Below are 57671 nucleotides of genomic sequence, written 5' to 3' on the forward strand. Positions count from 1 at the left end.
GCGGCACCTGCACGGCGACCCGCCGACGGCGGCGGAGCTGGCCGCGGCGGAGGCGGACGTCACGGCGGCCGTCGACACCGCCCTGGCCGCGGTGTCCGGCCGCGACGCGCGGACCCTGGTCGGGCTGGCCGGGACGGTGACCACGGTCGCGGCGCTGGCGCACGACCTCCCGGTGTACGACTCGGCGCGCATCCACCACAGCGAGATCAGCCGGGAGGCGGTCGGCCGGGTCACCGCCGAGCTGCTGGGGATGACCGTCGAGCGGCGGCTGGCGCTGCCGGTGATGCACGCGGGCCGGGCCGACGTGATCGGGGCGGGCGCCCTGATCATGCGGATCATCATGGAGCGATCCGGGCACGACTCGGTGATCGCCTCCGAGCACGACATCCTGGACGGGATCGCCTTCGGGCTGGCCGGGAGCTGACGGCACGGGCCGCGGCCGGGGCGTGACGGCCCCCGGAAACCGGCCCGTACCGGCATCGAACGCTGCCCGAACGGGCGGCCTTTTCCGGCGCTTCGGCCCGACTTCGCCGCCTCGCTGTCGCCGCCGCGCCACCCTGCGTCATTTTCCCAGGGAAGTCTCAGCTCCTCTTACGGAATCGTCGATAACCGCAGGTGAAGTCGGGTCGCGCGATGGTCGAGACGATCGTTATCCTCGCCTGCCTAACGATCGGACGTCGATCGTCCGCGAAAGGAAGCATCAATGTCCAACCCGGTTGAGCCGCCCCACGGCGCGCAGAATGTTCCGCCCGCTGACGGCGGACAGGCGTTCCCGCCGCCGAACGCCGGCGCTCCCGGCTTCCCGCCGCCGAACGCCGGCGCCCCCGGCTTCCCGCCGCCCGGCGCGCCGGGCGCGGCCGGGTTCCCGCCGCCCCCCGGGGCGCCCGCCGGCTTCCCCGCCCCCGCCCCGGCCAAGAAGTCCGGCGGCAAGAAGGCGCTCAGCATCGTCGGTGCCATCGTCGCCGCCCTGGTCATCTTCGGGCTGAAGTTCGGCCTGGCCAGCGCGCTGTCCTCGGACCCCACCAAGGACGCCAAGGTGAACGACTGCATCTCGGTCAGCGAGGACCTGTCGGACAAGGCCAAGGAGACCGAGGCCGAGATCGTCGACTGTGGCAAGTCCGACGCCAAGTTCGTCGTGGTCGGCCGTGTCGACGGCACCGACGACGTGAACAGCACCGCGTGCGACCAGTACTTCAAGGAGACCGACAAGGACCCGGCCGTCCTGACCAGCTCGGGCGACGACAAGTACCTGCTCTGCGTCAAGGCCGCCAAGTAACGGATCGGAACCCGGGGGCGGTGCGTCGACAGGGCGCGCCGCCCCCGGTGGCATTCTGGTGCGGTGCAACCGTCCGAGGCCTCCCCGCGTACCCCGCAAGCGGTTGTCGCGCAGGCGGCCGAGGCTGCCTCGCTGAGCGCGCTCGACGCCCGCGTCGCGGACTGTTTCGCCTGCCCCCGCCTGGTCGCGTGGCGCACCGAGATCGCCACGGTCAAGCGCGCGGCCTTCCGCGACCAGGACTACTGGGGCCGGCCGGTGCCCGGGCTGGGCCCGGCCGACGCCCGGATCGCCATCCTCGGCCTGGCGCCGGCCGCGCACGGCGGCAACCGGACCGGCCGGATCTTCACCGGGGACCGCTCCGGTGACGTGCTGTTCGCCGCCCTGCACCGGGCCGGCCTGGCGAACCAGCCGACGAGCGTGGCCGCCGACGACGGCCTGGCCCTGCGGCACACCCGGATCTTCGCGGCGGTGCGCTGCGCGCCGCCGGACAACAAGCCCACGCCCGAGGAACGCGACACCTGCGCGCCGTGGCTGCGGCGCGAACTGGAACTGATCGCGCCCAGCGCCCGGGTGGTGGTCACGCTGGGCGCTTTCGCCTGGGCCGCCTGGTGGCCGGCGATGCGTTCGGTGTACGGCGTACGCCCGCCCGTCCCGCGCCCGAGGTTCGGCCACGGCGCCGAGGCGCACCTGCCCGGCGCGCCCGCGGTGCTGGGCTGCTTCCACGTCAGCCAGCAGAACACCTTCACCGGCCGGCTCACCCCCGCCATGCTCGACGAGGTGTTCACCCGTGCGAAGGTTCTGGCGGGCCTGGCATGATGCGAGTCCTGTCCGATTCCCTCCTCGAGTCACGGATCTGAAACCGCCCGCATGGACCTCGCAATCGTGCGCCGCTGGTGGCCGCTGGCCGCCGTCATCGGGCTGCTCCTCGTGACCTCGGTGGCCGCCACCCGGTCGGCGCCGCAGCTGGATCGGGTCACCCCGCGGACGACCGCGACCACCACCGCGCCGCCCCTGCTGCCGCCCACCCGGCGCCCGTCCGCCGCGCCGGCCACCGAGACGCCGGTCGAGGCGGCCCGTGGCCTGCCGGACTGGATCGGCACCGCGACCACGGCCATCCTCGCCGTCCTGGTGGCCGCGATGGTGGTGATCCTCACCTGGGCGCTGATCCGGGACGCGGCCCGCCGCCGCCGGAGGCGGACCGGCCGCCGCGACCCGCGCCGCGCCGGGCGCACCGCGGAGGATCTGGTCGCCGCGCTGGACGCCGGTCTGGAGGAGCTCTCGGACACCGACCGGGACCCGCGCCGCGCGGTGATCGCCTGCTGGGTCCGCCTGGAGCAGGCCGCCGCGGAGGCCGGCACCCCGCGGCATCCCGGCGACAGCCCCACCGACCTGGTCGCCCGGCTGCTCGCCGAGCAGCGGGTGGACGCCGCCGTGCTGGCCGCCCTGATGGAGGTGTACCGGGAGGCCCGGTACGCCACGCACACCGTCGACGACCGGATGCGCCAGCAGGCCCGGCACGCCCTGGAACGCCTGCGCGCCGACCTCGGGGCGGGGGCGCCGGCATGAGCGGCCGTGACGGACAGCGCCGGCGGCGAGCGCGAGAGGCGGGTGCCGGATGAGCGACGACTCAGGGCTGGACGAGCTCTTCGGGGCGACCGCGGCCCCGGCCGGCGAGTCCGCCCCGCGACCGCGCCGGCGCCGCTCCCCGGTGCTGCGGGTGGCCGGCAACGTGCTGCTGGTGGCCGCGGCCACCGTGGTCGTGGTGGCCGGGCTGCGGGCCGGGGCGATCCAGGCCCCGCTGCCGCTGGTGGTCGCGCTGCTGATCGGGCTGCGCCTGGTGACGATCGCGGCCGCCGCGGTGCGCCCGCCGCGGCGGCGCCGGGGCCGGGCCGGGGCCGGGGACGCCGCGGCCCGCGCCGTCGACTCGCTGCGTGCCACGGTACGGCGCTGGGAGCGCAGCCTGGACAAGGCGCACTCCGATCCGGACACCTATGCGCGTAACGTTCTGCCGGTGCTCGGCGAACTCGCCGACGAGCGGCTGCGGTTACGGCACGGCCTCACCCGGGCCAGCGACCCGCGCCGCGCCCGGGAACTCCTCGGCGAACCGGCCTGGGCGGTGCTGGCCGACCCGGGCCGGCGCGGCCTGAAGGCGCGGGACCTGGAGACGTACGTACAAGCCATGGAACGACTGTGAGAAAGGTGCGCCGGTGACGCAGACAGGCGTACAGGCTATTCCCCCGTTCGAGGTCGGGCGGCTGGCCGGCGCGGTCCTCGACGCCGTCGGCAGTGTGGTGGTCGGCAAGCGGGACGCGCTCGAACTGGTGCTGGCCGGCATCCTGGCGGGCGGCCACGTGCTGCTGGAGGACCTGCCAGGGCTGGGCAAGACGCTCACCGCCCGGTCCTTCGCCCAGGCCCTGGGGCTGGACTTCCGGCGGTTGCAGTTCACTCCCGACCTGCTGCCCGCCGACGTCACCGGCTCCTTCCTGTACGACCAGCGCAAGGGTGACTTCGCGTTCCGGGCCGGGCCGGTCTTCACCAACATGCTGCTGGCCGACGAGATCAACCGGACCCCGCCGAAGACCCAGTCCGCGCTGCTGGAGGCGATGCAGGAGAAGCAGGTCTCGGTGGAGGGCGTGACGTACCGCCTGGACCCGCCGTTCCACGTGCTGGCCACCGCCAACCCGATCGAGTACGAGGGCACGTACCCGCTCCCGGAGGCCCAGCTGGACCGGTTCCTGCTGCGGGTGTCGTTCGGGTACCCGACCGCCGAGGAGGAGTGGGACGTGCTGCGCCGGCGGATGTCCCGGCGGCAGGAGGAGGCCCAGCTCGCCCCGGTGGTGGACGCGCACACGCTGCAGGTCATGCAGGCCGCGCTGGAGTCGGTCGCGGTCGAGGACTCGATCGGCCGGTACATCGTGTCGCTCGCCGCGGCCACCCGCGAGCACAGCGCGGTGCTGGTCGGCTCGTCGCCGCGAGGCTCGCTCGCGCTGCTGCTGCTGGCCCGCGCCCGGGCCGCGATGGCCGGCCGGGACTACGTCGTGCCGGAGGACGTCAAGGACGTCGCGGTGCCCGCCCTGGCCCACCGGATCACGCTGCGCCCGGAGATGTGGCTGCGCCAGGTGAACCCGGCCTTCGTGGTGCAGGAGGTGCTCAGCGCGGTGCCCGCCCCGGCCAGCGGCGCGCTGCCGACGTACGCGCATGACTGAACCGGCCGCGGTCAGCTGGGCGCCGACCCGGGCGCTCGGCCGCTCGGTGCTGCTCACCGGCCTGCTGCTGCTGCTCGGGGTGGCGCTCGGCCGGGTCGACCTGGTGCTGCTGGCCGCCCCGTTCGCGATCGGGGCGGCGCTGAACCTGCGCCGCCGGCCCGAGGCGGTGCCCGAGGTGACCGTCACGGCGGACGAGGCGCACCTGGTCGAGGGCGGCGCGGTGCGCGCCGGGCTGACCGTGGCCAACCCCGAGGCGATCGGGTACGACCTGGTCGTGGTCCGCACCAAGACCTCCCCGTGGCTGCGCCTGCAGCACGCCGACCGGCCGTTCGCGATCACCGTGCCGTCGGACGGCTGGGCCGCGATCGACCTGCCCGGCGAGGCGCTGCGCTGGGGCCGGCAGGACGTCGGGCCGGCCGCCGCCCGGGCCGCCGCGTGCGGTGGGCTGCTGGCCTGCCGCCCGGTGGTCACCCCGGCCCGCGGGGTACGGGTCTACCCGGTCACCGAGCCGTTCAAGGCGACCGAGGCGATGCCGGCCGCGGCCGGTCTGGTCGGCGCGCACCGCTCGCGGCGGCTGGGCGAGGGCGGCGAGCTGGCCGGCGTACGCCAGTTCGCGCCCGGTGACCGCCTGCGCCGCATCGACTGGCGGGTGTCGCTGCGCACCCGTGACCTGCACGTGGCGGCGACCCTGTCGGACCGCGACGCCGAGGTGCTGCTCCTGCTCGACCTGCTCGGCGAGGTGGGGCTCTCCGGCGGGGTCGGCGGCAGCGCCTCGGTACTGGACACCACCGTCCGGGCCGCCGCCGCCATCGCCGAGCACTACCTGCACCGCGGCGACCGGGTGTCGCTGCTGGAGTACGGCGCCGCGGCCCGCCGGCTGCGCGCCGCGTCCGGCCGCCGGCAGTACCTGACCGTCCTGGAGTGGCTGCTCGACGTGCGCGCCGACCCCGTCGACGAGGAGTACGAGCCGGCCCTGGGCGCGCAGCACATCTCATCGTCCGCGCTGGTCGTGGTGCTGACCCCGCTGATCGACCCGCGCGCCGCGGACATGCTGGCCCAGCTCACCCAGTCCGGCCGGTACACCGTCGCGGTGGACACCCTGCCGCCGGACGCCGCGCCGCCGGTCCGCAACCAGTGGAGCCCGCTGGCCACCCGGCTGTGGCGCATCGAGCGGGAGAACGTGCTGGGCCGGCTGCGCGAGCACGGCGTGCCGGTGGTCGCCTGGGCCGGCGCCGGAAGCCTGGACCTGGTACTGCGCGACGTGGCCCGGATGGCCGCCGCGCCGAGGGGGCGCTGACGTGCTGACCGCTCTGCTCCGGCGGATCAGCCGGATCCCCACCGTGATCCGGCGGGCCACCGTCGTACCGTTGCTGGTCCGCTGCGGTGTCGCGCTCTGCGGCCTGCTCGCCATGGCCGTCGCCTGGCCCCCGCAGCTGCTGGCCAGCCAGTTCGTCGGCATCCTGGTGCTGATCGCGGTCTGGCCGGCGATCGCCCCGCGGGGCCGGGGCGCCACCTTCGCCGCGCTGACCGTGGTGGCCGGCTGGCTGCTCGACACCGCCGGGTACGACGCCCGGATCGCGCTGTGGCGGGTGCTCGCGATAGCCGCGTCGCTCTACCTCGGGCACACGCTGACCGCCCTGGCCGCGGTCCTGCCGTACGACGCGGTGGTCAACCTCGACGTGCCGGGTCTGTGGCTGGGCCGGGCGCTGCTGGTCGTACTGATCTCGGCGGTGCTGATCGTGCTGGCTCTGGGGCTCACCGCAGATCTCGGCGGAGACGCCTTCCAACTGGCCACGCTGGTGGGTCTGGCTGCGGCGACGGGTGTGACTTTGGTCCTGGTCCGCCTTACCAGGCGGAGCTGAATTTCAGGGACCTTCTGTGGCATTCGACACTTGACTTGCAAGGTTGCGATGGTCACAGAACCACGCATGAACCGCTGTCCGCGCGCGAGAATGGGGGCGTGAATCCGCCGCGCATCGTCGTCGTAGGAGCAGGTCACGTCGGGCTTTACGCCGCCCTCCGCCTGTCCAAGAAGCTGAACCGGAACCACGCCGAGGTCGTCGTCATCGACCCCGTGCCGCACATGACCTATCAGCCGTTCCTGCCCGAGGCAGCGGCCGGTAGCATCTCGCCGCGCCACGCTGTTGTGCCGCTGCGCCGTGAGCTGAAGAAGTGCCGCATCGTCTCCGGTGAGGTCAGCAAGATCGAGCACGCTCGCAAGACCGTGACGATCCAGCCGATCGACGGCCCGGCGTACGAGATGGCCTACGACCACATCATCGTGGCGCCCGGCTCGGTCTCGCGGACCCTGCCGATCCCCGGCCTGCGCGAGATGGGCATCGGCCTCAAGACCATCGGTGAGGCCATCTACCTGCGTAACCACATCCTCGACCGGCTCGACGTCGCCGCCGTGACGCCGGACCCCGAGGTGCGCAAGGCGTCGCTGAACTTCGTCTTCGTCGGCGGCGGCTTCGCCGGCATCGAGGCGCTCGCCGAGATGCAGGACGTGGTCGCCGACGCCCTGAAGTACTACCCGGAGCTGGACCCGAAGGAGGTCCACTTCATCCTGGTCGAGGCGACCAACCGGATCCTGCCCGAGGTCGGCCCGCAGATGGGCGCCTACGCCGCCCGCCAGCTCGCCTCCCGCGGTGTGGACCTGCGCCTGGACACCTTCCTCAAGTCCTGCGTCGACGGCGTGATCGAGCTCTCCGACGGGGACTCGTTCCGGGCCGAGACGCTGGTCTGGACCGCCGGTGTCAAGCCGTCCCCGATGCTGCAGCAGACCGACCTGCCGCTCGGCCCGCGCGGGCACGTCAACTGCCTGCCCACCCTGCAGGTCGCCACGCTGGAGGGCGAGGTGCTCGAGGGCGCCTGGTCCGCCGGTGACTGCGCCCAGGTCCCCGACCTGACCAACCCGGGTGGCTGGTGCTCGCCGAGCGCCCAGCACGCGGTCCGGCAGGCCCGGGTGCTCGCCGACAACATCCGCCAGGTGATCCTGGGCGGGGCGCCGACGGAGTACAAGCACAAGTACGCGGGCAGCGTCGCCGGTCTCGGCATCAACAAGGGCGTCGCGCACGTCTACGGCATCAAGCTCAAGGGCTACCCGGCGTGGCTGATGCACCGGCTGTACCACGTGAGCCGGATCCCGTCGTTCAACCGCAAGGTCCGGGTGCTCGCCGACTGGACGCTCGCGTTCCTGCTCAAGCGGGAGACCGTGGCGCTGGGTCAGCTGCACGAGCCGCGTGAGGAGTTCACCGAGGTGACCCCGCCGGTGGCGCCGAAGACCGAGGAGAAGGTGGCCTCCGGCTCGCGCTGACGGCAAGGCCGTTCCCCACCACCGGCCCGGCACCCGCTACGGTGGTCGCAGGACTGCCCGGGTGGTGGAATGGCAGACACGGCCGCCTTAAAAGCGGCTGCCCTAACAGGCGTGCGGGTTCGAGACCCGCCCCGGGCACAGATAACGAAGCGGCCGCGACAACTCGTCGCGGCCGCTGCCCTTTTGGGGGTTTGTGCCCGGGGAAATACCATCACGCGGCGGCTGGCGCCCATGACACCTGTCATTTTCAGACTGCTCACAGCTCGGGAGAGCGGCGGTCCGGGCGCGCAGCGCTTACCCTGGAACAACAGGCATTGTTGTGCCGAACCCTCAAGGGAGGCTGGAGACAGTGAAGACTTCTAACCCGGTGCTCTCGCGCCTCGGCCAGGCGGCCGAGCGGGAGCGGACGGCCGGGTACGGGCCATACGGGCCGGCCGGGCACGCGGGTTACGGTCAGCCGGGTTACGGCGCGCCGGGCTACGGTCAGCCGTACCCGACCGCGGAGGGCTACCCCGCCGCCCCGCCCGCCGTGCAGCCGATGACCATCGACGATGTCGTCGTCAAGACGGTCACCCTGCTCGGCATCACCGCAATCTCCGCGATTGCCGCGTGGAATTTCATTCCCCTCCAGCTGACCGTCGCCGCCTGGATCGGCGCCGCGATGGTCGGCCTGGTGCTCGGCATGGTCATCTCGTTCATGCGCATCGCCAACCCGGCCCTCGTGGTCGGATATGCGGTCGTCGAGGGCGTCTTCGTCGGCATGGTCAGCAAGGCCTACCAGAACATCCTCGGCTTCGAGGGCATCGTTCTGCAGGCGGTGGTCGCCACCTTCGGCGTCTTCTTCCTGATGGCGGCGCTCTACCGCGCCCGGGTCATCCGCGCCACCCCGAAGTTCCAGCGCGGCATGATCGCCATCATGGGTGGCCTCTTCATGGTCATGCTGATCAACTTCGTGCTGGCGCTGTTCGACGTCAACACCGGCCTGCGTGACAACGGCCCGCTGGGCTACATCTTCAGCCTGGTCTGCATCGTCGTGGCCGCGCTGAGCTTCATCCTCAACTTCAACGAGATCGAGGAGGGCGTGCGCCAGGGTCTGCCGCAGAAGTACTCGTGGACCGCGGCGTTCGGCATCCTGGTCGGCCTGGTCTGGCTCTACATCGAGATCCTGCGCCTGCTGAGCTTCCTGCAAGGCGACGACTGACGGTTCGCCAGCCGTCGCCACGAGGCGACGCCCGGCCCGCCTCCCCGCGGACCGGGCGTTGTCCCCGGAACCTTCCGACGCCCGACCGCACCCCGCGGTCGGGCGTCGCCCTTTTCCACCCCCGGGCCCCGCGCTCCCCGCCGCCGGGTTGTTGCCCTCTTCCGCGCCGCCGGCCGGGTGTCGTGCCCCCGTGCCGCGGTTCGCTTTCCGGCATGAAGGTCGTGCGTGGGGAGCGGTTCGCTCTGCGACAAGAGCCCCCGGCATCGACGCGGTTCGCTTTCCGGCATGAACCCCAAAGCCTGATACGACCTGGGGGTTCCGGCCCGCGGTCATGCGCCCCGTGGCGGCCCGGTGCGCGGTGTCTCTGCCGCACACTGTCGCGGCCGCGTGTTGCGGCCTGTCCGGGGCGCGGGCGAGCGGTGACGGCCAGCCGGCCGGGCGCGCCGCATCGGCGACTGAGCCGGCCGAAGGCGACCGGCGCCGATCGACGGTCGCGGCGGCTCGATCCGGCCCGAATCGACTGCGGCCCACCCATGATCCCGCGCCCCTCTTCCCGGATCGGTGTGCCGCCGGCTCCGGGCGCCGGGACCGCCGAGCAGGCCGAGGTGGTGAGGTGCTGTCTCCGCGGAGCGGCGAGGCAGTCGGGCAGCCGGGCCCAAGACAGCCGGGCTCAGGACAGCCGGGCTCAGGGCGGCCGGGCTCAGGGCGGCCGGGCTCAGGGCGGCCGGGCCCAAGGCATCCGGCCACAAGGCATCCGGGCCGCTGGACAAGACATGCGGGTTCGGCGGTATCCGAGCCGTTGGGCGAAGCGTCGGGACCGCTGCGCCACGGCATCCGGACCGTGGGAGAGGCATCGAGCTCAGGGCGTCCGGGCTGCCGGGGGAGGGGCGGTAGGCTCGCCGGGTGTCCGAGTTCGAGGTGTCGGTGCAGCGGTTGCTCACTCAGGTCAGGCACTGGGAGGAGCCCCGCTGGGCGGCGCCTGCCGGAGCCCGGACCCGGAGTGATCTTGTGTATGGCCTGGTGCAGCGCCTCGCCGAGCTCGGTGCGGAGGCCGAGGGGCAGACCGTGCACCAGGTCCCGCGCCTGCATGACCTGGTGCTGCCGGACCAGTTGCGGGTGGTCGCCGACGACATCCTGGCCGCCGAGCCGTCCGAGGATCTGCTCGTCCGGGCCGCCGCCGCGGTCGACGAGGTGCGCAGGGTGCTCTGAGTGCCGTCGACGAGGTGCGCAGGGTGCTCTGAGTGCCGTCGGCGAGGTGCGCGCGGTGCTCTGACCGTCGCCGTCGACGAGGCGCGCGCGGTGCTTAGACCGTCACCTCGGTCGACGAGGCGCGCGCAAGGCACTTTGACCGACGCGCCCCGGCGCCATCACGGGCTGTCCCGCCCGGGTCCGTGCGGCCGTCCCTCGTTCCACCCCGCCGCGGTCGATATCATCCGCCCGAAGGCGGTGGGTGCGGGCCGGGGAGAGGCAGGCTGAGGCTGGTCACGCCGTCCACCGGCCGGAAGCCGGCTGAGGTGTAGAGGGCCAGGGCGGCAAGGTTCTGCGGTTCGGTCTGCAGGGTCAGGCGCAGCGCGCCCGCCGAGCGGGCCCGGGTGACGGCATGGTCGAGCAGGGCGCGGGCGACGCCGACGCGGCGGTGGCCGGGTGCGACGAACAGGTCGCGGACCAGCCAGAAGGTCTCCAGGCGCAGCGAGGCCGGCAGCACCGCGGTGGTGACGAAGCCGATGACCGTTGCGCCGGTGGAGCCGTGGTACGCGGCTACCCGATCCGCCGGGGTGTGGATCGCCGCGGCGGCCCGCAGCCGCTGCGTTCGTAGTTGCTCGCGCAGCCACGCGGCGGTACGTGGGGCGTCGCCCGGCTCGCCGTAGTGCCTGCGGTAGGCGTCGAACAGGTCCGCCAGCTCGCCGAAGCGGGAATCGTCCGGATCGACCGGCCGGACCGTCGAGGGCATCCGTCCAGCCTAGGCGCCGGGCGGCCGGTGGTGGGAGGGTGACGGGCCCGGCCGGGGGGAAGAGCCGGGCCCGTCTCAGCGGTGGACGGTCAGCTCAGCCGCTCGATGATCAGCGCCATGCCCTGGCCGCCACCGACGCACATGGTCTCCAGGCCGATCGACTTGTCGTGCCAGTCCAGCGAGTTGATCAGCGTGCCGGTGATGCGGGCGCCGGTCATGCCGAAGGGGTGGCCGACGGCGATCGCGCCGCCGTTCACGTTCAGCTTCTCCAGCGGGATGCCCAGGTCCTTGTACGACGGGATGACCTGGGCCGCGAATGCCTCGTTGATCTCCACCAGGTCGACGTCGTCGATGGTCATGCCGGCGCGCTTGAGCGCCTGCCGGGACGCCTCGACCGGGCCGTAACCCATGATTTCCGGGGAGAGCGCGGTGACGCCGGTGGAGACGATCCGGGCCAGCGGCGTGATGCCGAGCTCCCGGGCCTTGGTGTCGCTCATGATCACCAGGGCGGCGGCGCCGTCGTTGAGCGGGCAGCAGTTGCCGGCGGTGACCCGGCCGTCGGGGCGGAAGACCGGCTTGAGCTCGGAGACCGCCTCGATGGTGACGCCCGGCCGGGGGCCGTCGTCCTTGGCCACCACGGTGCCGTCGGGCAGGGTGACCGGGGTGATCTCGCGCTCCCAGAAGCCGTCGGCGATGGCCTTCTCGGCGAGGTTCTGCGACCGTACGCCGAATTCGTCCATCTCCTGGCGGGAGACGTTCTTGAGCTGGGCGAGGTTCTCCGCGGTCTGGCCCATCGCGATGTAGATGTCCGGGGCCAGCCCGTCCTCGCGGGGGTCGTGCCAGACCTTGCCGCCCTCGGCGTACGACGCGGTGCGCGAGCGCGCGTCGGCGAAGTACGGGTTCTCCCAGCCGCCGCCGACCTTGTCGGCCGCCTCCGAGGGCAGGCCGTCGGAGCTGCCCCGGGCGAACCGGGACACGGTCTCCACACCGGCCGAGATGAAGATGTCGCCCTCACCGGCCTTGATCGCGTGGAACGCCATCCGGGTGGTCTGCAGCGACGACGAGCAGTACCGGGTGATGGTGGCGGCCGGCAGGCCGTCCAGCCCGAGCTTCGTGGCGACCACGCGGCCCATGTTGAAGCCCTGCTCACCGCCGGGCAGGCCACAACCGAGGTAGAGGTCCTCGATCAGGGTGCGGTCGAGCTGGGGCACCTTGTCGAGCACGGCGTCGACGATGGTGGCGGCGAGGTCGTCGGGGCGTAGGTCCTTCAGCGAGCCCTTGTGGGCGCGGCCGATCGGGGAGCGGGCAGTGGCGACGATGACAGCTTCCGGCATGACCCCAGTTTACTCACGGGTAACATGGTCGGAAGTCTCGATTTGTCACACGCCGGTCATCGCCGCGCGGGCCACCGCCGGATAGAGGGCGTGCGCCCAGACGCGGTAGCCGTCGGCCGACGGGTGGAAACCGTCGTAACACAGCGTCCCGGCGTCGGCCCGGAACACCGCGCCGGTCTCCGCCGCCAGGTCGACCACCGCGCCGCCGGCCTCGGCGACCGCCCGGGCCTGCGCCTTGGCGATCCGGCGGCCGAGCAGCCCGGCGATCTGCCGCAGCGGCGGCGCCATCGAGCGCATCGCGCCCAGGTCGGGGCAGGTCCCGACGACCACCTGGACGCCGGCCGCGCGCAGCCGGCGGACGGCCTGGCCGAGGTGGGCGGCCGCCTCCTCCGGGTTGCGGATCGAGGTCGCGTCGTACGACCCGATCAGCACCACCGCCACGTCCGGCTTGGTGCCCAGCAGCGCCCGCGCCACCTGGGTGGCCAGGTCGGTGGAGCGGGACCCGGCGACGCCGACGCTGGACAGCAGCACGTGCCGTGGGCCGGTCTCCGGGGTGCCCTCGGCGACCAGCCGGGCGAGCTGGCCACCGACGGTGTCGGAGAGCCACTCCACCCCGACGCCGACCGCGGCCGAGTCGCCCAGCAGGACCAGCCGCAGCGGCGGGGCGCTCGCCGGTCCCATCGACGTGCGCAGGGCCAGGCCCATGGTGGGTTTGGCGTAGCGGCGTGCCTTGGCGGCCAGCACCTCACCGGCGAGCAGGGCGGCGCCACCCAGCGCGCCGGCGAGCAGGCTCGTGGCCGCGGCCTTGGTCAGTCGTTCCGGCAGCCCAGCCATGTCCCGCCTCCCTGCGTTCCGCCGACTTCGATGATCCTTCTTGGTCTACCCTACGGCCCGGGGCGCATGCGCCGCGCCGCCGCCGTGCACCGCACGCGCCCCCGCGGCCCGGACGGACCCGGTGTCCGGGCCGGTCAGCCCGTGGACCGGACCGCGCTCGGCGCGCTGCCCGTCCCGGAACCGAACCAGTGTCGCGTCTCGCCGAACCAGGGGTGCCGGCGCAACTGTGCCCACCGCGCGCCGCTGCGGACCGGACTGACCTCGGTGCCCGGTGCCCGGACCGCCTCGTCGGCCGCCTCCGGCAGGCTCCGCACGCCGTCGGCGATCGGCACCGCGGGCCGATCGTCCTCACCCAGGGCAGCCATCACCGTCGGCATCATCACGGCTGCAGCCCGTGCGTACCCCTCCGCGGACGGGTGGAAACGGTCGGAGCTGAACATCCGGGCCGGATCCGCCTCGAACATCGGGCCGAGCAGGTTACCGAGCGAAACCGTACGCCCGCCGGCGGCGACCACCGCGACGGTCTGCGCGGCGGCGAGCTGCCGGCTCCAGCGCCGGGCCAGCCAGCGCAGCGGCGGTTTGATCGGCTGGATCGCGCCGATGTCCGGGCAGGTGCCGACGACGACCCGGCAGCCGGCCTCGCGCAGCCGGCGCACCGCGTCGCCCAGGTGCCGGACCGCCTCGGCCCGGGCCGAGACGTGCGTGACGTCGTTGCCGCCGATCAGGATGATGGCCAGGTCCGGTCGGTGTTCCAGGGCGGCGTCGACCTGCCAGGGCAGGCCGGACGAGACGCAGCCGACCACGGCCGCCCGGTGCAGCCGCACCGGACGGCGCAGGCGGCGGGAGATGCCGGTGGCGAAGAGCGCGCCGGGGGTCTCCCGGGGCCGGTGCACGCCGTATCCCGCGGCGGACGAGTCGCCCAGGACCACCAGGCTCAGTGGCCGGCCGGGGAACTTCGCGCCGTAGACGCCGTCGCCGCGGGGCGGGGGCGCCTCGGCCATCGGGATGATCCGGCGCGCGTCGGCGGCCTGCCGCAGCAGCAGCCCGGCCGAGAGCGCGGTCACGCCGGCGAGCGCGCCGGTCACCTGACCGGCGATCCGCCCGGCGGTCCGGATGCGCTGCCAGTCCTCCGCGCTCAGCGTGCGGAGCCGGAGGCGCTGCCGGTCTTCCGCGCTGAGCGTGCGGAGCCGGAGGCGCTGCCGGTCTTCCGCGCCGGGCGCGCGGGACCGGACGTGGGTGGCGCCGGTGAGAGCGCCGCTGTTGATGACAGTGGTGTTCACAGTCTCCCTCGCTGTCCTCCGAAGGGAACCATCCGGGCTCGGCGTCCGCTCTCCGGTCGGGAGAACCATCCGGCAGGCCAAGATCGGCGCCTGGCGTCGGGATTCGAGGCTAGCTCGCGCGGGCGAGAGGCAATCATGGCGCACCCCGGTCATGCTGTAGTTGCGGAAAGGGGAACAGAGATGGCCAGAACTCTGAAACGTACGGCGGCCTTCACCGCGCTCGGCCGGGCCCTGATGGCCGGCGCCCGGGGCGGGCCCTCGCTCGGCCGACGGCTGGCGGCGATCCCACGGATGCTCAAGGCCACCGCCAGGCGGGAGTACGACGGCGGCATGCGGGTCGCCCTGATGGCCGCCGCCACGGCCTACGTGCTGTCCCCGATCGACGCCGTACCGGAAGCCTTCCTCTGGGTGTTCGGCCTGGTCGACGACGCGGTCGCGATAACCTGGCTGGCCGGCACGGTGCTCAGCGAGACCGAGCGTTTCCTGGAGTGGGAGCGAGTCACGAAGCACGTCGTCGTACGCTGAAGCGTGCGCTATTACGACAACGTGGTCGAGATCATCGGGAACACTCCGCTGGTCCGGCTCAACAGCGTGACCGAGGGCATCAGCGCCACCGTGCTGGCCAAGGTCGAGTACATGAACCCCGGCGGCTCGGTCAAGGACCGGATCGCGCTGCGGATGGTGCAGGACGCCGAAGAGGCCGGCCTGCTCAAGCCCGGCGGCACCATCGTCGAACCGACCAGCGGCAACACCGGCGTCGGTCTCGCCCTGGTCGCGCAGCAGCGGGGTTACAAGTGCGTCTTCGTCTGCCCTGACAAGGTCAGCGAGGACAAGCAGAACGTCCTGCGGGCGTACGGCGCCGAGGTGGTGGTCTGCCCGACCGCCGTCGCGCCGGAGGACCCGCGTTCCTACTACAACGTGTCCGACCAGCTGACCCGGGACATTCCCGGGGCCTGGAAACCCGACCAGTACAGCAACCCGGCGAACCCGCGCTCGCACTACGAGCAGACCGGTCCGGAGATCTGGGAGCAGACCGACGGCCGGATCACCCACTTCGTGACGGGCGTCGGCACCGGCGGGACGATCACCGGCGTCGGCCGCTACCTGAAGGAACGCGGCGACGTACGGGTGATCGGCGCCGACCCGGAGGGCTCGGTGTACTCCGGGGGCACCGGGCGGCCGTACCTGGTCGAGGGCGTCGGCGAGGACTTCTGGCCGACCGCGTACGACCGGCAGGTCACCGACGAGGTGATCAAGGTGAGCGACTCGGACTCGTTCGAGATGACCCGCCGTCTGGCCCGTGAGGAGGGCCTGCTGGTCGGTGGCTCGTGCGGGATGGCCGTGGTGGCCGCGCTGGAGGTGGCCCGCAAGGCCGGACCGGACGACGTCATCGTGGTGCTGCTGCCGGACGGCGGGCGTGGCTACCTCTCGAAGATCTTCAACGACAGGTGGATGGCCCGGTACGGCTTCCTGCGTACCCCCGGCGACGCCCCGACCGTGGCGGACGCGCTCGCGGCCAAGGGCGCCGAGATCCCGCCGCTGGTGCACGTGCACCCGACCGAGACGGTCCGCGACGCGATCGACTACATGCGCGAGTACGGGGTCAGCCAGCTCCCGGTCCTCAAGGCCGAGCCGCCCGTGGTGACCGGCGAGGTGGCCGGCTCGATCTCGGAGAAGACGCTGCTCGACGCGCTCTTCACCGGGCAGGCGCACCTGCACGACACGATCGAGCGGCACATGGGCGAACCGCTGCCGATGATCGGTGGCGGGGAGCCGGTGAGCGAGGCGGTCGCGCTGCTGGAGAAGGGCGACGCGGCGATGGTGCTGGTCGACGGCAAGCCGGCCGGCGTGCTCACCCGGCAGGACCTGCTGGCCCATCTGAGCTAGTTCGGCGCCGCTTCGCTCCGCGGCGATCCGCCTGGTGACCGCCGGGACGGCAGTCGGTTTCCCGCTGCCCGCACAGCCCGCGGGCGGCGGGAACCGGCTGCCGTCCCGGCGGCGGCGAATCGTGGGTCTCGGGGTTGGTGGGAGTTGCGTTGTCGGGCGCGCGGCCCGGTCGACGTGCCGATCCCGCGCGGCGGCGACCGCGGGTCCTGCGGTTGGCGGGAGTGCGTCAGGTCAGTTCGGTGGGAGTGGTGAGGACGTCCACCAGGGCGTTGCGGCGCAGCAGGGTGATCGACAGGTCGGCGCCGATCGCCGGGCCCAGCATCAGCCGTTGCAGGGCCTGGACCGACTGCACCGGCCGTCCCGCGGCGGTGACCAGCACGTCGCCGAGGTAGATCCCGGCGAGGCCGGCCGGGCTGCCCGGCACCACCTCGACCACCCGTAGCCCCTGCCGCTGGCCCAGCCGCTCGGCCAGGTGCGGTGGCAGCGGGACCGGGACGCCGGCCACGCCCAGCCAGGCCCGGCGTACCCGGCCGGTGGCGACTAGCTCACCGATGATCGAGCGGGTGGTGTCGTTGACCGGCACGGCCAGGCCGAGGCCGTACCCGGCGACCGCGGTGTTCACCCCGACCACCCGGCCCGCGGAGTCGGCCAGCGCGCCACCGGAGTTGCCCGGGTTCAGCGCGGCGTCGGTCTGGATGACGTTGTCGATGATCCGGACCCGGCGGCCGTCCCGGGCCGGCAGTGAGCGGCCCAGCCCGGACACCACACCGGCGGTGACCGAACCGGCCAGGCCCATCGGATTGCCCACCGCGACCACGAGCTGACCGATCCGCAGGTCGTCGGCGTCGCCCAGCGGGGCGGCCGGCGCGCCGGGACGGTGCACCCGGACCACCGCGAGGTCGGAGAGCGGGTCGGCGCCGACCACGTCGAACGGCGTTTCCGTGCCGTCGGCGAACGCGGCCGAGCCGGTGGTGGCGCCGGCCACCACGTGCGCGTTGGTCAGCAGGAACCCGTCGTCGGTGAAGGTGACCGCGGAGCCGGCGCCACCGCGCGGGGAACGGATCGAGAGGGCCGCCACCGAGGGCAGGAGGCGGCCGGCCACACCGGTGACGATGCGGCTGTAGGCATCGAGCGCCTCGGATTCTTCGGTGCTCATGTCCCGGTCAACGCCCGGCCCGCCGACATCGATGCCCGCGGCCCGTCCGCCCAGGGCGAACGCCGGACGCAGGCACAGCGGGCATCGTCGGTTACGGATAGTCGCCACAATCGCACACTGAGTCCGACCGGACGATGGTCGAGTGCGGTTGTATGTGTCGAGACGGAGCTGTGAGCCACTCCCGGACGAAGGGGTAGGGAATGGTCGACGTCGACGAGGCGGCACCAGCCGACATCGTGGATCGCCTGCTGTGGCAGGACGCGCAGCAGATGCTGGGCCGCCACCTGGCGACCGGCCGGGACGGCCGATGTGTCCGGTGCGGCTGGCGCTGGCCCTGCTCGGCGCGCCGGCTGGCGGAACGCGCCGACGCGGTGTCCCGCCGGCCCTGGCGTGAGGTCTGGACCGTGCGGCACGACCTGAACAGCCTGCCGGCCGCGATGACCGACCGCGCCCGGGCCGTGCGCAACCACAACCAGCGGAGGTACGACGACTGACCCCACGACTCGGACGTCGCCGACGAGCTTGACCGTCCCCCGGCAGGCCCTGGCTTCCGGCCCGGCGTACGTCTCCCGGCGGTGACGCCGGGGCGCCCCGCCAGCGCTCCGGTGTTCCCGCGCCCAAGCCCGCATGCGAACCGGACATGACCGGCACGCCTCCGCCGGTCCGCGCCTCCGGCCAGGCGCACCGGTTCGCCGCGGGGCGGTTGGCGGGAGCGCGTGACCACAGGTTCCCCCGCATTCACTCGGTCACGCGTTCCCGCTCAACCAGCGAGAGGTGCAGATGCCCGTCGTCCCCCACGGCGGGCATCTCGCCGTCTACAGCGGGTGGGTGTACCGCAGCTGGGGCAGCGGGGTGTCGTTGATCGGGGCCACCCGGGTCCCGCCGTCCGCCGCCCAGCCGCCGTGCTCGTAGAACCGGCGAGCGACCCGGTTGCCGGACAGCACCCAGAGCACCGCACGGTCGCCGCCGAAAGCGGGCAGTTCGGCCAGCGCGTGCATCATCAGCCGGCGGCCGACGCCGGTGCCCACCCGCTCCGGGGCGACGTGGATGGCGTACAGCTCGGCGGCCCCGGGGGTCTCGCTCGGGCCGGTGTAGGTGAATCCGGCCAGCTCGCCGCCGACCTCGGCGACGGTCATCCGGTGCGTGTCGCGTTCCCAGCGGAACCGCTCCGCCCACCACTCGGCGAGCGGCTCGTGGCCGTGCTCCGGGAACGTGCCGGCGGGCACCAGGTGCGCGTAGGCGTCGGCCCGCGACCGGTGGTGCAGCACACCGACGCCGGCCTGATCGGTCGCGGCGGCGGGTCGCAGCAGAACAGTCATGGCTTCGACGCTAGCGCCGGGCCGGGAACGGCACACGCAGCAGATCCTCGGCGATCACGATCGGGCCGTCGAACTCCCGGCGGGCCTCGTCGAGGAAGCCGGACGGGTCCGGGTAGCGCTGGGAGAAGTGGGTCAACACCAGCTGGCGTACGCCGCACTGCCGGGCCACCGCGGCGGCCTGACCGGCCGTCAGGTGCCCCACCTGGGCGGCCAGCGCGGCGTCCTCGGCCCGGAACGTCGACTCGATGACCAGCACGTCCACGCCGTCGGCCAGGGCGAACACGTTGTCGCACAGGCCGGTGTCCATCACGAACGCCATGCTCTGCCCGGGCCGGGCGGCGCTCACCTGCTCCAGCGTCACGTCGCCGGACCGGCCGGTGCGCTGCAGCTCGCCGACGGCCGGGCCGCTGATCCCGTGCGCGGCGAGCCGCTCGGGCAGCATCCGGCGTGAGTCGGGCTCGGTCAGGCGGTAGCCGTACGTTTCGATGGAATGCCGCAGCGGCAGGGCCGTGAGGCGCCCGGCCGACGTCTCCGCGACGAACGCCGCGCCGACCGGGGACGGCACGATGTCGGCGTTGTCCCAGTAGCTGGTGGCGTATCGCAGCCGGTCGTAGAACTCCTGGCCACCGGCCGGGTAGTGGACCGGCACCGGATGCGGCACCCGGTCCAGCGAGATGCGCTGCAGGACGCCGGGCAGCCCGAGGCTGTGGTCGCCGTGGAAATGGGTGATGCAGATCCGGGTGAGCGGGGTGACCGCGAGGCCGGCCAGCAGCATCTGCCGCTGGGTGCCCTCGCCCGGGTCGAAGAGGATCACCTCGTCGTCGAAGCGGAGCAGGTAGCCGTTGTGGTTGCGGTGCCGGGTCGGCACCTGGCTGGCGGTGCCGAGGACGACGAGCTCACGCACGGCAGGGGGCTCCCGGGAGATATGAAGCGACCCCCGGGGACTTCCGCGCCGCGCGAACGCGAACGTGGTCCGGTCGGACAAGGCCGGATCCCCGGGGGTCGGGTGGCTGTCTGGTATTCGCCAAAGCCGCTGCCACACGGCCTCAACGCTGTAACAGAAGTTCTAGCTGTCGAGGACAGCGGCTAGCGGACAGCCACCTCACGAGTCCCGTTGCTATACAACTTCGGACCACCTCCCTTCACGTGTACGGCCACGTTAGCCACCCGGAGGCGGCCCTGCCAACGCTTTTTGAATCACTACAGGCGCGGGAATACCCGGGGCGACATTTCGGTTCCTTCCACCACCAGTGAGGCGCCGCCCACCAGCTTCGGGTCCGGGGTGCCGACCACCGCCGTATCCTTGCCGTCGTAGTCGAAGCGGTGCAGCACGTGGCGCATCGCCTCCAGCCGGGCCCGCTTCTTGTCGTTGCTCTTCACCACGGTCCAGGGCGCGTCGGCGGTGTCGGTGTAGAAGAACATCGCCTCCTTGGCCTCGGTGTAGTCGTCCCACTTGTCGAGCGACTCCAGGTCCATCGGCGACAGCTTCCACTGGCGCACCGGGTCGACCTGGCGGATGGCGAACCGGGTGCGCTGCTCACCCTTGGACACCGAGAACCAGAACTTGACCAGGTGGATGCCGGAGCGCACCAGCATCCGCTCCAGCTCCGGGGTCTGCCGCATGAACTCCAGGTACTCCTGCCGGGTGCAGAAGCCCATCACCCGCTCCACGCCGGCCCGGTTGTACCAGGACCGGTCGAACAGCACGATCTCACCGGCGGACGGCAGATGCTTGATGTACCGCTGGTAGTACCACTGGGTGCTCTCCCGCTCGTTCGGCTTCTCCAGCGCGACGACCGAGGCGCCCCGCGGGTTGAGGTGCTCCATGAACCGCTTGATCGTGCCGCCCTTGCCGGCCGCGTCCCGGCCCTCGAACAGGATCACCAGCCGCTCCCCGGTGTCCTTGCACCAGTTCTGCAGCTTCAGCAGCTCGATCTGCAGCAGCCGCTTGTGATGGTCGTACTCGGCGCGGTCCATGCGCTCGTCGTACGGATAGTCCTCGCGCCAGGTGTCGACGGGGGAGCCGTCCGCCTTCATCAGCTTCGGATCGTCGTCCTCGTCGTCCACCACCCGGTACCCCGTCAGCTCCGCGATCGGCCCCGCGTAGGGCGCGGTCACCGACTCGTCGTACTCGGACGGGGACTCCACCTCAGTGCTCATGTCTCACGCCTTCACCAGCCATCGACGGACCTTCTTGCGCCGGGACGCCCGCACCAGCGGGGGGACCGCGGCCAGAGTCTCCTTACCCACGGCCTCCTGCCGCCCGTACAGCACGCCGAAATGGAAATCGTCCGGCCCGATCTCGCGCAGCGTCTGGCGGGCGATGGTCGAGTCCTGGTGCGCGCCCAGCCCGTCCTGCAGGTCGGTGAGCGTCTCGACCAGCCGCTTGGCCGGCTTGCCGGCCGCCGGGGCGATCAGCTCGACCGCGTACCGGGCCTGCTTGTACTTCTTGCGGGCCGCGTGCAGCTCCTCGTCGACGCCGCCGGCCAGCGCCGCGTCCAGCCGCCGGTCCGCCTTGCCGAGCACCTTGCGGACCTGCTTCGCCGGGTCGCCGGCGTCCGGCAGCGGGGAGTCGACCAGCGCGTCGATCCGGTCCAGCAGGTCCAGGTAGCGGTCCGAGTCGAGCGCGGCGGCCAGCTCCTCGCGGCCCTTCGCCACCCGCTGCTCCAGGGCGGCCCGGATCCGCTGCCCGGCCGCCTCGAACTCGGGACCGGAGTCCGCCAGGCCGGACAGCAGCTTGCCCTCCAGCACCTGCGGGTCGCGGACCGCGCCGAGCACACCCGCCAGCCAGCGCAGGTCCTCTCCGAGCGCGGGGGTGTCCGGCCCCGGGAACCAGCGCCGGAAGCTCTTCAGGGTGCTGCGCAGCCGCCGGGTGGCGACGCGCATCCGGTGCACCGCCGCGGGGTCGCCGCGCCGGGCCGCCGGATCCTGCTCGGTGATCGCGTCGCGCTGCTCACGGGCGTACCGGGAAATGGGGTGGACCCGGCCTTTCGCCGGCTTGCCGGCGAGCCGGCCGGCCAGCGCACGGGCCACCTTGGAGGGCCCCGCGGCCGGGCGCGCGCCCGCCTTGAGCAGGGCTTTCTCGACCGTATCGAGCACCTTGGCATCGCCGTCGACGAGTTCGACCTCGATCTCGCACCAGGTGCTGCGGTCGTCGCCGGCCTCGGCGCGGACCCGGTCCTGCGCGATGAGCGCCAGGGTGCGGCCGCCCGCGTCGCGCAGCGGGGTCTCCACCCGGTGCGTGTGCAGCCGGGCCACCGGCGTCAGCGGGCGGCGCCGCACGATGGCCCGGACCAGGGCGCGCAGTTCGTCCGGGACGTCGTCGGAGTCGCCGGGCATCCGGTGCTCCCGGCGGCCGTCGCCGTCGCCGGGCGTCTTGAGGTGCCAGCCGGCGTCGTGCCCGCCGGATCGCCGCCGGAGAGTCCGGCGGTTTCTCATCAACCGGAGATCGTCGGTGTCGAAGTAGGTGGCGTCGAGATCGTGCGTCTCGGCGCCGTCGACGCGGGCGATGCCCGCCGCACCGGTCAGGTCCGGAAGCTCGAAGGTGTCGGGAACGTCGTACTTGCGTTCGGTCTCGGTGGCGGTCTCCACGCAGTCAATGGTGCCCGTCTGCATGAATTTGACACAGCGATGTCTCAGCTTCCGCTGGCATGGTGGTGGCCGACCCACGGTTCGTGGGTCCGCGCGCGGCGAAGTTCCAGGTCGCGCATGGCGAGGTCAGAGGAGTAGCGCATGGAGAAAGCGGAACGCCGCCCGGTGTCGCTCGCCGGTCTGCGCCTGATCGGGGCCGGTGCGGTGCTCGGGTTGGCCCTGGCGGCCCCGGCCGGGCCGGTGCAGGCCGCGCCGCCGCGGCCGGATGCCACCCCGGTCGCCGAGCAGGACGTGCCGCAGCCCGACCGCTGAGGCCACCGGCCCCCCGCGCGCCTCGGACCCCGGCGGCGGCCGAGTGGTGCCGGTGCGGCACGCGGTCGTCTTCGGAGGGCGTGGACGGCGCGCGGTCAGATCCGGGCGGCGCCCCGGCTGCGCAGATAGAGCGCCCGGGAGTAGTTCGCCGACGCGGCGCCGAAATACATGCTGGCCAGCGACACGTAGAAGCTGTTGTTGGTGATCGCGTTCTTCGCGGTCGTGGACGCCGACCAGCGGATCTCCGCGTCGGTGGCGTCGATGCCCCGGCGCTCACAGCGCAGCCGGTTCATCTCCTTGCCGGTCTTCCAGGTGTCCAGCGCGTTCTCCGCCTCGCGCATCATGGTCCGAGCCTGCTGGAGCATGGCCTCCGCCTGGGCCCAGGCGGCGCGCTCGTCGGGATTACGGAATCGCTGGTCGTCGAGACCGGCATAGCGTGGCTCGTTGGGAAAACTCGGTGACATGATCCACCTCCCGCGTGTCTCACTTTCGAGTGTGAGCGGGATTTCGGGACATGTCGATTTTTTACCCTCGTCGGCGTGAACGGCGTGCCCGGCCCGGCGCGCGCCGCGCCGGGCGGATCCGGCGCGGCGGCGCAAGGGGATCAGGCCTCTGTCCTCGCGACCCCGATCGGGCAGCTCAGCCCGTTCGGCGCCTGCCGGGCGGCACTCCTGCACGGTCTCGATGTCGACGCTGGACGCCTTCGTCCGATTCCGGATCGGGCGAATGATCGAGAGCTTCGATCCGGAAGACCTGGAAGACACCGAGGTTGGGGCCATCCTCGCTGAAGCCACGCGCCGGTACGCCGTGGCGCACAGCGACCCGGCTACCGCCGCCCAGCGCGCGACGGTGGCCGCTGAGTTGGCCGAGGCGACTGCCTCGCTGGAGCGGCTGGGAGAGACCCTGGCGACGGCCAAGGGTGCCGCCGCCCTCGTGTTGGAACGTCAGGTGACCGCGACCGGTGCCCGGGTCGACGACCTCACGGCATCGTTGGAGGCGCTCAACAAGGCGATGACGGCCACCATCCCGTTGACCGGCTGGACCTCCAGCGAGTACGGCGACGAGGGTTCATGGTGGGACACCGCGCCAATCACGGAGCGCCGCGAGTTCGTCGGGCTGTTCATCGACCGGATGACCGTCTCCCGCGCAGCCGCGAAGGGCGGACGACCGACCCGTGCGAATCCGTGGGGCGCTATCGATCCGCGTGTCGAGTTCGACTGGGCAAAGGCCTGGTCGAACTGACCATCTCGATACACAGGAAGGCCCGGACCTGGCAGCGCCACGATGCTGCCCAGTCCGGGCCTTCTTTGCGGCCGGGGGACGGTCGCCCTCAACCCGCCCACTGGGTTGCCGCAGACAGCGAGCGGCGACGGGCTGAAGCTGACCCGGCCCGACAGGCACCACGGGGAAGAGCCCGCCGAACCGGGTGGTCAAGCAAGGCGTTTCCGGCCTACACCGTGCGCTGGCGGTGCTGTTCCAGTTGCAGCAAGAACCGGACCGCCTGTGCCTCGTCCTGGTGAGTGCCGATCGTGCGCTCGGGCGGCGCGTCGGGTAGCCATGATTGCCACCATCCGTTCTCGTGGCCCGGAATCGGGGCGACGTAGCCGACGAACGATGTGTGCTTGCCCGTGACGGGCGTCCGGCGCATCGCCGTTGCTGTGCGAGCAGCCATCGTTAGGTGTTCTCAGGCGTGCGCCGGTACGTCGACCACTGGCCGGTCCAGTCCGCGAGGTTGTGCATCCAGGCTGGCGAGTTCGGCTGGGCCTTCGTTGCCCACTTCGCGGCGTTCTTGAAGGCGAAGTCGTCGAGGACGTCAGGACCGACCTCGCCCCAGGCGGGAAACCGCGCCAGCCACTGCTCAGCCTGCTCGGGCGTGTGGCCGCTGCCGATCAACCACTGGGCGAGGATGGCAAGTTCGACCCACGGTGCGGCCTTGGTCGCCATCGCCCAGTCAACGATCCGCAGGCCGTCCGGGGTGACGATGAGGTTGGCCGGGCCGAGGTCGGTGTGCACGAGGTTGTCGCCGTCCATCGCCGGGTGCTCGAACCCGAGCCGCCCCTTTGGGCTGAACAGCCCCACGTCCGGCGCCTGAGTCTTACCCAGCGCGACCAGCGCTTCCCCGAGAAGGTCCAGGTCGGGGCTGCCCGGTGACAGGTCGGCGTGCGGGCCGTCGCAGTGCTCGAAGCCCACGACCAGCCAGCCGGCCGCCTTGAAGTGCCATCGGACCGCGGGTGAGTGAGACCCACTAACGGCCTCACTCACCCGCAGCTCGAAGCGCAACGACCGAACCCCGAAGTCAGAGTGAGCCGCCTTGAGGAACACCTTCCCGGTTGGCCCGGTGACGGTTGCGGCTATCTCCGCATGGTCACCGGTCGCGGCGGGCGAGATGTGGAAACCGCCGACTCGGTCGGCGACTTCCTTCGTGACGGCCTCGGGCAGCGTGGCCCAGTCAGTGCGCATCGGTCAGGTGGCCTTTCAGATGCCCGGGTTCGGCGGGCAGCAGGACTTCGCCTCGCCGTCCCAGAACGCGGGGTCGATGTAGTAGCCGGTCGCCTTGAGAGCCTGGCGGGTGTACTCCAGCGAGGAGCCGTCCGCCATGCCCTCGGTCAGGATCGGCACGTGGTGCACGAAGCCTCCCCCGATCTGCTCACAGGCGGCGGCGTACGCCTCGGTGTGTTGCAACGACGCGTGCCAGGCCGCGTCGACCGGTTCGGTCGGGACGACGCGGTACGAGCGGCCGTCGGGCAGCAGCCGGCCGAAGTCGGGGTCGTGCTGCGAGTCGGCGTGGGCCTTGAGCATGAGCAGCATCTGTCCGACGGCCCGCCGGGCGTAGATCTTGGTGACCTCCTGGCGGGCGGCGAAGAACTCGGCGAGCTTGTCGAAGGTCTCGGGGTCGACGAGGGCTTGCGGGTCCTTGTCGGCCTGAACCGGCAGTGCGGTCGTGAGCGTCACGACTCCTCCTTGGGGGTGTATGGATCGCCGACGCCTGATGCGCCGGTGAAATCCCGGATCAACGGGTCGATTGGTGCTGGCCGATCTGACTCGGCGCGTGGGAGATGTAGTCGACGTTCGGTTCGGTGCGCGCGGCCTGGAGCAGCTCGGCGGCCAGCGCTTCGACATCGGCACCGGTAAGCCAGTCCGTCAGCAGGTCACGCGCGGCGGCGACCCGTGCGGCGAAGGCGGCGGGGTCGACGATGCTGGCGGGCGAGATGACGCGCCGCAGCGGGGTCGAGGTGAGCGCGGCCTGGGCCAGCTTCCCGGCGATCCAATAGCCGGTGCGCTCGCGAGCCACGAACGTCACGTGGACGCTCTCCTCGGTCTGGCTCCGCGCGTGCGGGTTGTGCATCCAGCCGCGGGGCAGCACCAGGATCTGACCGGGACCGAGGTCGAACTCGAAGTCGGGTCGCATCGACTTCACGCGGTCGAGCACGTCGCTGCCGGGCGCGGTGTTGGACGCGAACTGCTCGCGGTGCGGCTCTTCGACGCCGGGTTCCCAGAGCTGCCAGGTCTTGCGCCCGGCGAGCTGGTAGACGAAGCCCATGTTCTGGTCCCAGTGGTGATGCAGACCCTGGCCGCCTGCCGGGGTGACGAAGCCCGTGGCGTACGTGCCGTACCCGGTCTCGTTCTGCATCGCCGCGCAGATCGCGTACACCTCCGGACACCAGCGATGCAGATTGCGCAGTTGGATCGTGTAGCCCCGGCCGCGCCACTTCGCGACCTTGCCGGGGTCGAGGTAGCCGTCCGTCGTGTATGCCCGGGAGTGCAGCGCCGCTCCGTCTTTGATCACGATGAGCTGCTCTGCGGGTGCGGTACCGGTGTCGAGGTAGCCGTTAATGAGATCCACATTGACGATGCCGGGCAGGCGGCTGCCGTCAGGCGGTGTGTGAAGCGCAGGCTTCGCCGGCCAAGCGGTCATCATCTCGCTGACCGTGCCCTCGTCGAACAACATCGATAGGGACATTCCAACCTCCGGGGGTGTAGGGAGTGGTTACGTCCGGGCGGGCTGCCCTGCTTCCGATCGAGCGGCCCTCGCCTTCGCCGCCGTGACGCTGTCGAGCACGAGCTGTTCAGCAGCAACCGCCATGTCATCGGTCTCCAGCTCGATAACGGCGCGGCCCTCCTGCATGTGAATCCACGCAACGCGGACCAAAGTTGTCCCGACCCTCACCACGGGCGGCGCGTCGAAGGCGTCGAGCGGTAGGCCGAGCAAGCCAGGCGCTCTCTTCGGCGGCTCCTCATTCGTCATGCCGCCATCCCCGGCGGTTCGGCCCAGCCAAGAAACCGCTCATACAGGTCTGGCGGCGGCATTCCAGGACCGGCGGTCCAGTCGTCGATCGCCTCGATCAGAAAGGATCCGACGACGACCGACAGGCCGTGCGGAAAACGCTGGTACTGCTCGGCAAGCTCGACCTTGGCAACGGCGCAGGGCCAGGGTCGCCGCACACCTTGCAGTCCCAGGACGGGCGCTCGCCTTGGTGTTCCGTGCGAGGGATCAGCATCACGCGCCCCCTCGCGAGCGGCGCTTCTGTGCCGGAGTAAGGGCGCCTGCGCGACCGATCTGGAACAACGGCATGGTGTTTGTCTGCCAGCTCGGGACGTCGGGCGGTGGTTATCGGCGCTCTTACCGGGGTCGCTGAGGGCCGTCAATGCGCGGAACTCCTCGCCGTCTTTGCCCTTGGCCATCCATGCCTCGATGCAGGGCCAGGGCAGGCCGCAGGTGCACCGTCGCCGCCGCAAGACCAAAACGCGACGCCACCATGCGCGCTTTTCCTCCCGGTGCTGCATTGCGCCTCCCCCATTTCGGGAACCGAACCCGTTGGCCTGACGCTAGGACGGTCAGGACGGAAGGAGTGGCATTCGCGTGCTGCCATCAGGCACTCTGTGGACCTGACAGCATTGGCAGCACCCTGGCAGCACGGAGGGGGACACCGTGGAAACGTTCGGGCAAGCGGCTCGGCGGCTGCGCGGTGGCATGTCACTCCGCGAGGCCGCTCGGCGCGCACACCTCGACTCCGGGCATCTGTCCCGAGTCGAAGCGGACAAACGCCCGCCCACGCCTCTCATCGCCCAAGCGCTCGACGATGTCTACGAAGCAGGCGGGGAACTGGTCTCGCTGGTCGAAGCGCACGGCGAGCCGTGGGAGCTGGACCACGGGATCTGGCGGCCGAAGGACTCCGAGTTGCTCGCAGCCGCGGTGCTCACAACGACGCCTACAGCAGAAAACGCCTCCACCCTGGCGCACCAATGGTTGATCGCTGAGCCGCCGCAGGTGACCGCTACTCGTGCCGGCCGACGTATCGGCGTCGCCCAGGTCCAGGAGGTCGAGAAGCGTGTCCACCAGCTCCGCAAACTCGACGACTACGTCGGTGGGCAGGACACACACGCGATGGTCACCGCAGAGCTAGCGGCGACAACCGCTTTGCTCCGCGATGCCGCCTACACCGAGGAGATCGGCAAACGGCTCCTCGTCGCCATCGGCGAGTTGGCCCAGGTAGCCGGATGGGTCACCAGCGACGCTGGCCATCATGCCGAGGCCGAGCGCTACTACCTCGCTGGGATGCGGGCAGCTCACGCGGGCGGAGACGTCGCGGGCGCGGCGAACAACCTCTCGTCGCTCGCCTACCAGGTCGCGAACGTCGGTGACGCACGAGAGGCAGTGACGCTCGCGAAGTCGGCCTACGCCGGTGCTCGCAGCGCGGCCACCTCGACCACGAAGGCGCTCCTCGCGGAGCGAGTGGCCTGGGCCGAGGCCCAGGTGGGCGACGTGACCGCCGCCGAACGTGCTCTCGGCACAGTCGAGGAGCAGTACGAACATCGCCAGCCGGCCGATGATCCGATCTGGGTCTACTGGCTCGACGAGGGCGAGATCGACATCATGGCCGGACGAGTCTGGACTCAGTTACAACGCCCGCTGCGAGCGGTCCCCATTCTGGAGAGGGCGACCGCCGGATACAGCGACGAGACCGGGCGGGAGACCGCGCTCTATATGACCTGGCTCGCCGAGTCCCTACTTCAGGCGAACGAAGTCGAGCGCGCGGCGGAAGCGGCTACGCGAGCGCTTCGCCTCTCGGGGAAGGCCGGAAGCTCGCGGGTTTCCGAGCGCCTGCGCCTTCTCCGCGCCAAGCTCGCCAAATTTCCCGGGGTGCCAGAAGTCGATGCATTTGAGGGCGAGGCCAGCGCCAGCGCGTAGTGCTCCACGCGTGCATCGGTTCCAGCCTTATCCCCGTCGCTGCGAGCGGCAAGCGCCGCTCCTAGCGCACCCGTCAAATGCAGCGGTCCGGCGGGCTTACTGCTCATGAGCTGGCGCAATATCGTTGACTTGCACCTCTTCAGGGGCGCCCTCGCGGACTCTGACGCACACTCCTCGGCCCGCTCAAAAATTCGCTGGCAGGGGATGCAAGCGGGCCGGTACTTCTGCCTACCCTGGATGATCCTTCAGGCTTCCACGGATTTCTCAACGTGTAGCGGCGGGCTGTACGCGTTGCGGCGCGGGCGAAGCCCGACGCGCAAATCTCATTGGCTCAAGCCTTGCGGGCGTGACGGAGTGACGAAACGAACGTCACTTCCTATCCCCTCTATAGGGTCGTCGTCGTCTCTATAAGCAGGATGAGGAGTGACGCAACTTCCGTCACTCCGTCACCTGCCGAGCCGAACTTCGTCGCTCTCCGCGTGAACACCTCCGCGCTGTCGGCCCACTTACTACTCGGGCGCCGGCCCTCCGCCCGGCTCTGGCGGTCAACCGCCAAGACGTCGCCGCCATGCGCGGCGGCTACCGCCCCATCCGAGTCGACGGCGAGACCCCGGTGTACGCCTACTCGGACGCCGCATAGCCGCCGGGCGTTCACCGCCCGTCACGCCGCCATACTGCCCGCCCACGGGCGCCGGACGCCCAACCGCCCAATAGAAAGCAGCACCGATGACCGCAGACCCCAAGACCATCCGCGAACTCCGAGCCGGACTCGGCGGGCACGGCGTGCACACCGCCGAGCCCGAGTGCCCCGTCCCATACAGCGCGCTCGACCGCTCGGAGTTCGCCGACCTCGCCAAGGCGTTCACCGCCTGGGAGATGGCGGTACACAAGCGCGAGGACGCGCAACTCGACTATGAGGACGCCGAGAGCGCCTACGCCCGCGACCTCGCCGCATGGAACCGCGATCAGCAGGCGCTTTGCCGTACGGGTTGCCCGGGGCGACGCTGTGCCGACCGAAATCCCGGCCCGTCCGATCGAGAGCAGCTACGAACCGCACGCGGACCTAATGAGCCGCCTCGCCGAGCGGGCCATGCTCGCCGAGCGGAGCGCAGCTCGAACGGTCGAAGCCGAGTACCGCAAGGTGGCGGCAGCAATCACCGAGTACGCCGCCGAGCAGCAGCGCGAGCACAGCGCCCACGTCCGCACCGTGCTCGCCGAGGCGCTCGCCCAGGTCGAGAAGCTACGCGGAGCACGGGCGCTCGCCCTTGCGTCACGGACGGTCCAGACCGCGGACGAGATCGGCGAGGCCGCAGTTGGTCGCCGGAGCGCGCCCGCCAGCGTCACGCCCTGGAGCGTGCCCACTTCTACACCGCTGAGCAGTTCGGCAGGCGAGCCGCGCGAGAGCACGACCAGCGCCTCGACGAGGCCATGTCCACGCTGCGCGGGTACGTGGAGGCGGTAGCCGCCGAGAACTTCGCCGCCGCATGGCCGGACCACGCCGACCCGGCCTTCCACGCCAGGCGAACGGCCACCGGAGATCGAGCCCGGGGAGCGTCCTTCGTTGGTATCCGATGAGCGCCTGAGTGAAATCGTCGCCGCCGCGACCGCGCCCCGACCGCCAGCACCGACACGCGAGGACTTCGTGAACTCCACGGCCCGGCGCTTCGACCTCACGCCCGAGCAGACCGCGCGCATCGACGCAGAGCGGCCCGGCGACATCATCCGGCAGGCCCGCGAGCTGAGGGAACAAGCCGCGCTCGCTCGCGCGACCCCGAGGACGGTCTACCCATCCGCCTTACCCTGGTCCCAGGCCACGGCGTACCGGACCAAGCGCCGCACGACTTCGACCCTGACGCGATCGTGCGAAGCCTCCGGGAGCGCTGAGCAACCCACAGCACGGCCAGACATGACGAGTTGATCGCTGAGCATGACGAGTTGGCTACCCATACCGTTGCCGGGACGGCCTTCTATCTCGAAGAGCTAGAGCGCCGGGAACGCCGTCGCTCGGCGGAGGCGTCTGATCGCCTCGGCCGGAAAGCCTTCTGGCTCGGCGTCTCGAACACCGTCCTCGCGCTCGTCGCAGCCGTTGCCGCGATCATCGCGCTCTTTAAGTGACAAGGCCCCGCCCGGATGTCTCCGGTGCGGGGCCTGCTTTTGCTCGGCCTGGTCACCGCCTTGACGGCGGCATAACAGCTACTCGGCGACCTTCGCGACGCCGGTGGGGCAGCTCAGCCCGTTCGGGCCGTGGTTGCAGTACCCGTTCGGGTTCTTCGTGTCGGACAGGTACTGCTGGTGGTAGTCCTCGGCGTAGTAGTACTCGCCGAGCGGCTTGATCTCGGTGGTGATCTCGCCGAGACCGGCCCGGGTGACCACCGGCTGGAACGCCGCCAGCGACGCCCGCGCGGCCTCCGCCTGCTCCTGCGTCGTGGTGTAGATCGCGGAACGGTACTGGGTGCCCACGTCGTTGCCCTGGCGCATGCCCTGGGTCGGGTCGTGGTTCTCCCAGAACGCCTTCAGCAGCTGCTCGTAACTGATCCGGCCGGGGTCGTAGACCACCTGCACCACCTCGGCGTGGCCGGTCGCGCCCGAGCACACCTCCTCGTAGGTCGGGTTGGCGGTGAAGCCGCCGGCGTACCCGGCCGAGGTGGAGTGCACGCCCGGCAGCCGCCAGAAGATCCGCTCGGCGCCCCAGAAACAGCCCATCCCGAAGACGGCGACCTCGAAGCCGGCCGGCCACGGGCCCTGCATCGGGGTGCCGAGAACCTCGTGGGTGTCCGAGATCGGCATCGCGATCGGGCGCCCCGGCGCGGCGGTCTCGGCGGTGGGCAGATCGAGCTTCTTGTACCGCAGGAACACGGTCACTCCCTTCGTCCGCTGTCTGTAACGCTGAGACGCCGGTATTCCTTACCGATGGTCCGGGCCGTCTCGGCGGCCTCGGCGTCCCCGGCGTATCTGCGGCGCGGCCAGAAGAATCCGCGCAGGCCGTCGCCCTTGGTGCGGGGCACGACGTGGGTGTGCAGGTGCGGGACCGACTGCGAGACCAGGTTGTTCATCGCGACGAACGTGCCGGTGCTCCCGGTCGCCGCCGGCACCGCCGCGGCGATCCGCCGGACCAGCGCGAAATATCCCGGCAGGAGGTCGTCCGCGAGCTCGGTGAGCTGGACGACGTGCGGTCGCGGGACAACCAGGACGTGTCCCTCGAAGACCGGCCGGGTGTCCAGGAACGCCATCCCGTCCTCCTCGTCGGTCACGACGAACGCCGGGACGGTTCCCGCCACAATCCCACAGAACACGCAGTCGGCCACAGGGTGAGACTAGCCTTGCGCAACATGACAACCGATGACTATGCCGCGGCCGGATACGGCTTCGACACCTTGGCCATCCACGCCGGCCAGGACCCGGACCCGCGTACCGGCGCGGTGGTTCCGCCCATCTATCAGACCAGCACGTACGCGCAGGACGCGGTCGGCGCGCCGCGGCTCGGCTACGAGTACAGCCGGTCCGGCAACCCGACCCGGGACGCGCTGCAGGAGTGCCTCGCGGCGATCGAGGGCGGCCGGCGCGGCCTGGCTTTCGCCAGCGGCCTCGCGGCCGAGGACACCCTTCTGCGTACGGTCTGCCGGCCCGGCGACCACGTGGTCATCCCGAACGACGCGTACGGCGGCACCTACCGCCTGTTCGCCAAGGTGGCCGAACGCTGGGGGCTGGACTGGACCGCCGTGCCGCTGGACGACCCGGACGCGGTGCGGGCCGCGTTCCGCCCCGGGCACACCCGGCTGATCTGGGCCGAGACGCCGACCAACCCGCTGCTCAACATCGCCGACATCGGCTCGCTGGCCGCCCTGGCGCACGAGTACGACGCGCTGCTCGCGGTGGACAACACATTCGCCTCGCCGTACCTGCAGCAGCCGCTCTCGCTCGGCGCCGACGTGGTCGTCCACTCCACCACGAAGTACCTGGGCGGGCACTCCGACGTGGTCGGTGGCGCGCTGGTCGTGGCGGACCCCGGCCTCGGCGACGAGCTGGCCTTCCACCAGAACGCGATGGGCGCGGTGAACGGCCCGTTCGACGCGTGGCTCACGCTGCGCGGGATCAAGACCCTCGGCGTACGGATGGACCGGCACTGCGACAACGCCGAGCGGATCGTCGCCTACCTGAGCGAGCACGAGAAGGTCGCCGCCGTGCTCTACCCGGGCCTGGACACCCACCCGGGTCACGAGACCGCGGCCAAGCAGATGCGCCGGTTCGGCGGGATGGTCTCGTTCCGCGCGGCCGGCGGCCGGGAGCAGGCCATCGAGATCTGCAACCGGGCGAAGCTGTTCGTGCTCGCCGAGTCGCTCGGTGGAGTCGAGTCGCTGATCGAGCACCCGGGCCAGATGACACATCTGTCGGCTGCGGGCTCAGCGCTTGAAGTTCCCGCCGATCTCGTGCGACTGTCTGTCGGCATCGAAACCGTTGACGATCTGCTCGCCGACCTGGAGCAGGCGCTCGGCTAGGGTCTTTGGCCTACGCACCGTAAGAACGCGGGAGATTCTCGATGGACACGACGACCTGGGTGGGCGCCACCGCGAAGCAGATCGCCCGGGCGGTGCGGCGCGGCGACGCGAACGCCACCCAGGTCGTGGCCGACCACCTGGAGCAGATCGCGATCTCCGACCCGGCGCTGGGCGCGTTCCGGGTGGTCCGCGGCGGTGAGGCGCTCACCGAGGCGGAGAAGGTCGACGAGCAGGAGGACCTGGCCAACCTGCCGCTCGCCGGGGTGCCGGTGGCGGTCAAGGAGAACACCGCGGTGGCCGGCCTGCCGACCTGGCACGGCTCGGCGGCGGCCCGCACCCGCGAGGTGGCCGAGCAGGACCACGAGGTGGTCCGGCGGCTGCGCGGGGCCGGCGCGGTGGTCGTCGGCGTGACCCGGATGCCGGAGATGGGCCTCTGGGCGGTCACCGACGACCAGGAGGGACCCACCCGCAACCCGTGGGACCTGGACCGGACGCCCGGCGGGTCGTCCGGTGGCTCGGCCGCCGCGGTGGCGGCCGGGCTCGTCCCGATCGCGCAGGGCAACGACGGGCTGGGCTCGATCCGGATCCCGGCGGCCTGCTGCGGCCTGGTCGGGCTCAAGCCGGGCCGCGGCGTGGTCCCGGTCGACTTCGGCGACCAGGACTGGTTCGGCCTGGTGGAGAACGGGGTGCTGACCACCACGGTGGCCGACGCCGCGCTCGGGTTCAGCGTGCTGGCCGGGCAGGCCCCGGCGAAGCTGGTCGAGCCGTCCCGGCTGCGGGTCGCGGTGTCGCTGCGGTCGCCGATCGCCGGCGTCAAGCCCGACGAGCCGAACGTCTCGGCGGTCGCCAAGGCGTCGAAGCTGCTGGTCGACGCCGGGCACGACACGGTGCGCGCCGATCCGCGCTACCCGACGGGCGTGGCGCTCGGCGTGCTGGCGACCTGGTTCGCCGGGGCGTACCGCAACTCCGCCGGCCTGGACGTGCGCGGCCTGCAGCCGCGCACCCGGCGGCACATCGGGCTGGGCCGGGCCGCGATGCGGGCCGGGCTGGTCCGCCAGGCGCAGCGTGCCGCCTGGCGCGAGCGGTCGATCCGGTTCTTCGCCGAGCGCGGTGTCGACCTGCTGCTGACCCCGGCGCTGGCCGCCGCGCCGCCACCCGCGCTGCAGTACTCGGCCATCCCCTGGTACCGGAACATGCAGGCCAACGCCCGCTACGCGCCGTACCAGGCGCCGTGGAACTACGCCGGGCTGCCGGCCATCGTGGTGCCGGTCGGCTTCCGGCCGGACGGCCTGCCGCTGGCGGTGCAGCTGGTCGGCCCGCCCGACTCGGAGCTGCTGCTGCTGTCGGTGGCCGGGCAGTTCGAGGTGCTCAACCCCTGGCAGCGGCACGCCCTCGTGTGACCGGCAGCCGGTCCCCGGGGCCGCCGGTGAACCGGCCGCGGGCCGGGCGGGCGGCAGTGGCACGATGGGTCCCCATGAGTGACCTGCTCTCCCTCGCCGACGTCGAAGCGGCCCGGGAACTGCTCGGCGAGGTTGTGAAGACCACACCGCTGGTGACGTCCCGGCCGCTCAGCGAGATCACCGGGGTGCCGGTCTGGCTCAAGTGCGAGAACCAGCAGCGGGCCGGGTCGTACAAGGTGCGCGGCGCCTACACCCGGATCGCCCGCCTCTCGCCGGCCGAGCGGGCCCGCGGCGTGGTGGCGGCCAGCGCCGGCAACCACGCCCAGGGCGTGGCGCTCGCCGCCGGGCTGCTCGGCATCCAGGCCACCGTCTTCATGCCGGAGGGCGCGCCGCTGCCCAAGGTCGCCGCGACCCGGGGGTACGGCGCGATCGTCGAGTACGCCGGTGCCAGCGTGGACGACGCGCTGGAGGCGGCACACGAGTTCGCCCGCCGGACCGGGGCGGTGCTGATCCATCCGTTCGATCACCCGGACGTGATCGCCGGGCAGGGCACGGTGGCGCTGGAGATCCTGGAGCAGTGCCCGCGGGCCAGCACGATCGTCACCGCGGTCGGCGGTGGCGGCCTGATCTCCGGGCTGGCGGTCGCGGCCAAGTCGGTGCGGCCGGACATCCGGATCGTCGGCGTGCAGGCGAGCGGGGCGGCCGCGTTCCCGCCCTCGCTGGCCGCCGGCGCGCCGCAGAAGCTCGACTCCTGCCTCACCATCGCCGACGGCATCGCGGTGATGCGGCCCGGCGACCTCACCTTCGCGCACGTCGCCAAGCTGGTCGACGAGGTGGTCACGGTCAGCGACGAGGACCTGTCCGCGGCCCTGCTCGTGCTGCTGGAACGGCACAAGATGGTGGTCGAGCCGGCCGGCGCCGCCGCGGTCGCCGCCCTGCTCACCGGGGCGTACGTGCCGGCCCGTGACGCCGGCCCGGTGGTGGCCGTGCTGTCCGGCGGCAACATCGACCCGATGCTGCTGCTGCGGGTGATCGAGCACGGTCTCGCCTCGGCCGGCCGGTTCCTGCGCCTGGCGGTGCGCTGCACCGACCGGCCCGGTCAGCTGGCCCGGATGCTCCGTGAGATCGCCGAGCAGCGGGCCAACATCGTCGACGTGGTGCACTCCCGGCAGAGCCCGCGGCTGAGTTTCGGCGAGGTGGAGGTGGCGCTGTCGGTGGAGACCCGCGGGCCGGCCCACTCGGCGGCGCTGATCAGCGCGCTGCGGGACGCCGGGTACCGGGTCGCGCTGCTCGCCGACGCCACCCCCTGAAACGCGCCTGGCCGGGGCCCGGACGGGCAGCGAGCCTGCGGCGCACCCGTTCGTGGTGCGCCGCAGGCTCGCTGCCGCAGCCTGGCCGGGGGCGTCTCAGCCCTCGAAGGCGCCGAACTTGACCACGGTGACCTTGATGTCCGCGCCGCTGGGGGCGGTGTAGGTTACGGTCTGGCCGGGGCGGGCGCCGAGGATCGCCTTGCCGAGCGCCGACTCCGGGCTGTACACGGTGAGGTCGGTGGTCGACGAGATCTCCCGGGAACCGAGCAGGAAGGTCTCGGTGTCGCTCTGGTCGTCGTCGAAGTAGATCGTCACGACGGAGCCGGGCACCACCGAGTCGGCGGCCTGCACCTCGCCGACCTCGGCGTTGCGGAGGAACTCCTTCAAGTACAGGATCCGGCCCTCCTGGCGGCTCTGCTCCTCGCGAGCCGCGTGGTAGCCGCCGTTCTCCCGGAGGTCACCCTCCTCGCGCCGGGCGTTGATCTCCGCCGCTATCGCCGGGCGACCCGCGATCAACTCGTCGAGCTCGGCCTGCAGCCGGTCGTATGCGTCCTGGGAGAGCCAGGTCTTCGGTGCCTGGGAACTGGACACGGTCGATCTCCTTGCCTGAGCGGGCAGTGCACAACGTGGGTGCGTCGGAACGCAGCGAATCACCAACCTTACCAGCGGTACGCATTCGACCGGTCCGGTCGATGATGTCGGACCTCCTACCCGGCGGGGCGGCAGGTCATCACGTCACCCACCGAGCCGCGCTGGGTGGTGGGCACCGACTCGGTCACCACCACCTCGCCGCCGCCGGGCGCGGCGGGCACGGCGACCGTCCGGGTACCCACCTCGTAGCCCAGGTAGTCGCGGGCGCGCAGCACGCACGACGCGGTGCCGCCCTCGGGCACCCGGACCCGGAACCGGATCACCATCTCGGCGTCGGTCGGCTCGTTCCAGCCGATGATCTCCGGGTTGTAGTCCGTCTGCCCGAACTTCTGGTAATACGCCCAGGCGACGCCGAGCGCGCCGAGCGCGAAGACGGCCGCCGCGACGATCAGCGGCAGCGGCCTGCGGCGGCGCCCGTCCCGGCGCCGGCCGTACCGCCCGGGCGGGAAAACCGGGGTTGTGGCGCGCGTCTCGCTCACCTGGCGGCCCTCTCGTGCGTCTGTCGTCGCGGGATCGGCAAGAATGGCAGTGTTCCATCATCGCAGCCGAGCTCGGCTTGTTGGCTGGCAGGTCTGTTGGCGGCAGGCTTGTCGGGTGGCCGGTCTGTCGGCTGGTGGGTCTGTTGGGCTGGCAGGCCTGATGACCGGCGCACTGCCGGCGGTCAGGCCAGGTCGAGAGGGTCTTGACAACTGTGGCTGAGCAACTGCGTCTCATGACTGTGCACGCGCACCCGGACGACGAGTCCAGCAAGGGTGCCGCCACGATGGCGAAATACGTCGCCGAGGGCGCCCGGGTGCTCGTCGCCACCTGCACCGGGGGCGAGCGCGGCAGTGTGCTGAACCCGAAGATGGACCGGCCCGAGGTGCTGGCGGACATCACCAACATCCGCCGCAGGGAGATGGACCGGGCGCGCGAGATCCTCGGCGTGGAGCAGGCCTGGCTGGGCTTCGTCGACTCCGGGCTGCCCGAGGGCGACCCGCTGCCGCCGCTGCCGGAGGGCTGCTTCGGCCTGCAGGACCCGCAGGAGGCGGCCAAGCCGCTGATCAAGCTGATCCGCGAGTTCCGGCCGCACGTCATGACGACGTACGACGAGAACGGCGGATACCCGCACCCGGACCACATCATGTGCCACAAGGTGTCGGTGGTGGCCTTCGACGCGGCCGGCGACCCGGAGCTCTACCCCGAGCTGGGCGAGCCGTGGCAGCCGCTGAAGCTCTACTACAACTCCGGCTGGACCCGGGCCCGGATGCTCGCGCTGCACGAGGGCATGCTGGCGGCGGGGCTGGAGTCGCCGTACACCGAGTGGCTGGAGAAATGGTCGGACCGGCAGGACCGGGGCGACAAGATCACCACCCGGGTCGAGTGCGGCGAGTACTTCAGCGTCCGCGACGACGCGCTGCGCGCCCACGCCACCCAGGTCGACCCGGACGGCTTCTGGTTCCACATCCCGCTGGAGATGCAGCAGAAGGTGTGGCCGACCGAGGACTTCGAGCTGGCGCGGTCACTGGTGGACAGCCCGGTCCCGGAATCCGACCTGTTCGCGGGCATCCGGGAGAAGGTCGAGGCCGCCTGAGCAGTACGCTGAGGGCGTGGAGTTTATCGCGGCCAACAACTTCGGGGACACCCGTGACGGCGGCCTGGCCGGCCCCATGGGCCTGTTCCTGATCGTGCTGATGTGTGTTGCGACCGTCCTGCTGATCCGCAACATGAACAAGCGCATCCGTCGGCTTCCCGACAGTTTCAGCGCGGAGGCCGAGCGGGAACGTGTGGCGGAGATCGCGCGACGGAACGCGGATCTGGAGCGCCCCGGCGGCGAGCCGGCCACCGGGGTCGAAGCGAATCGATCCGGCAGGTCCGCCGCGGGTGCGGAAGCCGAGGTGACGGCGGTGCCGGAGGAGAAGCGCGGGTCCGCATCGGACACCGGCCGGACCGCACCGTGATCGCCTCGTCGCCCACCGCGCCGGTTCGCCGGCCGCCGGCGGACGGCGAGTGCCGCCGGTCGAGCGCCGTCAAGCCCTGTTGCGTTCATCAGGATTGATTTAGCCTTCCGCCGGGGGCCATACGGCTCCTGGACCCTGCGCGGAAGGGGGCGCCGAGATGACTGCAGTCCGGCGCCGAGTCTCCGTGTCGCATCTGCACGTGCATCCGCCCGTGCCGCTCCGGTGGGCGCGACGATGACCGCCTCGTGCTCACCGCATCGCCGCGCCTGGACCCGCCTGACCGGCCGCTCCCGGCCGGTCCGCGTCCTCACCGTCACGGTCGTGGTCGCCGCCCTGGCGGCCGTGCTGCTCGGCGCGTTGCAGACGCCGCGCCTGCCGGCCGGCAGCCCGCTGTCGCCGGTCGACGGCGCCGGCGTCGCGGCCGTGCTGGCCGCCATCGCCCAGCTGGCCGGCCTGCGCTTCCGGCTCGGCCCGGACGCGATCTCGGTGAGCTGGGCCGAGGCGGCCGTCGTGGTCGGCCTGGTGGTGTGCCCGGCCGGCTGGCTGCCGGCCGCCACCCTGGCCGGCATCGGCGCCGCGTGGCTGCTGCTGGCCTGGCTGACCGGGCTGCGCGACCCCGCCGAGATCGTCCACCTGGTCGCCTCGATGACCCTCGGGGTGTCGGCCGCCGCCCTGGTCACCTCGCTGCTGGCCGGGGACGCCGGGGTGCGCAGCGGTCGGCTGGCACTGGCCCTGGCCGCCGGCGCGGCCACCTACCTGCTGGTCACTTTCGGCCTCGTGGTGCTCACCCTGATCCTGCAGCGTGACGTCCCGCCCGGCCAGGTCGCCGCCAAGGTGCTCTACGCCAAGGTGCCGATGTCCACCGGCAACGTCATCGTCGGCCTGTGCGCGGTGTTCGCCCTGGTCCGCGAGCCGCTCTGGCTGCTCGCCTTCGGCCCGGCGCTGTGGCTGCTGCACCGCACCTACCGCTTCCACCTGCGCGCCGCCGAGGAACGCCGGATGTGGGAGGCGTTCGCGGCCGCCACCGCGCGGCTGCCCGGCGCCAGCGAGGCCGAGGTGGCCCGGGCCGGGCTGCGCGGCGCGCTGGACGTCTTCGGCGCCCGCCGGGTCGAGCTGGAGCTGCGCGGCGAGTGCGGCAGCCGGCGCTACACCGAGGACGGGCCCGGACAGGGCCCGGAGGTGGCCACCTCCGGCCCGGCCGTCACCCGCAGCATGGCGGTGGCCGGGCGGCCGGTCGGCGAGCTGACCGTCTGGCTCGGCGAGCCGACGCTGCCGGTGCCGCGTGACGAGGCGGCGATCACGGCGTACGGCGAGGCGCTGGCCGGGGCGCTGCACGACGCGGCCGCCCACCAGCGGATCGCCGAGCTGGACGCCCGGGTCGCGCACGACCGGGTGCACGACCCGCTGACCGGGCTGATCAACCGGTCCGCCCTGGTCGCCGACGGCGACACCCGGCTGCGCGCCGGCGAGCGCGACCGCCCGGTGGCCCTGCTGCTGCTCGACGTGGTCGGCTTCCGGGAGGTGAACTGCACGCTCGGGCACCGCGGCGGTGACGAAGTGCTGCGGTTGATCGCGGAACGCCTGGTCGGGCAGGCCCGCGCCGGCGAGGTGGTCGCCCGTACCGGTGACGACGAGTTCGCGCTGCTGCTGCCGGCGCTGACCGCGCTGGCCGGCCCGGCCGGCTGGGCGCACGGCGCGCCGCACATCCTGGCCCAGGCGCTGCGGCGGGCCCGTGAGCTGGTGGAGCAGCTACGCCTGCCGATGCAGGTGGCCGGGGTGCGGCTGGCCGTCGAGGTGACCGTCGGCGCGGTGGTCGCCCAGGCCGGGCACGTCGAGGTGACCGAGCTGCTGCGACGCGCCTCGCTGGCCGCCGGGCGCGCCAAGGAGCAGGGGCTGACCGTCGGGACGTACGACAGCGGCCAGGACGCCAGCAGCACCGACCGGCTGGCGCTGCTGGCCGAGCTGCAGGACGCGTTCGCCGCCGACGACCAGATCATGCTGCACCTGCAGCCCGCGGTCGACCTGGTCACCGCCGAGCCGACCGGCTGCGAGGCGCTGGTGCGCTGGCGGCACCCGCGGCGCGGGCAGCTGTCCCCGGCCGAGTTCCTGCCCGCGGTGGAGCGCAGCGAGCTGCTCATCCCGTTCACCCGGCGGGTGCTGGACCTGGCGCTGGCCGCCGCCGCGGACTGGACCGCGCACGGCATCGACGTGCCGGTCTCGGTCAACGTCTCGGCCCGCAGCCTGACCGACCCGACCTTCCCGGCCCAGGTCACCGAGGCGCTGCGGCGGCACCGGACGCCGGCCTCCCGGCTGGTCCTGGAGATCACCGAGTCGGTGGCGGTCAGCGAGCAGGACATCGTCGACGAGGTGCTGGCCCGGTTGCGGGCCAGCGGCGTGCAGATGTCACTGGACGACTTCGGCACCGGGTTCTCCTCGCTGTCCTCGGTCACCCGGATGCCGGTCGACGAGATCAAGATCGACCGGTCGTTCGTGGAGGAGATGATCGACTCCCCGGCGGCCGGCGCGGTGGTGCGCGGCGCGGTCGAGCTGGGAGCGCGGCTCGGCGTGCGGGTGGTCGCCGAGGGCATCGAGACGGTCGAGCAGCGGGCCGCCCTGATCGCGCTCGGGTGCCCGTCCGCACAGGGCTACCACTTCTGCAAGCCGATGCCCGCCGACAAGATCGTTCAGGCACTCACCCAGCTGCGCGGATCCTCGTCGGCGAGGGTCACCCCGCTGCGCGCCGACGGCGCCTCCTGACGCCACCGGCCCCCGGTGGGCGCACCGGTCGGCGGAAATCCCGGACGCGGCCCGCTCCCGTGGCAGACTCGGGACATGGTCAACCGTCTCGCCGACGCCACCTCGCCGTACCTCCTGCAGCACCGGGACAACCCGGTCGACTGGTGGCCCTGGTGCGACGAGGCGTTCGCGGAGGCCGGCAAGCGGGACGTGCCCGTGCTGATCTCGGTGGGCTACGCCGCCTGCCACTGGTGCCACGTGATGGCCCACGAGTCGTTCGAGGACGAGGCCATCGCCCGGCAGCTCAACGACAACTTCGTGGCGATCAAGGTGGACCGCGAGGAACGGCCCGACGTGGACGCCGTCTACATGACCGCCACGCAGGCGATGACCGGCCAGGGTGGCTGGCCCATGACGGTCTTCGCCACCCCCGGCGGCGACCCGTTCTACTGCGGCACCTACTTTCCGAAGCAGCATTTCAGCCGCCTGCTGACCTCGGTCGTCAAGGCGTGGCGGGACGAGCGCGACGGGGTGGTCAAGCAGGGCGCGGCGGTGGTCGAGGCGGTCGGCGGGGCGCAACTGGTCGGCGGGCCGACCGCGGCGATCTCCGCGCAGATGCTGGCGACCGCGGCGCGGCGGCTGGCCGAGGAGCATGACGAGACGGCCGGCGGGTTCGGCGGCGCCCCGAAGTTCCCGCCGCACATGAACCTGCTGTTCCTGCTGCGCCACCACGAACGCACCGGTTCCGCCACGGCCCTGGAACTGGCCCGGCACACCGGCGAGCAGATGGCCCGCGGCGGCATCTACGACCAGCTGGCCGGCGGCTTCGCCCGGTACTCGGTCGACGCGCACTGGACCGTGCCGCACTTCGAGAAGATGCTCTACGACAACGCGCTGCTGCTGCGGTTCTACACCCAGCTGTGGCGGCTCACCGGCGACGTGCTGGCCCGGCGGGTGGCCGACGAGACCGCCGAGTTCCTGCTGCGCGACCTCGGCACCCCGGCGGGCGGGCTGGCCTCGGCGCTGGACGCGGACACCGACGGGGTCGAGGGCCTGACGTACGCGTGGATGCCGGAGCAGCTCACCGAGGCGCTCGGCGCCGAGGACGGCGCCTGGGCCGCCGATCTCTTCCAGGTCACCCCGGGCGGCACCTTCGAGCACGGCCGCAGCGTGCTGGTGCTGGCCCGCGACATCGACGCCGCCGATCCGCAGATCGTGGCGCGCTGGCGGGACATGCGGGCGAGGCTGCTGGCCGTCCGGGCCGGGCGTCCGCAACCGGCCCGCGACGACAAGGTGGTCGCCGCGTGGAACGGCCTGGCGGTCACCGCGCTGGCCGAGCACGCGGTGCTGACCGGCTCGGCGGCGTCCCACCGGGCCGCGGTGGAGCTGGCCGGGGTGCTCGCCGACCGGCACATCGTGGACGGGCGGCTGCGGCGGGTCTCCCGGGACGGCCGGGTCGGTGAGCCGGCCGGGGTCCTGGAGGACTACGGGTGCGTGGCGGAGGCCTTCCTCGCCGTCCACCAGATCACCGCGCAGCCGCGGTGGTTGCGGGCGGCGGGCCGGTTGCTGGACGTCGCGCTGGCCCATTTCGGTACCGGGACGGGCGGGTTCTACGACACCGCCGACGACGCCGAGAAGCTGCTGACCCGCCCCGCCGACCCGACCGACAACGCGACCCCGTCCGGGCTGGCCTCGGTGTGCGCGGCGCTGGTCGGCTACGCGGCGCTGACCGGACAGACGGCGTACCGGGAGGCGGCGGACGCGGCCCTGGCGACGGTGGGGCCGCTGATCGAGGGGCATCCGCGATTCGCCGGGTACTCCGCGATGGTGGCCGAGGCGGCGCTGGCCGGTCCGTACGAGATCGCGGTCGCCACCGACGACCTGGCCGATCCGCTGGTGGCCACGGCGTGGCGGGAGGCCCCGGCCGGGACGGTCGTCGTCGCGGGCGCGCCGGACCTGCCGGAGGTGCCGCTGCTGGCCGGACGTCCGCTGATCGGCGGGCGGGCCACGGCCTACGTCTGTCGCGGGTTCGTCTGCGACCGTCCGGTCACCACCCCGCAGGACCTGATCGCCCGCCTCGACCGGTGACCCGGTCAGTCCGCCGGCGGCCGACGGTCGTCCGGGGCGGACCGCGTCCGGCCGCCGTCGGGTCCGGGATCCGGATGCCGACGGCTCGCAGCACCTGCCGTGCGGGCCGGCCGCCAGGAGCCGGGCGGACGACGCGGAGGCGATGCCGGCCCCTGTGATCGGCGCCGGCCCCGGATCCGGCTGGCTCACGCCGGCCGGAAAGGGCGCGCCGCGCTGCGGCCGCGCGCCGGGACCGCCTCGCGTGCGGGTGGTCGCGGGGCGTGGCCGGTAGGCCCGCGGCGGGGGCGCGCGGGTCGTACCGGCGATGATCGGCGACCGGGAGGGGCAGCGGTCCGGACCGGCGGGCGGCCCGCGAATGAGACGGCGCCGGGTTGACTGTCCGAGGCGGAAACCGCGTCGCTACGCTGGGCGGGCGATGGATACCCGAACCGGTCTGCCTGTAGTCGGCATGGTGGGGGGCGGCCAGCTGGCCCGGATGACCCACCAGGCCGCGATCTCCCTCGGTCAGTCACTGCGCGTGCTCAGTGCGAAACCCGATGACAGCGCCGCGCTGGTCGCGGCCGACGTGCCGATCGGCACGCACACCGACCTGGCGGCGCTGCGGGAGTTCGCCAAGGGGTGCGACGCCGTCACCTTCGACCACGAGCATGTGCCGACCGAGCACATCGAGGCGCTCGAGGCCGAGGGCGTGAAGGTCTTCCCGGGGTCGAAGGCGCTGGTCTTCGCCCAGGACAAGGGCATGATGCGCGAGCGCCTGGCGCAGTTGGGCGCCCCGGTGCCGCGCTGGGCGCGGGTCAGCACGGCGGCGGAGATCGAGGCGTTCGCGGGCGGCTCCTGGCCGGTGGTGGCCAAGGCCACCCGAGGGGGGTACGACGGCCGGGGCGTGTGGATGCTCGGCTCCCGGGAAGCCGCCGAGGACCTGGTCTCCACCGGCATCCCGCTGATCGTCGAGGAGCGGGTGCCGCTGCGGCGCGAGCTCGCCGCCCTCGTCGCGCGGTCGCCGTTCGGGCAGGTGGCGGCCTATCCGGTGGTGGAGACCGTGCAGCGTGACGGGATCTGCGTCGAGGTGATCGCCCCGGCGCCACAGGTGTCCGAACAGCGGGCGCTGGAGGCCCAGCAGCTGGCCATCGACCTGGCCACCGAGCTCGGCGTGGTGGGCCTGCTGGCCGTCGAGCTGTTCGAGACCGAGACCGACACCGGCATCGTGGTCAACGAGCTCGCGATGCGCCCGCACAACTCCGGGCACTGGACCATCGAGGGGGCCCGGACCTCCCAGTTCGAGCAGCACCTGCGAGCCGTCCTGGACTATCCGATGGGCTCCACCGCGCTGGCCGCGCCGGTCGTGGTGATGGCGAACGTGCTCGGCGGCGAGCCGGGCGGGATCTCCATCGACGAACGGCTGCACCACCTGTTCGCGACGGACCCGGGCGCACGCGTCCACCTCTACGGCAAGCAGGTCCGCCCCGGGCGCAAGATCGGGCACGTGACGGTGCTCGGCGACGATCTCGCAACGGTCCGGGCACGTGCCGCCCGGGCCGCTCAGTGGCTGCAGGAGGGCAAGTGATGGCACCCGTCGTCGGCATCATCATGGGCAGTGACTCGGACTGGCCGACCTTGGAGGCCGCCGCGCTGGCGCTCGCCGAGTTCGAGGTGCCGTTCGAGGTCGGTGTGGTCTCCGCGCACCGCACGGTCCGCAAGATGGTGGACTACGCGGAGTCGGCGGCCGGCCGCGGCCTCAAGGCGATCATCGCCGGGGCGGGCGGCGCCGCGCACCTGCCGGGCATGGTCGCCGCGCTCACCCCGCTGCCGGTGATCGGCGTCCCGGTGCCGCTCAAGCACCTGGACGGGATGGACTCGCTGCTGTCCATCGTGCAGATGCCGGCCGGTGTCCCGGTGGCCACCGTGTCGATCGGCGGCGCGCGCAACGCCGGGCTGCTCGCGGTGCGGATCCTCGGCTCCTCCGACCCGGCGCTGCGGCAGCGGATGGCCGATTTCCAGAGCGGGCTGGAGAAGCTGGTCGCCGAGAAGGACGCCGCGCTGCGCGACCGGCTGCTCGGCTGACCCGCTCCGGCCGGGCCGCGGGCACGGCCGGCCGGGCCCGCGGCGGTCAGCGCATCTGGGAGACCACGGTGCGCAGGTCCTGGGCCCGGCGGCGGCTCTCGCTCGTCGCGCCGAGGAAGATCAGCACCACCCCGACCGGTACCAGCATCAGCCACGGGCCACCCAGGCTGAACGCGAACTTCAGCGCGGCGATCACCGTGGTGGCCGCGCCGACCACCACCGGCGCCTGCTGGCGGGTCCGCGATCCGATGATCAGCGTGACCACCCCGCCGAGCAGGAGCAGCACCTCGCGCAGGTCGCCGCCGTCCCCGGCCAGCACGATGCCGATGGTGGGCACGAACGCGGCCAGCAGCGCCGGGCCGTACGCCGCCCAGCTGCTCAGCTCCGGCCGGTGGTGCGCCTCCACGACGCCGACGGCCAGCGCCAGCGCCGCGAACGGCAGCGTGTACGCCTCCGGCAGCGCCACCTCGGCCAGCGCGATGAACAGCCACCAGCCGACGATCTCGAAGCCCACCGCCAGCCAGAACATCATCCGGCGCTGGCCGGGGGTGCGGTCCGGGCGGGAAGCGGTCAGGCCGAGCACCGCGCCCCAGGCCGCCAGCAGCGCGGCCAGATGGGCCGGTGAGTCGAAGGCCAGCGCCCCGGCGATGGCCGCGGAGGCGTAACCGCTCCACTCCACGGTGACCGCCTCGGCGCGGTACTGCGCCAGCCCCAGCCGGGGCAGCAGCGACTCCAGGGCGAGCAGCATGGCGCCCACCGCCAGCACCCCGAACGCCGCCCAGTGCCGGTCCAGGCCCATCGACATCGCCGCGGCCAGGACGAACATCTGCCCCATCAGCGCGGCGAACAGCCACCCCAGCAGCCGGGCGGTGGCGGTGCGCCCGGCGACCGCGGCGACCAGGCCGACACCGACCGCGCTGCCCAGGGTGAACAGCGTCAGGTCCGCGCGGGCCAGGCTGCCGGCCAGCCCGGCGCCACCGGCCAGCAGGCCGATCACGAAGACCACGGTCCGGGTGCCGCGCAGCAGCGACGACCGGCTCGCCACCGGGGGCGGCGTGAGCGCCAGCCCGAGCATCGAGATGGTGAAGACGACCAGCGCCGCGCCGGTGGCCGCGGGGAACGACGCGTGCACCGCGATCGGCGTGATCAGCAGGGTCAGCGCCACCCCGGGCAGGATCACCGGCACGGTCTCGGCCGGGCGGCCGCCGAACCCGAGCGCGGCCAGCGCGGCTGCTCCGGTGAGCAGCACCGCGGCGAGCGCGCTGGTCGCGTCGACGTTGCCGGCGGCCGGTGCGGCCAGCGCCGGGACCGGCCCGTCCCACACCGCGCCGAGCTGGCCCATCGGGTCGATCAGCGCCGCGCGCAGGGCCGGGGCCAGCGAGAACAGCGCGAGCACGGTGGGCAGCAGGGCGAGCATCACGGCGCCCGTCGCCGGGTCGCTCAGCCAGCGCTGGAACACGCCGCCACCGCGCGCCCGGCGGGCCCGCTGGTAGCGGATGTCGCCGGCCGGGAACGCGTCGACGACCGTGGGGCTCTCCGGGGCCGGCACGGCGCCGCGCAGCATCTCGGCGAGCACCCCGAGCAGGGCGGCGGCCGCCGCGTACAGCGCCGTCGGGTACGGCGTCGGCACCGAGACCAGCGCGGTGACGGTCGAGCCGAGCACCAGCCCGATGGTGGCCCACGGCAGGTACTGCGGGACGTGCCGGCCGGTCAGGGCCAGCACCGCCAGGCCGATGCTGGAGCCGGCCAGCGCGGCGGTCAGCACCACCTGCGCGCTGTGGCCCTGTTCGGCGGAGAGGGCGGCGAACGTGCCGGGCAGCGCGAGCAGCACGGCCGCGGTCGCGGCGCCGCCGATCTGGGCGCGGTGGCCGGGCAGCACCCGTGACCCCTCCGGGGTGAGCAGCACCTCGTCGGCGTCGCGGGACGGCAGCGGCAGCCGGGCGGTCACCGCGATCAGCGCCCCCAGCAGCACCACCGTGAGCAGTGCCAGCCCGGTCGACCACGGGCGGGCCAGCCCGACCGCGGCGGCGTGCACCAGCACCACCGCGGCGACGGTGGCGCGGGCCCGGGCCGCCTGCGGCTCGGCGGTGGCCAGGGCGGCCAGCGCGTACGCGGTCGCCACCGCGGCGCCGATCAGCAGCGGCGACCACCAGGGCAGCCCGAGCGCCCAGGGCGCGCCCATCGCGGCCAGCGCGGCGCACAGTCCGGAGGCGTGGTGCGACCACGGCCGGGGCAGCGCGATGGCCGCCGTGATCGCGACCAGGACCAGGGCGAACGGGGCCTGCCAGGCACCCGGCGGCGGGGTGGTGGCGACGTGCCCGACGTCGGTCGCCCAGAGCGGGCCGGGCGCGGACAGCACCCGCAGGCTGCCCCCGAGCGCCTGGGCGCCGGCGAGCACGGCGACCACCAGGGCGGCGATGCCCAGCCCCCGGGACGGGCCGCGCTTCCAGTCGTCCATCAGCGCGCTGACGCCCAGGCCGACCAGCAGCACCACCACGCCGGCCACGGCGAGCGGAGCGTTCGGGAAGGCCAGCGCGGCGACCCGGGCCAGCGCGCCGCAGATCGCGACGGTGGCGGCCGCGGCGGCCCAGTCCGGGCCGTCCATCGTCCGGTCGGTACGCCCGCGCTCGTCGATGGTCCTGGCGAAGAACAGCAGCAGCGCCGCGCCCAGCAGCAGTGCGCCCACGCACAGGTCCGGAGTGGTCTTGCCGGGGGCGAACAGGGCGGCCGCGGCCATCGCCAGCGCGCCCAGCCCGGTCCCGGCGGTCAGCGGGAGGCTGATCTCGCGGCGGGCCACCTGGAACACCGCGGCGTAGCTCAGCGTGCCGGCCACCGCGAGGAAACCGGCCGCCAGCGCCGGGACGGTCGCCCCGGCGGTGGGCGGTGGCCCCTGGCCGGTGTCCGAGATGGCCAGCGCACCGGTGACCGCGGCGCCCGGGATGGCCAGCGCGGCCGCGCCGGACGCCCAGTCGCCGATCACCCAGGCGAACAGCCGGACCGGGAGTTGCCGGGCCGCGAAGGTGACCATCACGCCCGCGCCGGCCAGCGCGGTCAGCACCGCGGCGGTCAGCCAGCACGCGGACAGCGCGGCGCCGGCGCCGAACAACCCGACCGTCCCGGCTGCGGCGACGTGCGTGATCGCGATCCGGCGGGTGCTCGACCAGAGGCCGGCCGCGCCCAGCGCGATCGCCGCCAGCACCAGAGGCCACGGCGCCTCGGACCAGGCCAGACCGAGCGAGGCGGGCAGCGACAGGGCGGTCATCGCGATGCCGATCACCGCGCCCTCGTGCCGGATCGCGGCCGGCAGGGCGAGCGCCGCGGCGATGGTCACCAGCAGCGCGCTGAAGGCCAGCAGCCAGCCGGCCGGACCGGCCGCCTCGGCCATCGCCCGGGCGTAGCCGGCGGTGTCGGCGTGCCAGACCGGCCGGGCGGCGGCCACCGGAGCGATCGCGGCACGGATCGCGTCGACCGCCACCAGCAGGCCGATCAGGCCGAGCGCGGCGGCCGAGGCGTACTGCGGGCCGCTGCGGATGCTCGCCGGCAGCCGGCCGACCACCGCGCCGGTGACCGCCACCGTGGCGGCCGCGACCACCAGCGTCCAGTGCGGGTCGACCACGGCGGCGACCCGGGCGGCGGCGCCGATCACCGCGAGGGTGAGCACGGCGCCGGCGATGTGCCGGGCCACCGGCTGGTGCAGCAGCTTGGCCGCGGCGGCCGCGGTGAGCGCGGCCACCACCAGGATCAGGCCGGACCGCAGCGCGTCCGGCACCGCCTCGGCCTGCAGCAGCGCGACCGAGGAGAAGAGCAGCGCGCCCGCGCAGGCGAAACAGAGCAGCGCGAAGGTGAGCTCGCGCAACCAGTCCGCCGTGGGCGGGCTGGCCGGCGGGGTGAGCGGCACCGAGCCGGCGGGCGGGGCGCCCTCCGGGCGGGGACCGGGGAAGATCCGGCTCGGGATCCAGCGCCGGCGCGGGCGGTGGAGACCGGGAATGATCAGGTCCGGCTCCTCCGGGCGGGACTCCGGCCGGGGCGGGGCGTCCGCGGCGTACGCGGCCGGGTCGGCCGGGTCCGGATCGCCCTCGCGCCGGAGGGTGCGGGCGCCGTCGCCGTCCGCCTCGGCCATCGCCGCCCGGTCCGCGGCGGTCGGCCGGCCCAGCGGCCAGCGCGGCAGCAGCCGGCCGTGCTGGATCACCCGGGTCAGCAGCAGCAGGTCCAGGGCGGCCACCGCGGTCAGGGCCAGGCCCCAGCCCGCCGGGCTCTGGATCCACGGGTACGCCAGCAGGGGTGCGACCGGCTGCGCGGCGATCACCGTGGCGTACCGCGGCACGGCGAGCCGGGTGGCTCCGGCGTACAGGAAACTGGCCACCGCGGTGATCGCGAAGGTGATCCCGAGGTAGAGCGGGGCGGCGACGTCCGGACCGCCGCCCAGCGCGCTGCCGTGCAGCGTGTACAGCGTCATCGGCAGCAGGATCAGGCCGATCGCGGCGATCGTCTCGGCGGTCGAGGTGAGCGTGCGCCGTGCCACGCCGGGCGCCACGGTCAGCGCGATCGCGGTGAACAGCGCCAGGATCACCGCGCGGGCCACCGGGTTGGAGAAGGCCACCCCGGCGAACACCACGGCGGCCACGCCGATCAGCAACGCGCCCAGACCGAGCAGAGTGTTCTGCACCGACTGGGTGGACGCCTCCGGGCCGTGCTCCATCGGGGCCATCGGCCGGCGCGGCGCCCGGCGCTCGGCGGGCCACTCCGGTCCGTCGGCGGTGGGGCGGCGCGGTGCGCTGCGCGGCGGCGCCGGGGGCGGCTCCTCGTCCGGACCGGCCGATCGTGCGCCCGGGGGCGGCGGGGGCGGGAACTCCTGCGGCTCGGGGCGGCGGCGGGTGGCCGAGGCGGGGCGCCGGGCCTTGCCGCTGCGCTGTTTCTGCGCGTGCGCCAGGATGTCGCGCCGGAACAGCGCGGCCTGCAACTGGCTGGCGATCTTGGTGCGGGTGGAGGCGGCCTCCATGTCCTGCACCTTGAGCGCCGCTATCGAGGCGTCGATACGAGCCAGCTCGTCTGCGTAGTCAGGCTCGTCAGCCTTCGCCACGGGACCTCCTCGCCAGCGTGTCGCTCAGTAGTTAGAGCATGCCGGTATGACACCTCATTAGAACAGCCTCAACCGGGTGGCGATCTGTCGAAACGACCCCGAATCCGGCAGTGACCTCGGATGCCCGCGCACGGCGGCGATATTCGGCACAGCGAACTTCGGTTGCCCGGCGTACGCTACGCGCCAGTAACATTGCGGTCGGGACCGTTGAAGAGGGAAGGGCAAGCGAGCATGTCTGATTTCGACGCCTATCGGCTGCCGGAGGACCACGAGACCATCCGCGCGGCCGTGCGCGAGGTCTGTGACGCCCGGGTGGCTCCGAACGCCGCCGAGGCGGACGAGACCGGGGAGTTCCCCAAGGCGTCGTACGACGCGCTGCGCTCCTCCGACTTCCACGCCCCGCACATCCCGGTGGAGTACGGCGGCGCCGGCGCGGACGCGCTCGCCACCGCCATCGTGATCGAGGAGGTCGCCCGCGCCTGTGCGGCGTCCTCGCTGATCCCGGCGGTCAACAAGCTCGGCACGATGCCGCTGATCCTGTCCGCCTCCGACGATCTCAAGCGCCGCTACCTGTCGAAGGTGGCCGCCGGCGAGGCGATGTTCTCCTACTGCCTGTCCGAGCCGGAGGCCGGCTCGGACGCCGCCTCGATGACCACCCGGGCCGTGCGCGACGGCGACCACTGGGTGCTCAACGGCGTCAAGCGGTGGATCACCAACGCCGGCGTCTCGGAGTACTACACGGTCTTCGCGGTCACCGACCCGTCCGCCCGCTCGCGCGGTATCTCCGCGTTCGTGGTGGAGAAGTCCGACCCGGGCGTCAGCTTCGGCGCGCCGGAGAAGAAGCTGGGCATCAAGGGGTCGCCGACCCGCGAGGTCTACTTCGACAACGTACGCATCCCGGCCGACCGGATGATCGGCGCCGAGGGCACCGGTTTCGCCACCGCGATGAAGACCCTGGACCACACCCGGGTCACCATCGCCGCGCAGGCCATCGGCATCGCGCAGGGCGCGCTCGACTTCGCCCTGGGCTACGCCAAGGAACGCCAGCAGTTCGGCAAGCCGATCGCCGACTTCCAGGGCCTGCAGTTCATGCTCGCCGACATGGGCATGAAGCTGGAAGCGGCCCGGCAGCTGACCTACACCGCGGCCGGCAAGAGCGAGCGCGGCGACGCCGACCTGACCTACTTCGGCGCGGCGGCCAAGTGCTTCGCCTCCGACGTCGCCATGGAGATCACCACGGACGCGGTCCAGATCCTCGGCGGGTACGGCTACACCCGCGACTACCCGGTCGAGCGGATGATGCGCGACGCGAAGATCACCCAGATCTACGAAGGTACGAACCAGGTTCAGCGGATCGTGATGGCGCGGCAGCTTTTGAAGGGTTAAGCGAGCGGAGTTTCAGCAGGTCAGACCTGGGTTGGCTGATAGTAGTCAACCCCGGTCTGTCATCTACGAGTCGTGCGTAGATGTCTGCGATTCACGGAGCTTTGATAAAGGCCGTTGCGGGACGCTGATGGCGGGCGCTATCGACGGTCGACCGGTGACGTTTGCACAGCTCAGCCGTTTTCTTGGTGGCGTTGCCGTTGCGGCATGCCTTCCTCGGTCTGCTTGGTTCGTCTTCGGTCGTTCGTGGTTGTCTTCGGTTGGCGTGCTGGGCAAATCCTGGGCACGTCCATCGCTCGATGGAAATTTAGCGATCAGTCAGTTGTGCCGAGCCTGTGACTGCGCTCCGAGGGATGGGTTTACCTGGAGCAAAGAGCTACTGGGCATCCCCAGCGGGCATTGAATGATCATCGGTTACGGTGAGTGATCTTCGGCTTGATGTTGGTGGCAAGGTGCCGTGACTTGGCGAGTCAGCGGTCCGTCGCCCAACCTGTGCCACCAGCGTCGCGTCCGGACGCCCGCGCAACTTGGCCCGATCCGGGCGATCTTAAGTTAAGGCCAGTCGGCGGGGTCGAGCCCGGCCGACTGGCCTTTGATCATTTCAGGCGCACATGCCATAAACGGCCATGCGCGTGGACGGCGACGCCGGCTTGGGTGCGGCCGGGCTGGCCGTACCCGGCCGGGAGCCCTTTCGTCGCTTCTTGTGCGGCGGCCAGGTACCCGGCCGGCTCGAGGCTGGCGCGACCGGGTGCAGACCCGTCCGGTTCAGAGTGCGGAGCTTGCGCATGTAACCCCCTTGGGTAGCCACCTCGGCTTCGTTCGCGGTCCGAGGCGAAATCGGTCGATGCGAAGTGTGCCAGGCGGATCGGCTAAGGGCCGGTTACCGCTGTGAGCGACGAGTGAGCAAAAAGCTGGACACAGCTGCGACGATCGGAATGCCGAACCACTCCTGCTGTCGTCGATCATTGCGTTCATGGAGCATGATGCGCGTTCACCTGCTCGGCCCTGTCCATGTCAACCACGATGGCCATCGTCTCCACCTGCCGCCGCAGCAGTTAGTGCTTCTTGCCGCGCTCGTCCTGGCGCCGAGCCAGCCGGTCGACACCGAATACCTGATGAGCCGCATGTGGCCGGACGGTCGCAGCCGGCCTATGGCACTGCGACAGGCGGTGACTGCTCTTCGCCGATCAATGCCCGATCAGCTGCCGCCTCGCAGGTTAAGCGGGCAGGTCGTCACCGCTTTCGACCGAGCCGACATTGACTACTACCGCTTCCAGGACGGCGTCAAGCACGCCCGAAGCCGGGGCGGCCAAGAACGCGCGACGATACTGCGCGAGGCGCTCAAGGAGTGGCAGGCGGAAGCCCTCATCGGCGTGAAGAACCAGTACTTCGCGAAGGAGCGGGCCGAACTAGCCAAGGAACATGTCAAGGCAGTCAAGTTGCTCTTGCAAGTTTTGGAAAACTCCGATCCCGCGGGATTTCGCTACGAACTACGACGAGCCCGCGAGATGCGACCGAACAACTGGCCATTGTTCGAGATCGAGTTGCGCTGGCGGTGGGGGACCGGCGATGCGGATGTCGAGGGCTTCTACACGAACCACGTCGACCGGTACGGGCTGCCGCCGGCACGAATTCAGCGTTGGTACACGGAGCACAGACGGCGGCGAGCTCCTCGCACCGCCACGCGGCTGGCGCCTCGGCAGGTGCCTATGCGCCGACCGAGTCTGTTCGGCCGAGACGAACAGATTGTGATGTTGAACGAGGCGCTCCTGGAACCCGGAATGGACGTTCGCCGTGTCGCGGTAACGGGCATGGCCGGTGTCGGCAAGACCGAGTTGGTGAACCACTGGGCGGGGGCCGCGGTGCAGGCCTTCCCGGACGGCGTCTTCTACGCCGACCTTCGCGGTTACGGGCAAACCCTAAGGCCTGAGCGGGCCAGCCAGACCCTCGCCGTTCTCCTGGCCGATTTGGGGGTGGAATCGCCGCTGCCCACGCTGGACAGCATGATCAACACATTTCGGACGACCATGTCGACGCGTCGTGCGTTGGTCGTCTTCGACAACGCACGAGACGCCGGGCACGTTCGTCCCCTCCTGCCCGGGGACGGTCCGAGCGCCGTCATCGTGACCAGTCGCGACAGCTTGGAGAGTCTCCAGGTGACACTCGGCTTCCGCGAGTTCAGGCTCGAACCGCTGGCGGTTGCCGACGCGTCGGCGATGCTCCGAGCTGATATCGGTAGCGTCCGGATACGCGACGCCGAGGCTGAGATCGAGGAGGTCGCCGCGCTGTGTGGCGGGCTCCCGCTCACGTTGTCGATCGTGGCCGCCCGCTTGCGGGGAAGGCGCTGGGAAACACTTACCGAAGTCACTGCTCTGCTGCGGGACGAGCGAAGCCGGCTTGACACGCTCGGACTTCGTGCCAACGAACTCGATATCCGGGCAGCCCTCAATGCTTCGACCAAGGTATTGACCCGGCCAGCGGCGGGACTTCTGGCTCGGCTGGCCGTGCACCCTGGTCCGACTATCGGCTGGAAGGCAGTCGTAGCACTCTGCGCCGACCGCCATCAGGCCCTGTCCAGTATCGAGAGGCTGGTGGCCGCCAATCTCGTCGAGGCTCCCACCGTCGACCGGTACGCGCTGCATGATTTGGTACGACTGCACGCGAGCGAGTCCGCGCAACGATTGTCGGCCCGCGAACGCGCCGACGCGATCGAACGTGTCTACGGCTATCTGCTTCGCAATGCCCACGCATGCGATCGGGTGCTGGCCCCTGATCGGCTGTTGCCTATGCCCGACCCCGGTCTGGGTGAACTGGGCCCGCAAGCGTCGCTCGAGCAGGCGATGAACTGGCTGGACGGTGAATATGCGACCCTCACCACGGCCGTTCGGCGGGCGGGTGAACTTGGGATCGACCGGTACTGCTGGATGCTTGCCCTGGTGCTCGTCACCTTCCAGTGGCGGACCGGCAGATATGCCGATGCCGAACGCTATCTGCGTCAGGCCGCCATCGCCGCCGACCGCTCGGCCGACCCTGACGTCCGCACAGCGATTCGGCGCGTTCTCGGCGGTTCGTTGCGCGGTTTGGGCGAGTGCGAGCTCGCCCGGGAGGAGCTGAGGCAGGCCGTCGCCATAGGCGAGGAGGCAGGCGACAAGCTAGGCGTCGCCTTTGCGTATCAGCAGTTGGCGTTGTTGCAACGTGAGGCAGGCGAGACCCAGGCCGCAATCATGCAGTATGAACTCGCTCTTAACATCTTTCGTAAGCTCGGCTCTATCGACGGCGAGGCGCATGCCCTCGCGGGCCTTGCCGATGCTCGACTCGACGCCGGCGACCTCGTTGGCGCGCAGGAATACGGTGAGGCCGCCCGGATCCTGTTCGACGAGAGTTCTGACCACAACGGACGAGCGAATACGGTTGCCGGCCTCGGTCGGATTCACGCCGCCGCCGGAAATCCGGCCCGCGCGATTATCTACTTCCGTGATGCCGCTGAAAGGTATCGGGAGTTGCATTACCGCAGTCGAGAAGCTCGCTTGCTCATCGAACTCGCCGATAGCCAGCTCGAATTGTATGAGGTCGACGAGGCCTGCGACGTGCTCCGTCGAGCGCGGGATCTTTTCGAAGGCCTCGGTGACATCGGCGGCATTGACGCGGCGGAAGCCCGGCTCAGGACCCTCGGTGCGTGAGATGGCAGCCGTGGCGGTACCACTCTGCGGGGTCGGGGTCGGGCGCCCTGGGATGTCGTGGCTCCCCGAGAGTCGGCAGCAACGTTTCGATCGCGGCGCGGACGACGGAGGCGCTGGCGGGGCGACGCACCGGATCGAAGGCCACCATATCGAGCCCGATACCGAGAAGGGTCTCATTCATATTGATCTGCAAATCGGAAGGAAACTGTGCGATATCGGCTTTCGGTGGCCCTTCGTGATTCTGGTACGGCAGGCGCATGATGCACATTTCGAATATTGTGGCGCCGAGCGAGTAGATGTCAAATCGAGAGGTCGGAGAGGTCAGTGTGTGATTCTCGGGAGGTGCATATCCGGGCGTGCCGATCGGCTCGTCGATTTGCTCTCCGTTTTGCTTGACGCTGCCCAGATCAAGCAGCCACACCGCACCACTCCAATCGACTGTTATGTTGTCAGGTTTTACGTCGCAGTGCACGAGTCCCCGGTTGTGTACTTGGGTAAGCACGTCACAGAGTTGAGCCAGCACGCTTACGGCAAGTTGTGTATGAACCGGCTTGATTTTATCGATCAGCGTGGCGAGCGAGACCCCCTCGACAAGGTCCATTACGAGGTACGACCGGCCGGCGAACCGCCCCTCCTCGTGAATCGAGGGTATGCCGCGGACGCCCTTAAGCTGCTCGATCCATTTCAGGTCCGCCAGGAGCCTTTCGCTCGCGTATTGGAAGTCATCAGTGGAGTCGAAGGTCCGCGGCGGCTGGACCTTCAGCGCGACCGTGGCGCGGCGTCGACGATCGAACGCGGCGAACACCAGACCTGAGTTACCGGCTCCCACCTGCCGTTCGAGGACGAATCGTCCGTCGATGACGGCACCTGTCTTGAACATCCCGTACTCCCGGCTGAATCACGAAAGCGAGTAATCAGTATGGCAGCGTGGCGACCACCAGACGGGTTGGCCGGTGACTCGACTCTCATTCGGGTATCACTTGGGGTTCTTGGCCCACAGCAGTATCGCTGTCCCGCCCGCGACGCGATGGCAGCCAGGCCGAACCGCTATGTACCGGGACATCCCAGCCGCAAGCGAGAACTTCTGGAGTCGTTCCCGGCCGGACCGTTCATGTCCGCCATGGACTTGATCGAAGACCGGCATTTCACGGTGGAACAGGCTTTGCGCGCCATCGGGGAGCGGACGGATCGTCCGGTCCACGACGGGATCATGCAATGGACCAGGCATGCGGTGCGCGGGTATGTCGACCGCTTCGGCGACAATCGCGAGCAGCTGTTGCCGTTACGAGGCCGATGGACGCACCGAACCCGGCTAAGCGTGCCCGATGACCGTGGCGCCCGTACCTACGAGATCAATGTTTGGGGTCGCTGCTATACCTCCTCCGATGGGGAGACTCGCGAGCTGCGGTTAATCGCCAACCGCCGGAATACACGGGTCAGAGCTGAGGCGGAGATCGCCGTAGCGGCCATCGTCGTCGCGCGAGGCAAGCCGGGGCCGACCCCAAAGCGGATTCGGATCCGGCAGTTCGGGATGCTGGAAGGGAGTGTCGACCCGATATTCGACGGTACTGTTGCGGACGCGGAGGACATGTACCGCCGACACGGGCGCAAGGCGCTCGGGGCGATCGTCGACAGTCAGGAGTATCGCCCCGGAGCGACGTGTGCGGACTGTCAGTTCGCTGTGGTGTGTCCAGCCTTGTCCCGCGCACCCGGCCTGCTCGGTATTGCTGATCGCACGCGTCCGCGGCGCAGTTGGTCCCCCACCAACGCACGGTCATATCGGGCTTGTCCGGCGCGAGCGCATCTACGCCAGCATCGCCTCCCGGTCGAGGCAGCGGTCGAGCGCAGCCCCGCTGCCGAGCGCGGGCGAGCAGTGCATGCGTCCTTGGAACGCTGTCATGCGCGCGGCGACAACGATCCGTGCGCGTCGGAAGTTCCAGCGAACTGGGCGCCTCCGCCATTCGACCTGCCGGAGTCCGAGCGCGAACTGGGC

Annotated in this window: 53 protein-coding genes and 1 tRNA gene (2 of these 54 only partly in view); 32 read left to right on the plus strand and 22 right to left on the minus strand. The window is 71.8% G+C overall.

What is annotated here, in order from left to right:
* The 12 genes from ACTEI_RS03750 to ACTEI_RS03810 all read left to right on the plus strand — a co-directional run.
* Positions 1-424, plus strand: partial view of a Ppx/GppA phosphatase family protein gene (locus ACTEI_RS03750; RefSeq protein ID WP_122976358.1) — the final stretch only. The gene continues 506 nt to the left of window position 1, outside the view; the window shows 424 of its 930 coding nt (coding positions 507-930); the start codon falls outside the window, past its left edge; it ends in the stop codon at positions 422-424.
* A 279-nt stretch (positions 425-703) separates the two neighbouring features.
* Entirely contained in the window at positions 704-1276 is a 573-nt protein-coding gene (locus tag ACTEI_RS36700; RefSeq protein ID WP_164465823.1) for an LppU/SCO3897 family protein, read from the plus strand.
* 63 nt (positions 1277-1339) lie between these two features.
* Positions 1340-2092 (plus strand): uracil-DNA glycosylase, encoded by a 753-nt coding sequence (locus ACTEI_RS03765; RefSeq protein ID WP_122976361.1) that lies wholly within the window; start codon positions 1340-1342, stop codon positions 2090-2092.
* 51 nt (positions 2093-2143) lie between these two features.
* The gene (locus ACTEI_RS03770; protein ID WP_122976362.1) at positions 2144-2842 is read left to right on the plus strand and encodes a DUF4129 domain-containing protein; all 699 of its coding nucleotides are present in this window, start codon (positions 2144-2146) and stop codon (positions 2840-2842) included.
* A gap of 49 nt (positions 2843-2891) precedes the next feature.
* Positions 2892-3470 carry a hypothetical protein gene (locus ACTEI_RS03775; protein ID WP_122976363.1) on the plus strand — a complete coding sequence of 193 codons (579 nt, stop codon included), beginning with the start codon at positions 2892-2894 and terminating at the stop codon, positions 3468-3470.
* Between the two features lie 13 nt (positions 3471-3483).
* On the plus strand, positions 3484-4482 hold the full coding sequence (locus ACTEI_RS03780; RefSeq protein WP_187645922.1) for an AAA family ATPase: 999 nt from the start codon (positions 3484-3486) through the stop codon (positions 4480-4482).
* Positions 4475-5779, plus strand: a complete 1305-nt coding sequence (locus ACTEI_RS03785; RefSeq protein ID WP_122976364.1) for a DUF58 domain-containing protein — start codon at positions 4475-4477, stop codon at positions 5777-5779. Before ACTEI_RS03780 ends, ACTEI_RS03785 begins: the two co-directional genes overlap by 8 nt.
* A 1-nt stretch (position 5780) precedes the next feature.
* Positions 5781-6344, plus strand: a complete 564-nt coding sequence (locus tag ACTEI_RS03790; RefSeq protein WP_122976365.1) for a hypothetical protein — start codon at positions 5781-5783, stop codon at positions 6342-6344.
* 98 nt (positions 6345-6442) lie between these two features.
* On the plus strand, positions 6443-7798 hold the full coding sequence (locus ACTEI_RS03795) for an NAD(P)/FAD-dependent oxidoreductase (protein WP_122976366.1): 1356 nt from the start codon (positions 6443-6445) through the stop codon (positions 7796-7798).
* A gap of 55 nt (positions 7799-7853) precedes the next feature.
* Positions 7854-7936: transfer RNA gene (locus ACTEI_RS03800), tRNA-Leu, on the plus strand.
* Between the two features lie 211 nt (positions 7937-8147).
* The gene (locus ACTEI_RS03805) at positions 8148-8999 is read left to right on the plus strand and encodes a Bax inhibitor-1/YccA family protein (protein ID WP_122976367.1); all 852 of its coding nucleotides are present in this window, start codon (positions 8148-8150) and stop codon (positions 8997-8999) included.
* Positions 9000-9902: 903 nt separating this feature from the next.
* Complete coding sequence (locus tag ACTEI_RS03810) at positions 9903-10208, plus strand: hypothetical protein (RefSeq protein ID WP_187645921.1); 306 nt, start codon at positions 9903-9905, stop codon at positions 10206-10208.
* Between the two features lie 220 nt (positions 10209-10428).
* Here ACTEI_RS03810 and ACTEI_RS03815 read toward each other — a convergent pair whose 3' ends face one another.
* The 4 genes from ACTEI_RS03815 to ACTEI_RS03830 all read right to left on the minus strand — a co-directional run bounded on the left by ACTEI_RS03815 (position 10429) and on the right by ACTEI_RS03830 (position 14257).
* Positions 10429-10950 (minus strand): GNAT family N-acetyltransferase, encoded by a 522-nt coding sequence (locus tag ACTEI_RS03815; protein WP_122976368.1) that lies wholly within the window; start codon positions 10948-10950, stop codon positions 10429-10431.
* A gap of 89 nt (positions 10951-11039) precedes the next feature.
* Complete coding sequence (locus ACTEI_RS03820) at positions 11040-12284, minus strand: acetyl-CoA C-acetyltransferase (protein ID WP_122976369.1); 1245 nt, start codon at positions 12282-12284, stop codon at positions 11040-11042.
* A gap of 45 nt (positions 12285-12329) precedes the next feature.
* Positions 12330-13118, minus strand: a complete 789-nt coding sequence (locus ACTEI_RS03825) for an SGNH/GDSL hydrolase family protein (RefSeq protein WP_122976370.1) — start codon at positions 13116-13118, stop codon at positions 12330-12332.
* Positions 13119-13252: 134 nt separating this feature from the next.
* Positions 13253-14257 (minus strand): SGNH/GDSL hydrolase family protein, encoded by a 1005-nt coding sequence (locus ACTEI_RS03830; RefSeq protein WP_122981900.1) that lies wholly within the window; start codon positions 14255-14257, stop codon positions 13253-13255.
* A 321-nt stretch (positions 14258-14578) separates the two neighbouring features.
* On the opposite strand from ACTEI_RS03830, the gene ACTEI_RS03835 reads away from it, so the two are divergent.
* Entirely contained in the window at positions 14579-14923 is a 345-nt protein-coding gene (locus ACTEI_RS03835) for a YkvA family protein (RefSeq protein ID WP_122976371.1), read from the plus strand.
* Between the two features lie 3 nt (positions 14924-14926).
* The gene (locus ACTEI_RS03840) at positions 14927-16285 is read left to right on the plus strand and encodes a cystathionine beta-synthase (RefSeq protein ID WP_122976372.1); all 1359 of its coding nucleotides are present in this window, start codon (positions 14927-14929) and stop codon (positions 16283-16285) included.
* A 226-nt stretch (positions 16286-16511) separates the two neighbouring features.
* On the opposite strand, the gene ACTEI_RS03845 is transcribed toward ACTEI_RS03840, so the two are convergent.
* A complete protein-coding gene (locus ACTEI_RS03845; protein WP_122976373.1) occupies positions 16512-17441 on the minus strand; it encodes a S1C family serine protease in 930 nt (309 codons plus the stop codon).
* A 200-nt stretch (positions 17442-17641) separates the two neighbouring features.
* Here ACTEI_RS03845 and ACTEI_RS03850 point away from each other — a divergent pair, with 200 nt between their 5' ends.
* Positions 17642-17935 carry a hypothetical protein gene (locus ACTEI_RS03850; protein WP_122976374.1) on the plus strand — a complete coding sequence of 98 codons (294 nt, stop codon included), beginning with the start codon at positions 17642-17644 and terminating at the stop codon, positions 17933-17935.
* A gap of 321 nt (positions 17936-18256) precedes the next feature.
* On the opposite strand, the gene ACTEI_RS03855 is transcribed toward ACTEI_RS03850, so the two are convergent.
* The 4 genes from ACTEI_RS03855 to ACTEI_RS03870 all read right to left on the minus strand — a co-directional run bounded on the left by ACTEI_RS03855 (position 18257) and on the right by ACTEI_RS03870 (position 22351).
* Positions 18257-18760: a GNAT family N-acetyltransferase gene (locus ACTEI_RS03855; RefSeq protein ID WP_122976375.1), complete on the minus strand. Its 504-nt coding sequence runs from the start codon at positions 18758-18760 to the stop codon at positions 18257-18259.
* 10 nt (positions 18761-18770) lie between these two features.
* Entirely contained in the window at positions 18771-19664 is an 894-nt protein-coding gene (locus ACTEI_RS03860) for a ribonuclease Z (RefSeq protein ID WP_122976376.1), read from the minus strand.
* 296 nt (positions 19665-19960) lie between these two features.
* The gene (ppk2, locus tag ACTEI_RS03865) at positions 19961-20920 is read right to left on the minus strand and encodes a polyphosphate kinase 2 (RefSeq protein WP_122976377.1); all 960 of its coding nucleotides are present in this window, start codon (positions 20918-20920) and stop codon (positions 19961-19963) included.
* A gap of 3 nt (positions 20921-20923) precedes the next feature.
* Positions 20924-22351 (minus strand): CYTH and CHAD domain-containing protein, encoded by a 1428-nt coding sequence (locus tag ACTEI_RS03870; protein ID WP_187645920.1) that lies wholly within the window; start codon positions 22349-22351, stop codon positions 20924-20926.
* Positions 22352-22492: 141 nt separating this feature from the next.
* On the opposite strand from ACTEI_RS03870, the gene ACTEI_RS36705 reads away from it, so the two are divergent.
* Positions 22493-22663 (plus strand): hypothetical protein, encoded by a 171-nt coding sequence (locus tag ACTEI_RS36705; RefSeq protein ID WP_164465824.1) that lies wholly within the window; start codon positions 22493-22495, stop codon positions 22661-22663.
* A gap of 95 nt (positions 22664-22758) precedes the next feature.
* Here the strand turns inward: ACTEI_RS36705 and ACTEI_RS03875 are convergent, their stop codons facing one another.
* A complete protein-coding gene (locus tag ACTEI_RS03875) occupies positions 22759-23127 on the minus strand; it encodes a hypothetical protein (protein ID WP_122976379.1) in 369 nt (122 codons plus the stop codon).
* Between the two features lie 220 nt (positions 23128-23347).
* Between ACTEI_RS03875 and ACTEI_RS03880 the strand changes: the two genes are divergently transcribed.
* On the plus strand, positions 23348-23905 hold the full coding sequence (locus tag ACTEI_RS03880) for a hypothetical protein (RefSeq protein ID WP_122976380.1): 558 nt from the start codon (positions 23348-23350) through the stop codon (positions 23903-23905).
* 208 nt (positions 23906-24113) lie between these two features.
* Here the strand turns inward: ACTEI_RS03880 and ACTEI_RS03885 are convergent, their stop codons facing one another.
* The 6 genes from ACTEI_RS03885 to ACTEI_RS03910 are packed head-to-tail and all read right to left on the minus strand — an operon-like array spanning position 24114 to position 27106.
* Positions 24114-24335: a hypothetical protein gene (locus tag ACTEI_RS03885; protein ID WP_145830955.1), complete on the minus strand. Its 222-nt coding sequence runs from the start codon at positions 24333-24335 to the stop codon at positions 24114-24116.
* Between the two features lie 2 nt (positions 24336-24337).
* Positions 24338-25123, minus strand: coding sequence for a phosphotransferase (locus ACTEI_RS03890; RefSeq protein WP_122976382.1), 786 nt, complete (start codon positions 25121-25123; stop codon positions 24338-24340).
* A 15-nt stretch (positions 25124-25138) separates the two neighbouring features.
* Entirely contained in the window at positions 25139-25615 is a 477-nt protein-coding gene (locus ACTEI_RS03895; protein WP_122976383.1) for a glycine-rich domain-containing protein, read from the minus strand.
* 58 nt (positions 25616-25673) lie between these two features.
* Positions 25674-26612 carry a JmjC domain-containing protein gene (locus ACTEI_RS03900; RefSeq protein WP_164465825.1) on the minus strand — a complete coding sequence of 313 codons (939 nt, stop codon included), beginning with the start codon at positions 26610-26612 and terminating at the stop codon, positions 25674-25676.
* 39 nt (positions 26613-26651) lie between these two features.
* Entirely contained in the window at positions 26652-26909 is a 258-nt protein-coding gene (locus ACTEI_RS03905; RefSeq protein ID WP_122976385.1) for a hypothetical protein, read from the minus strand.
* The gene (locus ACTEI_RS03910; RefSeq protein ID WP_239082288.1) at positions 26906-27106 is read right to left on the minus strand and encodes a hypothetical protein; all 201 of its coding nucleotides are present in this window, start codon (positions 27104-27106) and stop codon (positions 26906-26908) included. The genes ACTEI_RS03905 and ACTEI_RS03910 overlap by 4 nt, the downstream gene beginning before the upstream one ends.
* A gap of 487 nt (positions 27107-27593) precedes the next feature.
* On the opposite strand from ACTEI_RS03910, the gene ACTEI_RS03915 reads away from it, so the two are divergent.
* The 3 genes from ACTEI_RS03915 to ACTEI_RS03930 all read left to right on the plus strand — a co-directional run bounded on the left by ACTEI_RS03915 (position 27594) and on the right by ACTEI_RS03930 (position 30968).
* Positions 27594-28853, plus strand: coding sequence for a helix-turn-helix domain-containing protein (locus ACTEI_RS03915; protein WP_145830954.1), 1260 nt, complete (start codon positions 27594-27596; stop codon positions 28851-28853).
* 1006 nt (positions 28854-29859) lie between these two features.
* A complete protein-coding gene (locus ACTEI_RS03920) occupies positions 29860-30315 on the plus strand; it encodes a hypothetical protein (protein WP_122976387.1) in 456 nt (151 codons plus the stop codon).
* Between the two features lie 452 nt (positions 30316-30767).
* On the plus strand, positions 30768-30968 hold the full coding sequence (locus ACTEI_RS03930; RefSeq protein ID WP_122976389.1) for a hypothetical protein: 201 nt from the start codon (positions 30768-30770) through the stop codon (positions 30966-30968).
* 78 nt (positions 30969-31046) lie between these two features.
* Here ACTEI_RS03930 and msrA read toward each other — a convergent pair whose 3' ends face one another.
* Positions 31047-31709: a peptide-methionine (S)-S-oxide reductase MsrA gene (msrA, locus tag ACTEI_RS03935; RefSeq protein ID WP_122981901.1), complete on the minus strand. Its 663-nt coding sequence runs from the start codon at positions 31707-31709 to the stop codon at positions 31047-31049.
* Between the two features lie 2 nt (positions 31710-31711).
* On the minus strand, positions 31712-32158 hold the full coding sequence (locus ACTEI_RS03940) for an HIT family protein (RefSeq protein WP_122976390.1): 447 nt from the start codon (positions 32156-32158) through the stop codon (positions 31712-31714).
* A gap of 24 nt (positions 32159-32182) precedes the next feature.
* Between ACTEI_RS03940 and ACTEI_RS03945 the strand changes: the two genes are divergently transcribed.
* The 3 genes from ACTEI_RS03945 to ilvA all read left to right on the plus strand — a co-directional run bounded on the left by ACTEI_RS03945 (position 32183) and on the right by ilvA (position 36059).
* On the plus strand, positions 32183-33349 hold the full coding sequence (locus ACTEI_RS03945) for a cystathionine gamma-synthase (RefSeq protein ID WP_122976391.1): 1167 nt from the start codon (positions 32183-32185) through the stop codon (positions 33347-33349).
* A gap of 41 nt (positions 33350-33390) precedes the next feature.
* Entirely contained in the window at positions 33391-34749 is a 1359-nt protein-coding gene (locus ACTEI_RS03950; RefSeq protein WP_122976392.1) for an amidase, read from the plus strand.
* Positions 34750-34823: 74 nt separating this feature from the next.
* Positions 34824-36059 (plus strand): threonine ammonia-lyase, encoded by a 1236-nt coding sequence (gene ilvA / locus ACTEI_RS03955; RefSeq protein WP_122976393.1) that lies wholly within the window; start codon positions 34824-34826, stop codon positions 36057-36059.
* A gap of 96 nt (positions 36060-36155) precedes the next feature.
* Here the strand turns inward: ilvA and greA are convergent, their stop codons facing one another.
* Positions 36156-36650 (minus strand): transcription elongation factor GreA, encoded by a 495-nt coding sequence (greA, locus tag ACTEI_RS03960; protein ID WP_122976394.1) that lies wholly within the window; start codon positions 36648-36650, stop codon positions 36156-36158.
* 116 nt (positions 36651-36766) lie between these two features.
* A complete protein-coding gene (locus ACTEI_RS03965; RefSeq protein WP_122976395.1) occupies positions 36767-37189 on the minus strand; it encodes a DUF4307 domain-containing protein in 423 nt (140 codons plus the stop codon).
* A gap of 212 nt (positions 37190-37401) precedes the next feature.
* Here ACTEI_RS03965 and mca point away from each other — a divergent pair, with 212 nt between their 5' ends.
* The 6 genes from mca to purE all read left to right on the plus strand — a co-directional run bounded on the left by mca (position 37402) and on the right by purE (position 45535).
* Positions 37402-38283 (plus strand): mycothiol conjugate amidase Mca, encoded by an 882-nt coding sequence (gene mca / locus ACTEI_RS03970; RefSeq protein ID WP_122976396.1) that lies wholly within the window; start codon positions 37402-37404, stop codon positions 38281-38283.
* A gap of 16 nt (positions 38284-38299) precedes the next feature.
* Entirely contained in the window at positions 38300-38650 is a 351-nt protein-coding gene (locus ACTEI_RS03975) for a hypothetical protein (RefSeq protein ID WP_122976397.1), read from the plus strand.
* Positions 38651-38884: 234 nt separating this feature from the next.
* Complete coding sequence (locus tag ACTEI_RS03980) at positions 38885-41407, plus strand: putative bifunctional diguanylate cyclase/phosphodiesterase (RefSeq protein ID WP_122976398.1); 2523 nt, start codon at positions 38885-38887, stop codon at positions 41405-41407.
* A gap of 75 nt (positions 41408-41482) precedes the next feature.
* Positions 41483-43474: a thioredoxin domain-containing protein gene (locus tag ACTEI_RS03985; protein ID WP_122976399.1), complete on the plus strand. Its 1992-nt coding sequence runs from the start codon at positions 41483-41485 to the stop codon at positions 43472-43474.
* A 415-nt stretch (positions 43475-43889) separates the two neighbouring features.
* Positions 43890-45038, plus strand: coding sequence for a 5-(carboxyamino)imidazole ribonucleotide synthase (locus ACTEI_RS03990; protein WP_122976400.1), 1149 nt, complete (start codon positions 43890-43892; stop codon positions 45036-45038).
* Positions 45038-45535: a 5-(carboxyamino)imidazole ribonucleotide mutase gene (gene purE / locus ACTEI_RS03995; protein ID WP_122976401.1), complete on the plus strand. Its 498-nt coding sequence runs from the start codon at positions 45038-45040 to the stop codon at positions 45533-45535. The genes ACTEI_RS03990 and purE overlap by 1 nt, the downstream gene beginning before the upstream one ends.
* Positions 45536-45581: 46 nt before the next feature.
* Here purE and ACTEI_RS04000 read toward each other — a convergent pair whose 3' ends face one another.
* Positions 45582-50615 carry an SCO7613 C-terminal domain-containing membrane protein gene (locus tag ACTEI_RS04000; RefSeq protein WP_122976402.1) on the minus strand — a complete coding sequence of 1678 codons (5034 nt, stop codon included), beginning with the start codon at positions 50613-50615 and terminating at the stop codon, positions 45582-45584.
* A 231-nt stretch (positions 50616-50846) separates the two neighbouring features.
* Here ACTEI_RS04000 and ACTEI_RS04005 point away from each other — a divergent pair, with 231 nt between their 5' ends.
* Both ACTEI_RS04005 and ACTEI_RS04010 read left to right on the plus strand, forming a co-directional pair.
* Positions 50847-52001, plus strand: a complete 1155-nt coding sequence (locus ACTEI_RS04005) for an acyl-CoA dehydrogenase family protein (protein WP_122976403.1) — start codon at positions 50847-50849, stop codon at positions 51999-52001.
* 980 nt (positions 52002-52981) lie between these two features.
* A complete protein-coding gene (locus ACTEI_RS04010; RefSeq protein WP_164465826.1) occupies positions 52982-55678 on the plus strand; it encodes an AfsR/SARP family transcriptional regulator in 2697 nt (898 codons plus the stop codon).
* On the opposite strand, the gene ACTEI_RS04015 is transcribed toward ACTEI_RS04010, so the two are convergent.
* The gene (locus ACTEI_RS04015) at positions 55659-56558 is read right to left on the minus strand and encodes a serine/threonine-protein kinase (RefSeq protein ID WP_122976405.1); all 900 of its coding nucleotides are present in this window, start codon (positions 56556-56558) and stop codon (positions 55659-55661) included. The genes ACTEI_RS04010 and ACTEI_RS04015 overlap by 20 nt on opposite strands.
* A 240-nt stretch (positions 56559-56798) precedes the next feature.
* On the opposite strand from ACTEI_RS04015, the gene ACTEI_RS04020 reads away from it, so the two are divergent.
* Positions 56799-57671, plus strand: the 5' portion of a protein-coding gene (locus tag ACTEI_RS04020; RefSeq protein ID WP_203723590.1) for a PD-(D/E)XK nuclease family protein. 489 nt of this gene lie beyond the right edge of the window; only the first 873 of its 1362 coding nucleotides appear in the window; its start codon is at positions 56799-56801; its stop codon lies off the right edge, out of view.

Source organism: Actinoplanes teichomyceticus ATCC 31121, assembly GCF_003711105.1.
Lineage (GTDB): Bacteria > Actinomycetota > Actinomycetes > Mycobacteriales > Micromonosporaceae > Actinoplanes > Actinoplanes teichomyceticus.

Coding starts and splice junctions, on each gene's coding strand:
- ACTEI_RS36700 (WP_164465823.1), top strand. CDS start 704: ATGTCCAACCCGGTTGAGCCGCCCCACGGCGCGCAGAATGTTCCGCCC.
- ACTEI_RS03770 (WP_122976362.1), top strand. CDS start 2,144: ATGGACCTCGCAATCGTGCGCCGCTGGTGGCCGCTGGCCGCCGTCATC.
- ACTEI_RS03775 (WP_122976363.1), top strand. CDS start 2,892: ATGAGCGACGACTCAGGGCTGGACGAGCTCTTCGGGGCGACCGCGGCC.
- ACTEI_RS03785 (WP_122976364.1), top strand. CDS start 4,475: ATGACTGAACCGGCCGCGGTCAGCTGGGCGCCGACCCGGGCGCTCGGC.
- ACTEI_RS03815 (WP_122976368.1), bottom strand. CDS start 10,950: ATGCCCTCGACGGTCCGGCCGGTCGATCCGGACGATTCCCGCTTCGGC.
- ACTEI_RS03820 (WP_122976369.1), bottom strand. CDS start 12,284: ATGCCGGAAGCTGTCATCGTCGCCACTGCCCGCTCCCCGATCGGCCGC.
- ACTEI_RS03825 (WP_122976370.1), bottom strand. CDS start 13,118: ATGGCTGGGCTGCCGGAACGACTGACCAAGGCCGCGGCCACGAGCCTG.
- ACTEI_RS03835 (WP_122976371.1), top strand. CDS start 14,579: ATGGCCAGAACTCTGAAACGTACGGCGGCCTTCACCGCGCTCGGCCGG.
- ACTEI_RS03845 (WP_122976373.1), bottom strand. CDS start 17,441: ATGAGCACCGAAGAATCCGAGGCGCTCGATGCCTACAGCCGCATCGTC.
- ACTEI_RS03850 (WP_122976374.1), top strand. CDS start 17,642: ATGGTCGACGTCGACGAGGCGGCACCAGCCGACATCGTGGATCGCCTG.
- ACTEI_RS03855 (WP_122976375.1), bottom strand. CDS start 18,760: ATGACTGTTCTGCTGCGACCCGCCGCCGCGACCGATCAGGCCGGCGTC.
- ppk2 (WP_122976377.1), bottom strand. CDS start 20,920: ATGAGCACTGAGGTGGAGTCCCCGTCCGAGTACGACGAGTCGGTGACC.
- ACTEI_RS36705 (WP_164465824.1), top strand. CDS start 22,493: ATGGAGAAAGCGGAACGCCGCCCGGTGTCGCTCGCCGGTCTGCGCCTG.
- ACTEI_RS03875 (WP_122976379.1), bottom strand. CDS start 23,127: ATGTCACCGAGTTTTCCCAACGAGCCACGCTATGCCGGTCTCGACGAC.
- ACTEI_RS03880 (WP_122976380.1), top strand. CDS start 23,348: ATGTCGACGCTGGACGCCTTCGTCCGATTCCGGATCGGGCGAATGATC.
- ACTEI_RS03885 (WP_145830955.1), bottom strand. CDS start 24,335: ATGGCTGCTCGCACAGCAACGGCGATGCGCCGGACGCCCGTCACGGGC.
- ACTEI_RS03890 (WP_122976382.1), bottom strand. CDS start 25,123: ATGCGCACTGACTGGGCCACGCTGCCCGAGGCCGTCACGAAGGAAGTC.
- ACTEI_RS03900 (WP_164465825.1), bottom strand. CDS start 26,612: ATGTTGTTCGACGAGGGCACGGTCAGCGAGATGATGACCGCTTGGCCG.
- ACTEI_RS03905 (WP_122976385.1), bottom strand. CDS start 26,909: ATGACGAATGAGGAGCCGCCGAAGAGAGCGCCTGGCTTGCTCGGCCTA.
- ACTEI_RS03945 (WP_122976391.1), top strand. CDS start 32,183: ATGACAACCGATGACTATGCCGCGGCCGGATACGGCTTCGACACCTTG.
- ACTEI_RS03950 (WP_122976392.1), top strand. CDS start 33,391: ATGGACACGACGACCTGGGTGGGCGCCACCGCGAAGCAGATCGCCCGG.
- ilvA (WP_122976393.1), top strand. CDS start 34,824: ATGAGTGACCTGCTCTCCCTCGCCGACGTCGAAGCGGCCCGGGAACTG.
- ACTEI_RS03980 (WP_122976398.1), top strand. CDS start 38,885: ATGACCGCCTCGTGCTCACCGCATCGCCGCGCCTGGACCCGCCTGACC.
- ACTEI_RS03985 (WP_122976399.1), top strand. CDS start 41,483: ATGGTCAACCGTCTCGCCGACGCCACCTCGCCGTACCTCCTGCAGCAC.
- ACTEI_RS03990 (WP_122976400.1), top strand. CDS start 43,890: ATGGATACCCGAACCGGTCTGCCTGTAGTCGGCATGGTGGGGGGCGGC.
- purE (WP_122976401.1), top strand. CDS start 45,038: ATGGCACCCGTCGTCGGCATCATCATGGGCAGTGACTCGGACTGGCCG.
- ACTEI_RS04005 (WP_122976403.1), top strand. CDS start 50,847: ATGTCTGATTTCGACGCCTATCGGCTGCCGGAGGACCACGAGACCATC.
- ACTEI_RS04010 (WP_164465826.1), top strand. CDS start 52,982: ATGCGCGTTCACCTGCTCGGCCCTGTCCATGTCAACCACGATGGCCAT.
- ACTEI_RS04015 (WP_122976405.1), bottom strand. CDS start 56,558: ATGTTCAAGACAGGTGCCGTCATCGACGGACGATTCGTCCTCGAACGG.